Annotated in this window: 57 protein-coding genes (1 of these 57 only partly in view); 48 read left to right on the top strand and 9 right to left on the bottom strand. The window is 59.8% G+C overall.

Annotated elements, in window-relative coordinates; all coding sequences use genetic code 11:
• The 5 genes from H8K11_02305 to H8K11_02285 form a co-directional block, all read right to left on the bottom strand.
• Window positions 1–411, bottom strand: partial view of an alpha/beta fold hydrolase gene (locus H8K11_02305; protein MCS6262562.1) — the 5' portion only. It extends 333 nt beyond the left edge of the window; 411 of the gene's 744 nt are visible here — the first part of the coding sequence; its start codon is at window positions 409–411; its stop codon lies off the left edge, out of view.
• 7 nt (window positions 412–418) lie between these two features.
• Entirely contained in the window at window positions 419–1,132 is a 714-nt protein-coding gene (locus H8K11_02300) for an esterase (GenBank protein MCS6262561.1), read from the bottom strand.
• Between the two features lie 89 nt (window positions 1,133–1,221).
• Window positions 1,222–4,479, bottom strand: coding sequence for a hypothetical protein (locus H8K11_02295; GenBank protein MCS6262560.1), 3,258 nt, complete (start codon window positions 4,477–4,479; stop codon window positions 1,222–1,224).
• Window positions 4,480–4,689: 210 nt separating this feature from the next.
• Entirely contained in the window at window positions 4,690–6,165 is a 1,476-nt protein-coding gene (locus tag H8K11_02290; GenBank protein ID MCS6262559.1) for a YdiU family protein, read from the bottom strand.
• Between the two features lie 20 nt (window positions 6,166–6,185).
• On the bottom strand, window positions 6,186–6,611 hold the full coding sequence (locus H8K11_02285; protein ID MCS6262558.1) for a DUF2294 domain-containing protein: 426 nt from the start codon (window positions 6,609–6,611) through the stop codon (window positions 6,186–6,188).
• A gap of 342 nt (window positions 6,612–6,953) precedes the next feature.
• Here H8K11_02285 and H8K11_02280 point away from each other — a divergent pair, with 342 nt between their 5' ends.
• From H8K11_02280 to H8K11_02245, 8 genes are all read left to right on the top strand, one after another.
• A complete protein-coding gene (locus H8K11_02280) occupies window positions 6,954–8,648 on the top strand; it encodes an NADH-quinone oxidoreductase subunit L (protein MCS6262557.1) in 1,695 nt (564 codons plus the stop codon).
• Window positions 8,649–8,703: 55 nt separating this feature from the next.
• On the top strand, window positions 8,704–10,011 hold the full coding sequence (locus tag H8K11_02275; GenBank protein MCS6262556.1) for a hypothetical protein: 1,308 nt from the start codon (window positions 8,704–8,706) through the stop codon (window positions 10,009–10,011).
• Window positions 9,999–13,268 (top strand): DUF2309 domain-containing protein, encoded by a 3,270-nt coding sequence (locus H8K11_02270; GenBank protein MCS6262555.1) that lies wholly within the window; start codon window positions 9,999–10,001, stop codon window positions 13,266–13,268. Before H8K11_02275 ends, H8K11_02270 begins: the two co-directional genes overlap by 13 nt.
• Before the next feature lie 53 nt (window positions 13,269–13,321).
• Entirely contained in the window at window positions 13,322–13,663 is a 342-nt protein-coding gene (locus H8K11_02265) for a DUF190 domain-containing protein (GenBank protein ID MCS6262554.1), read from the top strand.
• Between the two features lie 108 nt (window positions 13,664–13,771).
• Entirely contained in the window at window positions 13,772–14,041 is a 270-nt protein-coding gene (locus H8K11_02260; protein ID MCS6262553.1) for a hypothetical protein, read from the top strand.
• Between the two features lie 400 nt (window positions 14,042–14,441).
• Entirely contained in the window at window positions 14,442–14,735 is a 294-nt protein-coding gene (locus H8K11_02255; protein MCS6262552.1) for a hypothetical protein, read from the top strand.
• A gap of 315 nt (window positions 14,736–15,050) precedes the next feature.
• On the top strand, window positions 15,051–15,344 hold the full coding sequence (locus H8K11_02250) for a type II toxin-antitoxin system HigB family toxin (GenBank protein MCS6262551.1): 294 nt from the start codon (window positions 15,051–15,053) through the stop codon (window positions 15,342–15,344).
• 15 nt (window positions 15,345–15,359) lie between these two features.
• Window positions 15,360–15,719: a helix-turn-helix domain-containing protein gene (locus tag H8K11_02245; protein ID MCS6262550.1), complete on the top strand. Its 360-nt coding sequence runs from the start codon at window positions 15,360–15,362 to the stop codon at window positions 15,717–15,719.
• A gap of 231 nt (window positions 15,720–15,950) precedes the next feature.
• Here the strand turns inward: H8K11_02245 and H8K11_02240 are convergent, their stop codons facing one another.
• The 3 genes from H8K11_02240 to H8K11_02230 all read right to left on the bottom strand — a co-directional run bounded on the left by H8K11_02240 (window position 15,951) and on the right by H8K11_02230 (window position 19,476).
• Complete coding sequence (locus H8K11_02240; GenBank protein MCS6262549.1) at window positions 15,951–16,721, bottom strand: HNH endonuclease; 771 nt, start codon at window positions 16,719–16,721, stop codon at window positions 15,951–15,953.
• 255 nt (window positions 16,722–16,976) lie between these two features.
• A complete protein-coding gene (locus H8K11_02235) occupies window positions 16,977–18,014 on the bottom strand; it encodes a tetratricopeptide repeat protein (GenBank protein MCS6262548.1) in 1,038 nt (345 codons plus the stop codon).
• A 19-nt stretch (window positions 18,015–18,033) separates the two neighbouring features.
• The gene (locus H8K11_02230) at window positions 18,034–19,476 is read right to left on the bottom strand and encodes an FAD-dependent thymidylate synthase (GenBank protein MCS6262547.1); all 1,443 of its coding nucleotides are present in this window, start codon (window positions 19,474–19,476) and stop codon (window positions 18,034–18,036) included.
• Window positions 19,477–19,746: 270 nt separating this feature from the next.
• Here H8K11_02230 and H8K11_02225 point away from each other — a divergent pair, with 270 nt between their 5' ends.
• The 9 genes from H8K11_02225 to H8K11_02185 all read left to right on the top strand — a co-directional run bounded on the left by H8K11_02225 (window position 19,747) and on the right by H8K11_02185 (window position 30,813).
• Complete coding sequence (locus H8K11_02225; GenBank protein MCS6262546.1) at window positions 19,747–21,003, top strand: histidine--tRNA ligase; 1,257 nt, start codon at window positions 19,747–19,749, stop codon at window positions 21,001–21,003.
• Between the two features lie 121 nt (window positions 21,004–21,124).
• Entirely contained in the window at window positions 21,125–21,445 is a 321-nt protein-coding gene (locus H8K11_02220; protein MCS6262545.1) for a DsrE family protein, read from the top strand.
• A 23-nt stretch (window positions 21,446–21,468) separates the two neighbouring features.
• Entirely contained in the window at window positions 21,469–21,819 is a 351-nt protein-coding gene (locus tag H8K11_02215; protein ID MCS6262544.1) for a hypothetical protein, read from the top strand.
• Window positions 21,820–21,834: 15 nt separating this feature from the next.
• Entirely contained in the window at window positions 21,835–22,104 is a 270-nt protein-coding gene (locus H8K11_02210) for a hypothetical protein (protein ID MCS6262543.1), read from the top strand.
• A 356-nt stretch (window positions 22,105–22,460) separates the two neighbouring features.
• Window positions 22,461–23,801: a chromosomal replication initiator protein DnaA gene (gene dnaA / locus H8K11_02205; GenBank protein ID MCS6262542.1), complete on the top strand. Its 1,341-nt coding sequence runs from the start codon at window positions 22,461–22,463 to the stop codon at window positions 23,799–23,801.
• 22 nt (window positions 23,802–23,823) lie between these two features.
• Window positions 23,824–24,954 carry a DNA polymerase III subunit beta gene (gene dnaN, locus H8K11_02200; protein ID MCS6262541.1) on the top strand — a complete coding sequence of 377 codons (1,131 nt, stop codon included), beginning with the start codon at window positions 23,824–23,826 and terminating at the stop codon, window positions 24,952–24,954.
• A gap of 153 nt (window positions 24,955–25,107) precedes the next feature.
• Entirely contained in the window at window positions 25,108–27,582 is a 2,475-nt protein-coding gene (gyrB, locus tag H8K11_02195) for a DNA topoisomerase (ATP-hydrolyzing) subunit B (protein MCS6262540.1), read from the top strand.
• Between the two features lie 107 nt (window positions 27,583–27,689).
• On the top strand, window positions 27,690–30,152 hold the full coding sequence (gene gyrA / locus H8K11_02190; GenBank protein ID MCS6262539.1) for a DNA gyrase subunit A: 2,463 nt from the start codon (window positions 27,690–27,692) through the stop codon (window positions 30,150–30,152).
• Between the two features lie 46 nt (window positions 30,153–30,198).
• The gene (locus tag H8K11_02185) at window positions 30,199–30,813 is read left to right on the top strand and encodes a hypothetical protein (GenBank protein ID MCS6262538.1); all 615 of its coding nucleotides are present in this window, start codon (window positions 30,199–30,201) and stop codon (window positions 30,811–30,813) included.
• On the opposite strand, the gene H8K11_02180 is transcribed toward H8K11_02185, so the two are convergent.
• Complete coding sequence (locus tag H8K11_02180) at window positions 30,752–31,318, bottom strand: DUF721 domain-containing protein (protein MCS6262537.1); 567 nt, start codon at window positions 31,316–31,318, stop codon at window positions 30,752–30,754. The two genes, H8K11_02185 and H8K11_02180, sit on opposite strands and share 62 nt — an antisense overlap.
• A gap of 185 nt (window positions 31,319–31,503) precedes the next feature.
• Between H8K11_02180 and smpB the strand changes: the two genes are divergently transcribed.
• From smpB to H8K11_02025, 31 genes are all read left to right on the top strand, one after another.
• On the top strand, window positions 31,504–31,983 hold the full coding sequence (gene smpB, locus H8K11_02175) for an SsrA-binding protein SmpB (protein ID MCS6262536.1): 480 nt from the start codon (window positions 31,504–31,506) through the stop codon (window positions 31,981–31,983).
• Between the two features lie 314 nt (window positions 31,984–32,297).
• Window positions 32,298–32,744: a DoxX family protein gene (locus tag H8K11_02170; protein ID MCS6262535.1), complete on the top strand. Its 447-nt coding sequence runs from the start codon at window positions 32,298–32,300 to the stop codon at window positions 32,742–32,744.
• Between the two features lie 21 nt (window positions 32,745–32,765).
• A complete protein-coding gene (locus H8K11_02165; GenBank protein MCS6262534.1) occupies window positions 32,766–33,623 on the top strand; it encodes an NmrA family NAD(P)-binding protein in 858 nt (285 codons plus the stop codon).
• Window positions 33,624–33,636: 13 nt separating this feature from the next.
• Window positions 33,637–34,521, top strand: a complete 885-nt coding sequence (locus H8K11_02160) for a pirin family protein (GenBank protein ID MCS6262533.1) — start codon at window positions 33,637–33,639, stop codon at window positions 34,519–34,521.
• Window positions 34,518–35,153: a DsbA family oxidoreductase gene (locus tag H8K11_02155; GenBank protein MCS6262532.1), complete on the top strand. Its 636-nt coding sequence runs from the start codon at window positions 34,518–34,520 to the stop codon at window positions 35,151–35,153. Before H8K11_02160 ends, H8K11_02155 begins: the two co-directional genes overlap by 4 nt.
• Before the next feature lie 12 nt (window positions 35,154–35,165).
• Entirely contained in the window at window positions 35,166–35,615 is a 450-nt protein-coding gene (locus H8K11_02150; protein MCS6262531.1) for a VOC family protein, read from the top strand.
• A complete protein-coding gene (locus tag H8K11_02145; GenBank protein ID MCS6262530.1) occupies window positions 35,608–36,066 on the top strand; it encodes a DUF5069 domain-containing protein in 459 nt (152 codons plus the stop codon). Before H8K11_02150 ends, H8K11_02145 begins: the two co-directional genes overlap by 8 nt.
• A gap of 37 nt (window positions 36,067–36,103) precedes the next feature.
• A complete protein-coding gene (locus H8K11_02140; protein ID MCS6262529.1) occupies window positions 36,104–37,210 on the top strand; it encodes an NAD(P)H-dependent oxidoreductase in 1,107 nt (368 codons plus the stop codon).
• Window positions 37,211–37,239: 29 nt separating this feature from the next.
• Window positions 37,240–37,662: a hypothetical protein gene (locus H8K11_02135; GenBank protein ID MCS6262528.1), complete on the top strand. Its 423-nt coding sequence runs from the start codon at window positions 37,240–37,242 to the stop codon at window positions 37,660–37,662.
• Window positions 37,659–38,105, top strand: a complete 447-nt coding sequence (locus tag H8K11_02130; GenBank protein MCS6262527.1) for a VOC family protein — start codon at window positions 37,659–37,661, stop codon at window positions 38,103–38,105. The genes H8K11_02135 and H8K11_02130 overlap by 4 nt, the downstream gene beginning before the upstream one ends.
• 445 nt (window positions 38,106–38,550) lie before the next feature.
• Window positions 38,551–38,787, top strand: coding sequence for a CDGSH iron-sulfur domain-containing protein (locus H8K11_02125; protein ID MCS6262526.1), 237 nt, complete (start codon window positions 38,551–38,553; stop codon window positions 38,785–38,787).
• Between the two features lie 45 nt (window positions 38,788–38,832).
• Window positions 38,833–39,573 (top strand): FAD-dependent oxidoreductase, encoded by a 741-nt coding sequence (locus H8K11_02120; GenBank protein ID MCS6262525.1) that lies wholly within the window; start codon window positions 38,833–38,835, stop codon window positions 39,571–39,573.
• 306 nt (window positions 39,574–39,879) lie between these two features.
• Window positions 39,880–40,221, top strand: a complete 342-nt coding sequence (locus H8K11_02115; GenBank protein ID MCS6262524.1) for a cytochrome c — start codon at window positions 39,880–39,882, stop codon at window positions 40,219–40,221.
• Window positions 40,222–40,235: 14 nt separating this feature from the next.
• Entirely contained in the window at window positions 40,236–41,111 is an 876-nt protein-coding gene (locus tag H8K11_02110) for a twin-arginine translocation signal domain-containing protein (protein MCS6262523.1), read from the top strand.
• 18 nt (window positions 41,112–41,129) lie between these two features.
• Window positions 41,130–42,674 (top strand): FAD-binding oxidoreductase, encoded by a 1,545-nt coding sequence (locus H8K11_02105; GenBank protein ID MCS6262522.1) that lies wholly within the window; start codon window positions 41,130–41,132, stop codon window positions 42,672–42,674.
• Between the two features lie 58 nt (window positions 42,675–42,732).
• Window positions 42,733–43,863 carry an NAD(P)-dependent alcohol dehydrogenase gene (locus H8K11_02100; protein MCS6262521.1) on the top strand — a complete coding sequence of 377 codons (1,131 nt, stop codon included), beginning with the start codon at window positions 42,733–42,735 and terminating at the stop codon, window positions 43,861–43,863.
• Window positions 43,864–43,901: 38 nt separating this feature from the next.
• Complete coding sequence (locus tag H8K11_02095; GenBank protein ID MCS6262520.1) at window positions 43,902–44,426, top strand: hypothetical protein; 525 nt, start codon at window positions 43,902–43,904, stop codon at window positions 44,424–44,426.
• A gap of 190 nt (window positions 44,427–44,616) precedes the next feature.
• The gene (locus H8K11_02090; protein ID MCS6262519.1) at window positions 44,617–46,671 is read left to right on the top strand and encodes a sigma 54-interacting transcriptional regulator; all 2,055 of its coding nucleotides are present in this window, start codon (window positions 44,617–44,619) and stop codon (window positions 46,669–46,671) included.
• A 93-nt stretch (window positions 46,672–46,764) separates the two neighbouring features.
• A complete protein-coding gene (locus H8K11_02085) occupies window positions 46,765–47,205 on the top strand; it encodes a Spy/CpxP family protein refolding chaperone (GenBank protein MCS6262518.1) in 441 nt (146 codons plus the stop codon).
• Window positions 47,206–47,208: 3 nt separating this feature from the next.
• On the top strand, window positions 47,209–48,312 hold the full coding sequence (locus H8K11_02080) for an efflux RND transporter periplasmic adaptor subunit (protein ID MCS6262517.1): 1,104 nt from the start codon (window positions 47,209–47,211) through the stop codon (window positions 48,310–48,312).
• A complete protein-coding gene (locus tag H8K11_02075) occupies window positions 48,309–50,288 on the top strand; it encodes an ABC transporter ATP-binding protein (protein MCS6262516.1) in 1,980 nt (659 codons plus the stop codon). Before H8K11_02080 ends, H8K11_02075 begins: the two co-directional genes overlap by 4 nt.
• A 20-nt stretch (window positions 50,289–50,308) precedes the next feature.
• Window positions 50,309–51,439: an ABC transporter permease gene (locus H8K11_02070; protein ID MCS6262515.1), complete on the top strand. Its 1,131-nt coding sequence runs from the start codon at window positions 50,309–50,311 to the stop codon at window positions 51,437–51,439.
• A 10-nt stretch (window positions 51,440–51,449) separates the two neighbouring features.
• Window positions 51,450–52,604, top strand: coding sequence for an ABC transporter permease (locus H8K11_02065; GenBank protein ID MCS6262514.1), 1,155 nt, complete (start codon window positions 51,450–51,452; stop codon window positions 52,602–52,604).
• A gap of 271 nt (window positions 52,605–52,875) precedes the next feature.
• Entirely contained in the window at window positions 52,876–53,382 is a 507-nt protein-coding gene (locus tag H8K11_02060; GenBank protein MCS6262513.1) for a DoxX family protein, read from the top strand.
• A gap of 61 nt (window positions 53,383–53,443) precedes the next feature.
• Window positions 53,444–53,731 (top strand): STAS domain-containing protein, encoded by a 288-nt coding sequence (locus H8K11_02055; GenBank protein ID MCS6262512.1) that lies wholly within the window; start codon window positions 53,444–53,446, stop codon window positions 53,729–53,731.
• A 13-nt stretch (window positions 53,732–53,744) separates the two neighbouring features.
• Entirely contained in the window at window positions 53,745–54,662 is a 918-nt protein-coding gene (locus tag H8K11_02050; GenBank protein MCS6262511.1) for a hypothetical protein, read from the top strand.
• A gap of 124 nt (window positions 54,663–54,786) precedes the next feature.
• On the top strand, window positions 54,787–55,086 hold the full coding sequence (locus H8K11_02045; protein ID MCS6262510.1) for an antibiotic biosynthesis monooxygenase: 300 nt from the start codon (window positions 54,787–54,789) through the stop codon (window positions 55,084–55,086).
• A 31-nt stretch (window positions 55,087–55,117) separates the two neighbouring features.
• Entirely contained in the window at window positions 55,118–55,558 is a 441-nt protein-coding gene (locus H8K11_02040; GenBank protein ID MCS6262509.1) for a Spy/CpxP family protein refolding chaperone, read from the top strand.
• A 98-nt stretch (window positions 55,559–55,656) separates the two neighbouring features.
• A complete protein-coding gene (locus tag H8K11_02035; protein ID MCS6262508.1) occupies window positions 55,657–55,995 on the top strand; it encodes a hypothetical protein in 339 nt (112 codons plus the stop codon).
• 166 nt (window positions 55,996–56,161) lie between these two features.
• Complete coding sequence (locus H8K11_02030; GenBank protein MCS6262507.1) at window positions 56,162–56,587, top strand: OsmC family protein; 426 nt, start codon at window positions 56,162–56,164, stop codon at window positions 56,585–56,587.
• 5 nt (window positions 56,588–56,592) lie between these two features.
• Window positions 56,593–57,275, top strand: a 683-nt coding sequence (locus tag H8K11_02025; GenBank protein MCS6262506.1) for an HAD family hydrolase, incomplete at its 3' end; no start/stop codon positions are given.

Below are 57,275 nucleotides of genomic sequence, written 5' to 3'. Positions count from 1 at the left end.
AATCTGAGCCGCGCGCAGATCCATCATATTGAACGCCGGGGCGATGAGAATCAATTCTTCCACCGCCGGTTGCTCCTGCGCGACCAGCCAGGCCAGCCATCCACCGAGGGAGTTTCCGACGATCGTCACCGGCGGCCCGTCTGCCAACAGATTCGTAACGGATTCGGCGTCTTCCAGCCATTGCAGCAGACGATATTCACCCCACACACCGCCCGAGTCGCCCCAACCGCGAAAGTCGAAGCAGCAGAATCCCCAACCTCGCTCCTGACACCATTGCGCCAGCGCCTTGCTCTTGTTGCCCCACCGTTTGGAGAGAAACCCGGTGATGAAAAGAAGCTGGCGGTCCTTGCCGACGATACGATCGCCGCGGAGAAGGGCGCCATCGGCACCGGTGAGTGTGAACGGATCCATCCCGCGCCTATCTCACGGCCTTCAAGAGAAAACTGCCCAGCTTGCGCAACACCGGCTCCGGAATTTCATGGCCGCCCCGAAACGGCTGCCAATCGACCGACACACCGGCTTGCAGAAATTCATCCCGCAACCGTTCTGCCATCGCGTAGGGCAGGATCGGATCCTGAGTGCCGTGGCTCTGAAACAGCGGGAGGCCTTTGCGTTTCATCAGCAACGGCGCCCACTCCTGTTTCGCCACCAGGGTCCCGGAAAGCTGGATGAGTCCGGCATAGGGCTGCGTGCTGTGGAGCAGTGCGTCACAGGACAGCATCGCCCCCTGTGAAAAGCCGCCTAACACCGTACGCTTGGGATCGGCGCCGAGTTTCTTTTGTATCTCATCCAGCAGCGCTGTCATGCGCTCGCGTGCTTCGGTCAGCCCGCGCGGGATTTCGCCGGACATGTCTCGCACTTTGCCCGCCGCTCGATCGGCTTGGATACGAGCCATGTCGATCATCCACCAGGCGCGCGAATCGCCGAAGCCCATCGGAATGGAAATCGGCGCTTCAGGAAACAGAAAGCGTGTCCCGGTGGGCGCATCGAGATATTCGCTGAGCGGCACGAGATCGTCGCCCGGCGCACCGAAACCATGGAGCAGCACCACCAGCAGGCCGTGGCCCCCGCCCTTATCGTCAGTGCCGCCCGTCAGGCGAACCGTGAGGCCGCCGAGTTTATCTACACGCATCTGGCTACCACTCCTTCGTCAGACCTGTCGCGGCGTCAATGCCCAGGCAGGCCGTCTCTCAGACAGGCATCTCACCCAGTGTAATGAAATTATTGGCCGAGATACCAGTATTGCAGGAAGGCGAGCGCGGCAACCAGGGTCGCTTGCACCATCGGCTGCTGATAGAAGGGGACGAACGCTCCCTGTTGCACACCGTCGATGTCGGTGATGATCTGGCGTAAGCGGTCGCTCGAATGCCCTGAAGCTACCTTGATCGGACTAAGACCTCTATCTTCAATTCGAGCCATGGCCCGATCAAGTTGTTCTTGAATAGATGTAAGTATCCGCCGCTTCGCTCCGACCGCCGCCAGATATAACAGGCTGGCACTGGTGATGGCCACCAGGCTATTCACCGTCAGGGCCAGGATCAACACGGGCGGGAAGTCCCAATTGTCGAAGTAGTGGTTCCTGGCGGCGATCAACAGAAACAGCACCAGGAAGGGATGGCGAACCCGTCGATTCACGACTGTGCTCCGCTCGACGATGAGGCGGATCTTCTGCATCGAGGTCAACGTACCCGAAGCCGCCGGCATTTCCTGAATCCATTTGGTGCAGAGGATCACCGCGTCCAGCAGAGCCAGATTCAAAATGAGGAATGAAACGACACTCGCAGTGAGGGCAATTGAGTCAACGGCACAGCTGAACGTACCGCGACAGGGTACGGAGAGGCGGAACTCACCGCCGTTCATGACCCACACCAACGGCCCGAGAAGGAGGACATAGATCCCCAATCCCAGCGCAATCCGTCCCCCACGTGGACGCCATCTGTGGGCGCGACAGTAGCGTGTCCAGAGATCGCCCGCGTCGCTCGCTTGGTCCTGCTTGGAGCCGTGGAACATCCAATGCAAATCGCTCCAGAATCCTTTCAATCCGTCCTGCCATCCATCGGCCCTGAGCTGAGGCGGTAAATTCGGGGAAAAAGATTTCGTGAGCTCATCGATGTTGCGAGCGGAATCGGCACGGGCCTTGAGGAGGAAAAACAGGCAGAGGCAAAAGGCGGCCAGCCGCAGGGCTTCCGTCGGCCAAATGCTTACACCGTCGGTCCAAGAGAAGGGCTCCTCTTCAGCATAATTGGGGAGATGGAAGATCTGACACGAAAACAACAAGGCCATGACGATGGGGATGGCGACCCAGGCTGAGCGCAGGATCCATTCAAGGCGGCGCTTGGTGGGATCTGGCTCGTCCCGTGCCGTCATCCAATTCCACAGCCGGCCGTAGCCCCAGAGCGCCAAAAACCCGAGAGTCAGTCCGACGATCCAGAGAAGACCGATGTACGGCGGCGGATTGAATCTCCCGGTCTTGCTATCGACATCGATTCGATCCGGATGAATGGTGGGCAAATCCTTCACCTGCCCCACAGGGCTCAGATCGACCGCACCATGGCGCCCGATTTCGAAAAGACGGGGTGGAATCGTGTCATTCTGCGGCCACGACGCAACTCGACCGATCGCTTGCAGCACGGCAAAGAACGTGGAGGTTTGGAGCGAACTGCGGAAAGGGGGGATGCTCTGTTGCAGCGAGGGCGCCAGCTGGAGGCCGAACTGGGAGGCCACGATGAGGTTGCGCGTCCATTTCTGCTCATCTGCGTGAAAATACCGTGCATCCAGGTCGGTCGCGAAGAACAGGGCGTTCGGAAATTCTTCCCGTAGGGCTTGGAGGATCAGCAGCGCGTCATAGGGATCTCGGCCGAGGATTCCAATGGCCTTGACCTTCCCATGTCGTTCGTCGACCTTTTTTGGGGGGTCACCATTCTTCTTGCTGTTGTCCTCGCATTCGGCCTTGATACGCGTCACCAGGCGCCGGACATAATCGAGTTGCGCCTGTCCCTCCGGACGCTCGTAGGAATCGATGTCACGGAACGCACCCTTGCCTTCCCCCTTGTCCCGATCCTTCGATTTATCCTCTTCTTTGGACTTGGCCCGTTTGGTTTGATCCTCCGCGGTTTCGCCATCCAGACCACTCAGGTAACTGTATTGCACAATGTTGAGATCTTTAGGCGACAGCGTAGCATTAAGCAGGTTGGCGATCCCTGTTTGGGTGTCATTACATGTGATTTTCAGCAACTCTTTCGAGCGTTGAGGCATGTGCTGACAGGCGGCGGCGGTAAAAGTGAGCGGGAGGGCACGGGCATAAAATGAATCCCATTCGCCGATCAATACGATCCGGTCTTGCCCGATCCTGATCAGTCGCCGCTCCAGTTCCTCCAGGACGGATTCGAAAAGAACTTCGTCGCTGGTGATGCGGTAAGAGAGAACCAAACCGGCCCTCTCCAGCGGTTGCTTGAGTGCCTTCTCGCACTCTACGTTGCTTTGGCAAGCCTGCCCGCTCCCTTCCTCTTTCAGTCCGCGGAGGAGAAGACTTGGCATGGCCGTCGCCCAGGGGGAATACACTGGCATACTTTTCCCCGACTTCTGCCAGCTGTACGACTCTTTCGGGTCTCGCTTCCACACGCTCCAGTGCTTCGATGGGCGGCTATACTCCTTCCCGATTTCCTTGAGAATGCTCCGAAATTCAGACGATGTACGAGGGCCGACAAGTCTGACTGAGAGATACGGGAATTTCGAAACAAGCGCACTGATACGAGCTAGAATCCTATCCTCGCCTTCTTGCGCTTTCACCCATAGGACTAACACCAGGTCGGGATTCCAGGATGACTCACTCAGTGGAAGACAGGTACCAATGACGCTTCGCTCGTACCATTCATAGGGCGTGTATTGCTGTACCGAGTTGGGGCCTGTTTTGAGACCTGACACAGGTTTGAGCCGATTCGAGGCACCAGCGAATTCGGCTTGGACTGCCTTCGGAAAATCCCACCTGAAGTACGACAGCGACTCACCCTTGTCCGGAGCGAAACAGCCCGCTTCCAGCGCGGCACTTACCGCGTAGCGGTCCCGAATACGCACCTCGCCGGCCTCGACCGATGATCCGCCTTGGGTCATCACCACCAACACCAGGATTGATTTGCTGTCGGCTTCACTGATTTTGCTGCGCAGACTCTTCAGACCGTCGTTTCCTTGCGCCTGTTGGGCGACCGTCGCGGTCACCAGGCCGAGCTTCTTGTCGTCGACCGTGACCTGAACCGAGATCTGTCGTTGAGCTTCGACAGCCTTCTCGACTGCGGCGAAGGGGTCTTCCCAGAGCCTGGCTGGAACTTTCAATTCTCCCGTCGTTTGGGGCAGTCCCGTGCCGGGACCGGACGGCCGCGAACTCTGCAGCGGGTTCTTGGTGAGCACCATAGCGGCCACGGCGAGGGCCAGAGTGACCGTCGTGGCCAAGGATAGGGTGGAATCGTCGCCCTTGAACGCCATGGGCAATCCTTGTCTTCAGGCCTCGGGTTCGTTGACATACCCCGTTACCACTAGGGTGATTCAGCATGGAATGTGCCACTTTTCGGATGGCTGAACCGAAGCGAAATCGGCCGTTTCTGACACAGTCGTGCGAACCGTACGTAGGACAATGTATCGACGTGGATACAGCGCGTATCCAAATAGATAATGCGGATGAAGGAAAACGAGAGGCTACGACGAGCAGCTGACGCTGAGGTGCTTGCCCCAGTTCGGGGGCGCGGCGGCGTAGGAATTCATGCCGGGTTGTTCTGTGTAGGGCTGCTGCAGCAGGGTCAGCAACCGTTCGACCTCGGAATAGTCCTTCTGCTGGGCCTTCTCAATGGCCCCTTGGGCGAGATAGTTACGCAGCACGTATTTGGGATTCACCTGATCCATGCGGCTCCGCCGCTCGTCGTCGCGGCTTTGCTCGCTCTTCAACCGGTCGCAATACTGAACGGCCCAGGCATCGAACCGTTCCGGATTCAGGAAATGTTCCCGCAGCCGTTCGTTCTTCGCCCCCGCATCGGATGAAAATGTGCCCAATTCACGCCAGAAGATCGTGTAATCGACCCGGCTTCCCACCATGAGCGATTTCAGTTCTTGCAGCAGGGCCTCATCTTCCGCGCGGTCCTCTACCAATCCCAATTTGGCGCGCATGTGGTTGTGATAGTGCCGATCCACGCTGGTCTGGTAACCATCGAGCGCGGCTTTCAGCTCTTCCTTGGGCGCAAACGGCAGCAGGGTTTGCGCCAGGCAACTCAGGTTCCAGAGTCCAATGTAGGGCTGCTGGTTGAAGGCGTAGCGCCCGTTATAGTCCGAGTGGTTGCAGATAAAGCCGGGGTCGTAGTCATCCATGAAACCGTAGGGGCCATAGTCCAGCGTGAGGCCCAGGATCGACATATTGTCGGTATTGAGCACGCCATGTGACCAGCCGACCGCTTGCCAGTGCGCGATCAGTTTCGCCGTGCGCTGGACCACCCCGGCAAAGAAGCGGGCATACTTGTCGACTGCCTGCGCAAGTTCAGGGAAATGCATCTCGATGGTGTAATCGGCCAACCGCTGCAGGTGCTCGTGCTGCTTCCGGTAGTAGAAAATTTCGAACGTGCCGAAGCGCACATGCGACGGGGCCATCCGGACGATCGTCGCCCCGGTTTCAACCTGTTCGCGATAGACCTTGTCGTCGCTGCCGACCAGACACAGCGCGCGTGTCGTGGGGATGCCGAGTCCATGCATCGCTTCGCAACAGAGATATTCACGGATGGCCGAACGGAGCACCGAACGCCCATCCCCGTCCCGAGAAAACGGCGTCATGCCCGCGCCCTTCAGATGCAGATCCCAGCGTTCCCCTCGCCCGTTCTTCACTTCCCCGAGCAGAATCGCGCGGCCATCGCCGAGTTGCGGCACATAGACGCCGAACTGGTGGCCGGAGTAGAGCATGGCGAGCGGTTCCATGCCGGGAATGAGCAGGCTCCCGCCGAACACCCCGGCGAACTCGGGTCGCGCCGCTTCCGCCGGGTCGAGGTCGAGCAACTCCATCGCGGCCCGGTTCGCGTTGATGAGAAACGGCGCGGCCGAGAAGGGCGTCGGGTTCACCTTGGCGTAGAAGACCTCCGGCAGACGCGCATAGCTGTTATCGAACGTGAGGGTTTCGAGACTGTGGGCTGTCATCGCGCTTCCTGACCTTGGAGCTACCGGAAATTGGCTTCGATGTCCGATTCCAACGTGAAGACAAAAATGCGCTCCCCGACCACGGTGTCGATGTCGGTAAACAGCGCCGTCACTTTCGCACCGATCAGATCCATCACCTGTTCACAGAGGCGCTCCCGACCTTGCGCGATGAGGTTCTGCCGAAGTCGTTTCACCATATCGATGCCCTCGGCCGTTTTGGCCAGCTGGCGTTCTGCGGGTGTCAGCACCCCCTTCAACCGCACGACAAGCATGTCCCGCACAATGAAGACGCGAACCTCATCCGGGCCGCGGCCCAGAAATTCCTGCTCGAACTTGATGATGGCCGTCCGGACAGCGGCTTCCTTCTCTCCCTTGCTCGCCACAGGCAATAGATCCTTCTGAATGGTTGATCGAGACAACGCGCGGCCGATTATAGTCACCGCCATGTGCAGACTCCAACCCCCTTCAACCGCTGTCGGCAAACGGTCCGGCACGACGCCGGCGACCAGGCCCATCGGTCTTGCCACCAAGCCCTGCTGCGCCGACTTTTTACTTGCAATTACGAAGGCGCGCGGCTACATCTACCGTAGTTTTCCGGTGGTGCCGCCGAGAGGCCGTGAATCGCGCGTGGCCCGGACCCACCACATGGATGTGATGAGACAGGCAGTAGGGTCTTGCCGGTGTTTCCCTTCAGGGAAAGGCCGGGGACAGTGCAGGCCAGTCGTTGGTTCCTTGTTGCAAGGACCGTCGGCTGGCCTGTTTCTTTTCATGAGTGCCATGGGGTCGGCATGTCGTTTCTCGCGCTCGTCCCGCTGTTGCCGTTGTTGACGGCCTTCATCGTGATGACCGGCGATCGTGCGGAGCAGGACCAGAATGCCAGAGCCGGGTTGCTCCCCGTCGCGGCGGCATTTCTCGGGTCCCTCATCGCCCTGGTGGCGGTCACCTCCGGAGATCCGATCACCATCCAGTTCTACGATACGGCCTCCGTCGCCAATCTTGCCTTCCCCATCGGGTTCTATATCGACCGGCTCAGCGCAGTCATGATGGTCCTCATCACCGGCGTGACCATGCTCATCTACCGCTATTCCATGGGCTACATGTATCAGGATCGCGGATATCGCCGGTATCTCGGGATGCTCGGCATCACGACCGCGGTGCTCCTCTGCATGGTGTCCAGCGCGAACCTGGTCATGTTATTTGTCTTCTGGCAGATCCTCTCCTGGCTGCTGTTCCTGCTCGCGCACAACCACGGGCATGCCGCCACCCTGTCCGGCGCGGCGAACACGTTTACGATGTTGCGGCTCAGCGATGCGGCGTTTCTGGCCGGTATCGTCTTGGCTTATTCGCTGTACGGCACATTCGAGTTCCAGACATTGTTTGCCCGCGCCGCGGACACGCCCGTCACCCTGTCCCTTTGGCCGGACCTCGGCTGGGAGATGAACGGCGTGACGGCGGTGACCCTGCTGATTTTCGTCGGCGCCATGGGCAAGTCGGCGCAATTCCCGATCCACACCTGGCTGCCGCGCTCCCTCTATGCGCCGACGCCCATCCACGCGCTGCTGCACGCCGGCATCATCAACGCCGGGGGATTCCTCTTGAACCGTCTGGCCCCGCTCTACGGACTGAGTCCGGCTACCCTTCACGTGGTGTTTGTGATCGGCATGCTCACGGCGATGCTCGGCGCCACCATGATGTTGACGCAGAACGACATCAAGAAGACGCTCGGCTTTTCGACGATCGGCCAGATGGGCTACATGATCATGGAATGCGGGCTGGGCGCGTTTTCTCTCGCCGTGTTCCATCTGATCGCCCACGGCCTGTTCAAGGGCACCGTCTTCCTGAATTGCGGCAACGTGATCCATAAAGCCCGACAGGAGCCCTCGTTTCCGCCGATCGACCGCGAGACGGAGGAAAGCGAATTCTCCAACCTGACCTGGTCGACCGGCTTCCTGACGACGCTGCTCTTGCCGCTCGTGATCCTGCTCGTCACGCACGGCGTCTTGCGCATTCCACTGATCGATTCACAGGGCACAGTGATTTTCCTGTTCTTCATCTGGGTCACTTCCTCGCAGGCGATTCTTTCCCTGACACGTATTCGGGCCGTGGCCTCCTGGAAGGTGTCCGCCGCCATGCTGGTCACGCTCGTCATCGTCGTCTTCACATACCTCTTTGCGGTGGAGAGCTTTACGCATTTTCTGTATCCGAATCCGGAGGTGGTGGCCTCGTATTTCAAGGCCGCGGCGCTGCCGGGCCGGCTCTTCGACAGTCTGGTGGTCGGCACGACGGTGCTGACGATCCTCAGCTGGTTCTATCTCTATGCGCATGCGCATGGGCGCACGGTCACAATTCCCGGTTGGATCGACGTCTTCCTCGTCCGCCTCTATGTCCTGTTCATGAACCGCCTGTACCTGGATCAGCTGTATCTCAAGTTCGGCCGGATCGTGACGCTCGTCGCCCATCACCTGGAAAAGCGGTTGTCGTGACCATGCAACGCAGCCACACGAACAACGGCGCAGCCCGGGCTGTCGGAGGCCGGTCATGATCAAGACCTGGATGACACCGTGGCTACTCCTGGCCGTTCCCTTGCTCGGCGCGGCGCTCAGCCTGTTCCTCCGCACGTCGCTCCAGCGGATGAAGACCTCGGCCCTCCTGACGACGGTCGCCAGCCTGCTCGTCGTCATCGGGACACCCTGGGCGCTGGGCGACACGCTGGCCGGTGTGCCGTTTCTCTGCCTGCTCCCGCTGACGGCGTTTCTTTCGCTCCTCGGCCAACCGTTGCACCGCGACAATACTCCGGCTTGGACGGCGACGCTGGTGCTGCTGGGACTGGGACTGGGCATCCTCACTGCTCAAGCACCGGCGCACGACGTCATGCTCCCGATGCTGCCCGGCTTGCTCTGCATCCTGCTGTATCGGTATCAATCCGGCGCCACGCCGGAGACCTGGCGGGGACTGTCGGCCTACGGACTGAGCATGGTGTCGGCTGCGCTGGCCCTGGTGCTCCCGACACCGGCCTCGACGGTGGCCCTGTTGGTCACCTGCGCCACGCTGCTGCCGCTCCTACCCGTTCACAGCGGATTCATTGCGACCTTGACCGGCTTACCCGGCAATCTCCCCGCGTTTCTCGCCTTGCTGCTGCCGACAGTCGGGTTCCATACCCTGCTGACGTTGCTCCCGACCCTGACCGTCACAGCCCTCCACACTGTCGCGATTCTGGCGTTGGCGGGCGCCCTCTACGGTTCGCTCCGGGCGCTGATTCAGGCGCGCCCGCTCCCGCGGCTTGCCTACGCCGCCCTCGCGTTTTTCGGCCTGCTCTGGTGGTATGTCGCCGACACCGGCACCGCCCCCATGCAAGCGACGGTCTATCTCAGTGCCGTGGGGCTCGCGGCCAGCGGACTGCTGCTGGCCTGGTATGCCATCCGGGCCCGGTATGGTGATATCGATCTCCGCGCACTCGGCGGGCTCGCCTATCCCATGCCGCGCTTCAGCACGTTGTTGGCGCTCCTGGCACTCGCCGCGCTGGGCATGCCGCCCTTCGGCGTGTTTTCCGGGTTCCTGGGCATGTTGCTCCTGCCCACGTTTACACCCTCCGGGCCCTTTGCCGTCGTCATGATCGTCTGGCTCACCGCCTCCTGGTATTACACCGATCTGGTGCAACAACTCATCTTCGGCCGGCAACGCGTGGATATGCGATACGACGACTTGCGCCAAACGGAGTTCGCCTCGCTGGTGTTGCTGTTGTTGTTGCTGTTGGCCCTCGGCACGGCCCCTTCGCGATTCTTCGACTCATACATACCGGCACCTCCGGCCACTGTCGCCATGCAGGAGGGGACATGGACCCGGTGATCCGCGCCGACGACCCGGCAGACCTCGAAGCCCGCCGCATGGAACTGCGGGGCACGATCCGCCTCGCCAGCGAAGTCATCGCGCAGTATTGGCCGATGCGGACCTTCGTCCATCACAATCCGCTCCACAGCCTCGAGTATCTCCCGTTCACCGAAACGGTCCGACGTGGCCACCAATTCCTGGGCGGCAACGGGTATCTCCCCGGTGACATGTATCGGCGCTATCTGAAATCGGGCAGGATTCTGGTCCGCCATATCGACGAGGCCCTGGCGCCCCTCGCGCTCGAGCAGGAAGTCGATCTTGGCCCCTGCCGCATTGCCCATCGTGAAGTGTTGCGAGCCTGCCTGACCCATGGACTGGCCACCGCGACCGACGAACCACTCGATCGATTGATGGAACGGGAGCCGAACGAGGAGCAGGTCGAGGCACTGGCCGAACGACTGGGCTCGTTCTCCACACCGACGGTGGCGGAACGGATGGCCGCCACGGTCCGGTCGGATTCGGATGCCCTCGGCCATCATCTCACCCTCTCCAACTGGTGCGACCAGACCCTGGGCACCCGGATCGTCGAACAGATCAACAGCGAGTTGGTCAAATGGTGCGAAGCGTTTCTAGACGAAGGCCACGCCACCTGGCCGATGCCGGGTCGGGACCAGGGCCTCTACGCCGCCTGGAAGCAGGTGGCCGGGAAAGAATGGACGACCTGCGGCATTGAGGACAGCCGCCGGAAAATTACGGCACTGCCGGAGCATCCCGAAGACGCCGTATTGGACTGCCTGGACACGCTGGCGATCCCCATGACATTCCGGCAGGACTACCTGTCGCTCCAACTTGCAGCCCTTCCAGGTTGGGCCGGCTTCATCAAATGGCGCGCGGAAGAAACCGGCTATGCCTGGCAGCAGGCCTACCCCGTCGGGCTGGTGAAGTTTCTCGCCGTGCGCTTGTGGTATGTGCGCGAACTGGTCCAGAAAGTCTGCCGGGAAGAATTGGGCATCGAAGGGACCTATCCCGCGGTGATGGCCTACATGGCGCAGCAGTCGCATGCGTACTTCATGCACAAGGAATGGGCCGCCGGACGACTTCCCGCCTCCATGGCCGACCGGGTCGCCCGCCTGCATGCCGACACGAGACACCGGCAGCAGGGCACGCCGGCCCTCGCCCCTGAATGGGAGTCACTCACCCATCACGATCAGATCGAATTCGGACCGCGCCGCGAACGGGCTGCGCAGCGGCTCATGGCGCGACGCCTGCTCACGCTGGCCCAGGCGCTCGAGATCGTTCCGGCGCTGTTGATGGACGGTCCGCTGACGGCCCTTCGCACCCTGCTGGATTGGATCGACGCCTTTCCCGAATCCGCGCATGGTCCGGTGTGGCTCAAGGCCTTCGAGGCCGGATATCAGGATCACCTCTTCGGCATGTTGCTGCGCGCGCCGGTCAAACCCCAACCGGTCTCCGCCGAGCACCATCCGCCGGTGCGGCCCCATTCCCAATCGGTCTTTTGCATCGATGTGCGCTCCGAGCCGTTCCGCCGCCACCTGGAATCGACCGGCGCAAACGACACCTACGGGTTTGCCGGTTTCTTCGCGGTCTTTATCCGGTATCGGGCCTGGGGCAAAGAACACGAGACCGAGCAGTTCCCGGTCATCATGCGCGCGAAAAACGAGGTGCGGGAGATCCCCCGCAGCTATCTGGATCACTACGTGTCCAAACACCAGTCGCGCGCGAAATTGGTCCACGCCGGACATACGCTGCTGCACGATCTGAAGGAGAACGTCGTCACCCCCTATGTCATGGTGGAATCCCTGGGCTGGTTCTACGCGCTGCCCATGATGGGTAAAACGATGCTGCCCGCCCTCTACAAGCGGCTGACCAATTGGGTGCGGCGGTTATTTGTTCCCCCCATCGCCACGATTCTCACGGTGGACAAACTGGCGCCGGCCGAAACCGAGGAAATGGTGGTCTCCGAACAACGGGCTTTGATCTGGAAAGCGCTGCGCGATCGGTTCGGGCTGCATGGATCGCGGGTCGAGGCCGAATTCGTCGAGGCCCTGCGGCGGCGCGCGCTGGACGAGGATGCCCCGGTGGAACCGTTCCTCAGCGACGCGGCCAAATCGGTCGATCTCTCCGCCGACCAACTCACCGCCTTCCTCGAAGAACTCCGGCGGCACTACCGGATCAATCGTCGCGCGGCCTCCCGCCAGAAAGAACGGATCACGCGCACCGGCTTCACGCTCGAAGAACAGGTTCTGACCGTGGAAACCGCCCTGCGCATGATGGGCCTGGTGAGAAATTTCGCCCGCCTCGTGCTCGTCTGCGCCCATGGCAGCACCACCGAGAACAACCCGTTCGAGTCGGCGCTGGACTGCGGCGCCTGCGGCGGCAACGAAGGCAAACCGAACGCGCGCGTGCTGGCGGCGATGGCCAATCGTCCGCCGGTGCGGGAACGGCTGGCGAAACGCGGTATCGAAATCCCGTCAGACACCCACTTCCTCGCCGGGCAGGTCGATACCACGACGGACGAGGTACACCTGTTCGATCTCGAAGATGCGCCGCCGACCCACCGCAAGGACGTGGCCCGATTGTACGACGACTTACGCGAAGCCGCGCAACTGACCAGCCAGGAGCGCTGCAGCCGGTTCCCCGATGTGGGAACGGTCCTGCCTCTCAACCAGGCTTCGGCGCATGTGGCCGGACGGAGCGCGGACTGGAGCCAGGTGCGGCCGGAATGGGGCCTGTCCGGCAACACAACTTTCATCATCGGCCGCCGGGAGCTGACCAAGGGATTGAACCTGGCCGGGCGTATCTTCCTTCACTCATACGACTATCGGGAAGATCCGACGGACCGCTGGCTGGAAGTGTTGCTGACCGCGCCGCAGGTGGTGGCGCAGTGGATCAACATGGAGCATTATTTCTCGGCCGTCGACAACGAGGTCTATGGAAGCGGAAGCAAGATCTATCATAACGTCGTCGGCCGCATCGGCATCATGTCCGGCCCCTGGAGCGATCTCCGGCTCGGGCTGGCCCGGCAAACCGTCATGAACGACGACCTGCCCTATCATGAACCCATGCGCCTCCTGACGCTGGTGGAAGCCTCACGCCCGCGGATCGAGAAACTCATTGCGCGGCACGAGGTGCTGCAACATTTCTATCACAACGAGTGGGTGCACCTGGCTGCGCTGGACCCTGAAGACGGCATCTGGTACCGCTACATGCCCTCGGGGGTCTGGCGCCGCGTGAGGAATCCCAGTGACACATAGATTGCAACCGGCATCACCCCGGAAGAGACCTCTTTTTTCAAAGGAGTGGAGACATGGCCGCACTGACGTTGCATCCCATGAAAGAAATTCGCGTCATCGTATCGGGTGAACACCGGCCCTTTGTCACCGAGTTATTGGACAAAGTAGAGGCGACCGGCTACACCATCATCGGCAATATCTCGGGGAAGGGCCATCATGGGGTGCGTGAAGCCCACTTCATGTTCAGCGAGCAGGAGAGCCTGGTCATGATTATGGCGGTGGTACCGGAGGAAAAGGTGGAACCGGTGCTGGCCGGGCTCCGGCCGCTGTTCGAGCGACATTCGGGCGTGATGTTCGTCTCCGATGTCGCCGTCAGCCGGCGCGAATATTTCGGCAGAAAGAGCGCCAAGTCTTGACCGCGAACCCGCGCCTGGTGAGCCCGCAGGCCGGGCGGCCGACCTTGTCTTCTCAGCGACGATTGTCTACAATGTGCCCCCGTTGGCCTGTAAGAGGAAGGACGGCACGTGAAGGGATTACGGTTTGAACGGCTCGGACGAGACCGCCACTACAACATCATCTTCCACATCGGCAGCAGCTATGTGCCGGTGAGCGACGAGACCATCGAAGAGCTGAAGGCTCAGACCCTGCTGTCCTCCGAGCGTTTCCTCGACCTCCTCCTCGACAAGATCGGGTACACCAGTTACCTCAAAGACCAGATCCGCACGGAGCTTCAAGCCTCCGGCGATCCCATGACCCAGATGACCGTCCTCCAGGGCGCCATCCGGGAGCTGTAACGCGCGACGCCTCGCATTCCCGGCACCGCCCCTTCGTCACTTCTTCAGCATCCGCTTTGTTTCACGCTTCCCGAGGGCCATTCATCATGGCGATGCAGTTAGACGAGGCGACTCGATCCCACGAGCAATGACTCGCCACCCATATGCCCCCTCATCCCGGCAGACCTCACGCTCAAACATGCCGTCATGCGCCAGGACGCGCTCTCGTTCCTACGAGCCACCTTTTACCGGTGGATGCAGCTGTGCCGGCGATCTATCCTGATGTCGCAACGGAACCTGCCCTGTTGGCGATCGGCGATCTTCACCTCGAAAACTTTGGAACCTGGCGGGACCGGGAAGGCCCCTGGTCTGGGGCATCAACGACTTCGATGAGGCAGCCGTCCTGCCTTAAACCAACGACTTGCTGCGCCTGGCCGTCAGCGCCAGGCTGGCCATCAAGACCGACCAACTGACCCTGAGCCCCAAAGCCGCCGCAGAGGCGCTGCTCACTGGATACCTGGAAGGTTTGCAGTCCAGCGGACAACCGTTCGTGCTGGCAGAGCAGCACAGCTGGCTGCGCGATCTCGCCGATCGTGGACCAGGCTGTCCGGTCCGTCGATTCCTTTCTGCAACTCCATGGAACCTGGATCGTACGGCGGCTCTCTCCCTACTGCTCACGAACCGATCTCACCACCCTGCCGAAGAAACGGGATGAGGGGCAACTGCTCTATACGATGGGCCGGGAAACCGCCAACGTGCATCTGGGAAGTCGAGGGGCTATCGGAGCCGTACGACAAGACATGTCGAAAAGAGAAGCCGACTGGTTTCGAGCGGGATCGAAGGCAATGACACGCGTTATACTCACAGAGTGGAAGAAGTGGGTGGATAGGCCGCTCGCGAAATCTGCTCGAACCTAGACACTAGCGAGATGTCGAAATGGCCGGCCGACCGGGTTGAGTTCTCTAAGCAGCCGATCTGTCAGTCGTCATCGTGAATTGCTCCCAAACTGGGATCATGATAGACTGCGCCCGTGCGTATTATCGCGAAACGGACTCTTCACACATTCTGGGATCGGTACCCACGCGCGAGAGGACCGTTAGAAGCGTGGCATCAGGAAGTGGTTCATGCAGATTGGGCAACCCCGCCTGAGCTTAAATCTCAGTTTCGCTCAGCGAGTGTGCTGCAAGGCAGCCGTGCGGTATTCAACATTGCAGGGAACCAGTACCGATTGGTGGTGAAGATTAACTACGCCTATCGGATTGTCTACATCCGTTTCGTCGGTACCCATCAAGAGTATGACCAGATCGATGCACACACCGTCTGACGAGGTACAGAAGCCATGAATATTTCTCCTATTAAAACCAAACGGGATCATGAGCGTGCGTTGCTCCGCATCGAACACCTGATGGATGCAAAGCCCGACACCAAGGCCGGAGACGAGTTGGACATTCTCACCACCCTCGTAGAAGCCTACGAGGCCAAGCGTCACGCAGTCAGCCCACCTGATCCCGTTGAAGCGATTCGATTTCGGATGGATCAGTTAGGCATGAGCCGAAAGGACTTGGAGGCATTGCTCGGCGGGCGCGGTCGAGTGTCGGAAATTCTCTCTAAAAAACGAGGCCTCTCACTGACTATGATTCGTCGAATCCATCGCACACTCCACATTCCACTCGAAAGCCTAATCGGCACAGCGGCGTAGTAAGACCACGACCAAAGGTAAGACGTACGATAGAAAGTACGTCTCGTTTGTTCGTTTTCTGCAGCCAACGCTGACAGAAATTTTTGAACACCATCGGCGTCGGACTCTCCACGCAGACCTGCTTCTACACATTAGCTTGAGGAGCCGCACCCTGCATTGTATGCCAACTGTGGCATGCTGACTAAGGGCATGACTCAGCAGCGGCGGCTTCGATCCATTGCTAGGCAACCGTCACTTAGCGATGGTCGTATTGTGATACCGTATGTGCTCTGTGTCGATGACATGGTCGGGAAGCTGACGGAGCGACGCGAGATCCAGCCTGATCGCACCCAGGTCACATTGAGCGTGATGATTAGGGCAAAGTATAAGCATGTTGCTTGGCAAATCGGGACCATTATGAGGATGACCAAGGGGCCGGATGTGGTGTGCTTCCGCGTATGTCTGGCCCTCCCACAGGGGAACAGCAAGACCGCAGATCTGACACTGGTTATGATGACGTAGCTTGAGGTCTCGCGCCGTTGCTGTATCCCGAATGAGTCTCTGCAGAATAGTCTCCCGTCGCTCGGGATGCGCCGCATCATTGACGTCGCTTGCGATTAGATCTGCTGAACATGGAGGACCTGGTGTCACCTCCCTGGGTGCAACAGAATGTTCGAAGCAAACTCGTTTGCTAAGTAGCGACTCCGCTGCAGCCCGGTTCTCGACGGACCCACCCACTGACCTTAAAAGGGATTGCAGTTCTCCTGGATCACCAGAAAGCCAACGGTTGACTCGCGCGTCGAACGCGGGTGCGCTCAACTTCAGACGTCTAGTGCATGCATCGTGGATAGACCGTTCTGCTGAATCGTAGTTCTTAAAGCGGTGCCCAGCGAGCTCGCGGGCAGCCACTTTCCGCACGGCATCCAGACGAACGCCCGCCACAGAACACCCTGATCCGCTCGCAGAGTAGGCCGTGAGGATTTCTCGAAGGACATCCAACACATCCTCAATCAGTGGGCGCATACCAAAACTACTCCAGACTCACCGAGCCCCCTGGTTCGTAAGAGGTGCCCAACTAGTTACTATATAGCCTGGTATATCGACTCCATGAATCCAGCCAGCACGATCATAAATTTCCCGCCGAGTCGAGGGCTTCGTCAATGATGCCCCCAAGCGAGAGCGACATACGCGCATTCAACGACGGCCTTCCATCAACAGAGCCCCAATCTGGCTGCGACAGCGCGTTGCGCGAGCACCGAAGGACTAAGCCCGGCGCTCTCAATCCCCGGTCTGGCCGCTGGCGAAGAGGGCGTTCATGATGGCGTTTTTTTTGGTGGGATCTTTTTCGAAGCGGATGGCTTTGGAGAAGTTTTCGGCGGCACTTTCCCGCTTGCCCTTGGCGGCGTAAATCCTCCCGATGCCGTAGAGGGCCTGAGCTTCCTCCGGGTTGGCCTTCACGGCTTTGCTGAAGGACTCCATGGCCTCCGAGGCTCTGGATTGCTCCATCAACAGCCAACCAAGCGCGGTGTGGGCCGAGGCGAACTCGGGATTGAGCTGCGTCGCTTCACGATATTCCCTCAAGGCGAGGTCCATCCGCCCCTTGGTTTCGTAAACTCCGCCGAGCGCGAAATGGATTTCCGCGTCACTTGGGTCGAGCCGCAGGGCTTCTTTGTAGGCTTGCAGCGCCGGTTCGAATTTGCCCTGCTCCGCAAGCGCACAGCCGAGATTGGCATGGGCCAGCGCGTCGTTGGGATTCAGCTTGATCACTTCGCGGTATTGGGGAATGGCCATCTCAAGCCGACCCTGCTCCTGATAGGCCACGCCGAGGTTCGTGCGCGCCGGCGCAAATGTCGGAGCCAGCTTGACCGCTTCGCGATATTCCTTGATCGCCATTTCAAGATGGTCGGCACGCTCGTGGATCTGGGCCAGAAAATAATGGGGATACGCAGACTGCGGAGCCAGCTTGGCGGCTTCTTTATACGAGACCATCGATTGCTCGGATTGCCCGGACTGGGCTAGAAATAATCCCTGCACCAGATGCGTCTGGGCATTGCCGGCGTGCCGGTCTGCGATGGAGTGCACCCACTCCCGGACGCGCTCGATGTCGTCCGTCTCCTGTAGCGCGCGGGCATGCATCCGCCAGGCGTCGGCGAATTCCCCGCGAATCAGGTGGGTGACGTTTAAGGCGAAGTACGGGCGAGGATCTTTTTCACCGGCGGTCTCCACCGCGCGAGCCCATTCCGATGCCTCATACCCGACCCGGTCCCAGTCGTCTGCCAGGAGGGCCGTTTCGATTCTGTCTTGGTGTGTGCTCATGATGAAAGAGGCGCGCCGCTCAGCGCGTCAGCGCGTCCTGCACATCCGGCGGCGTCGCCTGCATGCGCGCGCCGAGAATGGGATATCGTTCGGTTAGTTTCTGTTTCATGAGCCACGCGATGGTGCGATAGGACCAGTGCCCCTTCACCCCGGAACGCAATTTCGCAATGTATTCCGCTTCCGCATAGTCCATCTTGAAGAGGCAGCGCACGGAGAAGCCGAACGGAATGGCATACATCGCCGCTTCCTGGCTCGATTTCCGGAGTTGTTCGATATCGGATTTTACATGCCCCATGGCTTCGCGGTATTCGTGGTCGAGCCCCGCTTCTGCCAAAATGGGCGGTGTCTCGAACCCGTGCACAGTGGTGAAGTTCTGCTGCACCTGCTGGCAGCGCCGGTGCCGATGCATGTCGCGCCACCCGCCGATGTCCATCATCACATCGAACACAAAGGCATAGCCGCTGCGGAACTCCTTGATCAATTCGTCATGCGGTCCACGTTTCTGGAAGGCGATTTCGATGGTGTCCTGCTTCTGTTTCTCCGTCCAATCCCGCACGACCGCGAGGATCTTTCGATACGGAGCCTGCGAGGCGCGATAGAGCAGCGTGGTGACGACTTCGTCGAGCGGATGGTGCGGCTCGATCAAGTCCACCGGTTCCGCGGCGCCCCAGGCGGTGGGTTGATCCAACCCGCTGCCCTTCAGTGCTTCTTTCGCATGCCGAGCGAGATCGCTGTAGACCTCTGCCTGATACAGATTCGGTTTGGCGTACCGCGCGAGGGTCGGCGCCATGGGTTCGCCCAGGCCGGCCGCCTGTCCGGACAATTCACCCCAGAGATTGACCGGCGGTTTCCGACAGGCTTCCTGCAGCTCTTCTCCCAGCAGACGAAGCTCCGGCAGTTGAGACGACAACAGGCGGGTAATCTGCTTTTCAAGGGTGCGAATGCTGACGACCTGGCCGACGTTCGTCTGCGCCGCCAGGGGCAACAGATAACGGGTCACATCGAAGGCCCGCGCTGCAATCGCCCGTTGATAGGCGGCGGGGGTCATGTCCTCGGGGCGAGGCTCCCGCTCCGTCAGATGCTGACTTAACGGTTCGTGGAGCGCACGGTAGACCGTTGCGAGCCCCCGGAGGATACCGAGATAGGTCGCTTCGGTTTCCTGCCCGCGAATGGTATCCGGAACAAACCAATTGGTCGAGGCGAAGTTCTGATACCGGCTCGATTTGGCCTGTCCGTCCCAGAGCGGTTCGTCCTCCAGGCGGATGGCGGCCAGCTCGGAGATCTGTTCGAAGCAAATGATCACATGGCCCAGGTCCGCGATGGAGCCATGGCCATAGTCGAAATAAAACTGTTCCCAGAATTTTTCAGAGGAATGCCCGTGGACCCATTTGATGCTCTCTTCGATAGAGTCCGGGGACCGGCTATACCGCGCGAGCGCATAGGCGGATTTTTCCGGCGGCATCGGAGCCAGGGCGATCACACGGCGGCCTTGAGTGGTCATAGTTTTAGAGAAGCGGGCCCAGCGGCTTGTGATTGAGCAGAGTACTTGTGGACGCCCGTGTTTACAAGGTGGGCACTATACTCTCGCAGAAAGGCCGGTGCAACATAGTCGTCCCTCGTATCTCCTCGCTCGTGAAGCGCAGAGCGAGAGACGGAGCGTGCCGCGTTGACTTGCCCGCGGGACCGCCGCTATAGTCCCGCTCGAACTCTCGGGAGACCCAATAGCAGAGCCATGATTAAAGCGATTAAGGGCGTCAAAGATCTCCTGCCGGAGGAGTCCCCCCGCTGGCGATTCATCGAAGATACCGCCAGGCAGTGGGCACTCCGTTACGGCTTTCAAGAGATCCGCGTCCCGATTTTCGAGACCACGACGTTGTTCGCGCGCAGCATCGGTGCCTCGACCGATATCGTCGAAAAGGAAATGTACACCTTCGCCGATCGCGACGGATCGTCCCTGACCCTGCGTCCTGAAGGGACCGCCGGGACAGTCCGTGCATTCATCGAGCACAATCGCGCCGCCGACCCGCGGCCGCAAAAATATTGTTACGCCGGGCCGATGTTCCGCCACGAGCGTCCCCAGGCCGGGCGGTTGCGGCAATTTCATCAATTCGGGGTGGAATCCTTCGGTGTGGCCGACCCGCGGGCCGATGTCGAAGTCATCTCGCTGCTGTGGCGACTCTTGTCCGACCTCACGCTGCCGGGATTGACCCTGGAAATTAACAATCTTGGATATACAGAGGACCGGGCCCGGTACAAACCGCTCCTGGTAGCGTTTCTGAAAGGTGTGGAAAGCCGCCTCTGCGGAAATTGCCAGCGCCGGATCGAGACGAATCCGTTACGCGTTCTGGACTGCAAAGTTCCGGAATGCCGCTCGGCGACTGAGGATGCTCCCCGCCTGGCCGATTCCTTGTCATCCGAAGCACGGGACCATTTCGAGCGCGTGACGACCGGCCTTCAATCGGTGGGCATCCCGTTCCACATGAACCCCCGGCTCGTCCGTGGCCTGGACTATTACTGTCTCACCGCATTCGAAGTCACCTGCTCCCATTTGGGTGCGCAGAATGCCGTCGGAGCCGGTGGCCGTTATGACGGTCTCGTCGAACAACTCGGTGGAGCCGCGGTGCCGGCAGTCGGATTCGCCGTCGGGCTGGAACGGATTGCCCTGATGTTGCCGGAGACCGTGGTGGTAGCGGGCATTCCCCGGGTGTACGTCGCTGCCTTCGGCACTCAGGCTGTCGGTCTCGGATTTACGCTGCTCGATGAACTGCGTCGAACCGGAGTGCCGGCCGACATGGATTTCCGCGCGGCATCACTCAAGGCCCACTTGCGTCAGGCAGATCGTCTCAATGCTCTCTATGCGATCCTTCTCGGTGACGACGAAGTGACGAAAGGTGTCGCCACCGTCCGGAATATGCAGACAAAAGCCCAGGAAGACATCCCGATTCCAGACCTCGCATCAGCCCTCCGCACCAGACTCGTCAACAGGTAATTCAGGTTCCTTTTTGTAGTTGACTTTCCTTCCTAGAATTCGTACGCTCCGCATTCTGTTTTGTATCTATAAGCTATTGATTCTTAATCACTCTTAAAGATTATCCACAGACATACTTTCAATGAGCGCCAAGAAGTTCGGCATCCTGTTATCCACACCCCCCTCACACCCCAGTGTCGAGACGGTGGCACACCTCGCGTCTGAGGCGCTGACTGAAGGTGTGGATCTCTATCTCTATTTCATCGATGAGGGAGTGAAGAATCTTCGCGACCTTCGTTATACCGAACTCGTGGGCCGGGGTATGAAACTGTTTGTCTGTGCCTATGGATGCCAGCAGCATGGAGTCTCGACCGATGCGCTCGATTCCCGGATTTCTCTCTGTGGCCTGGTCGTGCTGTCGAATATTGTGAACGGCTGCGACCGGTTTCTGGCATTTACATAAGACGATCGCCTGAAGAAACGACTATGGCAGCCACTGCATCCATCGTGCTCATTATTTGTGAGGACCCGCGGACCTCTGCTCGTCCGGTCGAGGCCTTGCGCATCGCATTGGGACTGGCTGCCGGAGAGAACCCGATTACGGTGATTCTCATGGGACAGGCCGTTCAGCTGTTGGCGGAAGAGACGGATGATATCGTCGATATCGAGATTCTCGAAAAGTATCTTCCCTCCTTCGAGCATCTCCAGATCCCGTTTCTCCTGGTGTTTCCATCCGGCCCGGCTCCCGAGCTTCAAGAGGGGTTCGCAGTTACCGTCGGTTCTTCTGAATCGGCTCGGCAGGCCATGGCCGCAGCCGACCGGGTCTTGGTCTTTTAGCTCCTATGGGATCTCATGGCTGCTCGTAAGACGTTATATCTCCTCCGACGACCGGTTTCGGATCCGGCTCAATCCCTGTTGCCTTCCGCATCGGCCGATGTGTCGTCAGGCGTCTGCTCGCTGGTTCTCCTGGAAGAAGCGGTGGGGTCTTCACCGGCGTTCCCCGGACCGATTTACGTGCTTCCATCTGCATCGGGCGTTCCGGCAGCCGTTTCCGGAACGATCATTTCCTATCGAGATCTTGTCGGCTTGATTGCGGAGCATGATTCGACCATTGTGTTGTGATCCGGCTCTCTTCTCTTAGTTATCTTCCTAATAAAGAGAAGAACCGGAGTCGTCGGAGTAGGAGTAGGCTCTGTGGGTTCTGTGGATGAATGCGAAGAGGTCCGTGGACGTTGACGATCGAAGAGCCTAGCCCATGTTGATGAGATGGTGTATAAGGCAGGGGGCGCTCAGGGATAAGGTGAGGGAGCCTGTGCACGGGAAAGATGAACCGTCGGCCGGTCTCTCGGATGTCCACAAGAAGCGAGCGCGTCTTCTCATCGAACGATCAATAAAACCAGGGTTTCTTATGTATTTATCCACACCTGTTGATAAGGCTGTGAACATTTATAAGATATTGAGTTTACAGGACTAATTAGATGTGGAATGACGCACTCGTGTACATTCAGGAAAAGGTCCCGAAGCAGGTCTTTGAAACCTGGTTCACTCCTGTTGTACTTGACCGGATTGAAGATACAACGGCGTATCTTGCAGTCCCGAACAAGTTTTTCGGCGAGTGGTTAGGAGAGCATTACCGCGATCTCCTGGCCGAAGCGGTCTCTGCCGCGCAAGGGGGCGGCCACCTGGACGTGTCCTTTGTCGTCAACAACAAGCAGGTTCCTTCTCCTTCGCCCGCTCAACAGGAGAGTGGTCCGGCGGATACGGCCGGGCGTGGATTCGTCGCGTCTCGATCAAAACGCGGCGTGCAATTGAATCCGAAATACACCTTCAAAAGTTTCGTGGTCGGGGCAGGAAACCAGTTTGCCCACGCGGCCTGTATGGCCGTGGCCGAACAACCGGCGAAAGCCTACAACCCGCTGTTTCTGTATGGTGGTGTGGGATTGGGCAAGACCCATTTGCTGAATGCGATCGGCAACTACCTGGCTGAACGAAGCGACCTCCGCATCGCCTACCTGACGACCGAACAGTTTACGAACGAGGTCATCAACTCCATTCGCTATGACAAGATGATCGACCTGCGCAAGCGGTATCGCAACGTCGATATGTTGATGATCGACGACATTCAATTTCTGGCGGGCAAAGAGCGGACGCAGGAAGAGTTCTTTCATACGTTCAATACCCTCTACGAAGCCCATAAACAGATCGTCCTGTCGAGCGACCGCTTTCCGAAAGATATGCCGGATATCGAAGAGCGGCTTCGGTCCCGGTTCGAATGGGGGCTGATTGCCGACCTGCAGCCGCCGGACGTGGAGACTCGTATCGCCATCTTGCGCAAGAAATCCGAGGACGAACGCATTGCGCTGCCCGAGGATGTGATTCACTTCCTGGCCACCACGATGAAGAACAACATTCGTGAGTTGGAAGGCTCGCTCGTCCGGGTCGGGGCCTATTCTTCCCTGACGGGGCAAACGATCACGCTCGACATGGCCAAGAACGTCTTGCGCGATCTCATCGGGGACAAAAAGAAGATTGTCTCCATCGAAGATATTCAAGAGGCGGTGGGGTCGAAGTATCATCTGAAGATTGCCGACTTGAAATCGCGGCGTCGAAGCAAAACGCTGGTGCACCCGCGCCAGATCGCCATGTATCTCTGCCGGGAACTCACCGACGCCTCATTTCCTGAAATCGGGCGCCAGTTCGGCGGCAAGGATCACACGACGATTATCCATGCCTGTCGGCAGATCTCGAAGGCGAAAGAAGCCGACAGCGCCTTGCATACGACGCTGGAAGGCCTGAAAGAACAGATCTTGAGGGCGTAAGGCCCGCTGAGGGAGACCGACCATGAAGGTACGCATCGGACGAGAGGAATTGTTGACGGGATTGCAGCGGGTGCAGGGTGTCGTTGAAAAACGAAATACCATGCCGATCCTCTCGAACATTTTATTGGAAGCCAAACACGACGGTGCTGAAATCGTCGCCACCGATCTGGAGATCGGCATGCGGGGTCTGTACAAGGCGACGGTCCTCGAAGCCGGCGGCGTGACGATTTCCGCCCGCAAGTTGTACGAGATCATCAAGGAATTGCCCAGCGGTGAGATCGAGCTGACATCCGGCGACAACAACTGGACGACGATCCAGTCCGGGAAGAGTCAGTTCAAGGTGGTGGGCCTTCCGAGCGGCGACTATCCGGCGCTGCCTTCCATTGAACGCGAGGGGCTGACGCCACTGGCCGGAGCAGGCCTGTTGGAACTGATTCGGAAGACGTTGTTTGCCGCCGGCGACAACGATGCCCGGTACATCCTGAACGGCCTGCTCGTGAGCTTGACGACGACCGAAAAGAAAACCACGCTCCTGCGACTGGTCGGCACCGACGGCCATCGCCTGGCCGTGGCGGAGCGCGAAGTCGGTCCCCCGAATGCGAAGCAGCCGGCACAGGACATCAAAGCGATTATCCCGAAGAAGGCGGCGCAGGAAATGCGGCGCTTGCTGGAAGAGGGAGGCGACGAAGAGCCCTTGATCGGGTTCACCAAAAATCTCATGATCTTCCGCAAGAGCGGCCTCCTCCTCACCTCCCGCCTCATGGAGGGGAACTACCCCAATTACCAGCAGGTGGTCCCGAAGGAAAGCGGCAAGCGCATTGCGGTCAATCGCGGGCTGCTGGAAAGCGCGTTGCGACGGGTCTCGGTGTTGTCGAAAGACAAGGCCAATGCCGTGAAGGTGTCCTTTGCTCCCGGCGGCATGACTCTATTTTCGAGCAATCCCGATTATGGAGAAGCCACGGAAGAATTGGTGGCCCGGTATGAGGGCGAGGCGCTCAACACAGGATTCAATGCCCGGTATCTGTTGGATGCCTTGAGCGTCATGGATGGAGAATCGGTCTCGGTGCAAATGGACACCGCCTTGAGCCCTTGCCTGATTCAGGAGGCCGAGAGTCCCGGATTCAAATGCGTCGTGATGCCGATCAAAATTTAGGAATCGGAATGTCTTTTTACAGGATGCTCACAATGGCTGATCGGCAAGGCGGCAGCGAGCGTAGGGCCGAGGCGTACCCCTGCGGTGCGTGGAGGGCCTACACGATACGAGCACGCCGCCGGCGGGCATTTTCCCCATCCTGGTAGGAGTTGAATGGCCAAGGACGACCAGCAGGACAATTCTGCCAAGCCGAAATCCGATAGTTACAGCGCGGATCAAATCAAAGTTCTCGAAGGACTCGACGCCGTCCGGAAACGACCGGCGATGTACATCGGCAGCACCGGTGTCGACGGGTTACACCATCTGGTCTATGAAGTCGTCGATAACAGTGTCGACGAGCACATGGCCGGTTTCGGTGAAGCGATCGAGGTCACGATCCACATCGACGGCAGTGTCACGGTCGTGGACAACGGCCGCGGCATTCCCACCGGCATGCATTCCACCCAGAAGAAGTCCGCCGCCGAAGTCGCCCTCACCGTCCTGCATGCGGGCGGCAAGTTTGAACAGGGCGCCTACACGGTTTCCGGCGGGTTGCACGGGGTCGGCATCTCGGTCGTGAACGCGCTCTCCGAATGGCTGGAGCTGGAAATCTGGCAGGACGGACAAGTCTTCGAGCAGCGGTATGAGCGTGGAAAACCCCAGGCGCCGTTAGCCGTCACCGGAAAAACCAAGCGCCGCGGCACCAAGGTGCGTTTTAAGCCGGACGGCCAGATTTTTGAAACGCTGGAATTCAGCTTCGACGTGTTGGCGCAACGGCTTCGCGAGCTGGCCTTTCTCAACAAGGGCCTGTCCATCACGCTCAAGGACGATCGCAAGGAAAAGGAACAGGTTTTTCATTATAAGGGCGGGATCGTCTCGTTCGTCGATCATCTCAACGAAGCCAAGACCCCGCTGCATAAGCCCATCTACGTGCAGACTGAGCGCGCGGACCTGATTCTTGAGGTGGCGCTGCAGTACAACGACGGGTATGCCGAGAATCTCTTTTCGTTCGCCAACAACATCAACACCAAAGAAGGCGGCACCCACCTGGTGGGCTTCAAGGCCGCGCTGACCCGCACGATCAACAGTTACGCCAACGCCAACGATCTCCTGAAGAAAGACACCGAATCGTTGAGCGGCGACGACGTGCGGGAAGGCTTGACCGCGGTTGTCAGCGTGAAAGTACGGAATCCGCAGTTCGAAGGGCAGACCAAGGCGAAGCTCGGCAACAGTGAGGTGAAGGGGATCGTCGAGGCGGCTGTGAACGACGCCCTCGGCACCTACTTCGAAGAGAACCCGCCGGTCGCCCGCAAAATCATCGGCAAGGCGATCGATGCCGCGCGCGCCCGTGAAGCGGCCCGGAAAGCGAAGGACCTCATTCGCCGGAAGAGCGCCTTGGATGGCGGGTCGTTGCCCGGCAAGCTGGCCGACTGTTCCGAGAAGGATCCGGCGTTGAGCGAACTTTTCATCGTCGAGGGTGATTCCGCCGGCGGGTCTGCCAAGCAGGGCCGCGACCGGAAGTTTCAGGCGATTCTTCCGCTCAAGGGAAAGATTCTGAACGTCGAGAAGGCCCGCTTCGACAAGATGCTCACCAGCGACGAAATCCGCACGTTGATCCTGGCGCTCGGGACCGGAATCGGCCGCAAAAAAGAGGATTCCGACAAGCCGGATAAGGAAGCGTTCGACATTGCGCGGACGCGCTATCACAAGATCGTGCTTATGACCGACGCCGATGTGGACGGCAGCCACATCCGCACGCTCCTGCTGACCTTTTTCTTCCGCCAGATGCCGGAGCTGCTGGAACGGGGCTACATCTACATCGCCCAGCCTCCCCTCTTTAAGGTCAAGAAGGGCAAGACGGAACGGTATCTCAAGGACGAACCTGCGATGAATGAATACCTCGCGGACCTGGCGGTCGAAGAGGTCGAAGTGGCGCTCGAAAACGGGGGGGAATATCTCTCGGGCCGCCGTCTGCTGCCGACGCTCAAAAAGTTGATCGCCTTCGAAAGCCTGCTGCACAAGGTGAATAAGAAACATCACGAAGCCAATATGTTGCGGGTCTTTGTCGACGAGCCGGGGTTAACGCGCGAGGCGTTGAAGGATCAGGCCGCGTTGGCCACGATCGTCGCCAATGCGAAGGCCACGCTGGCGCTCGTCTACCCGAAGGCCGAACCGACCATCGACATCCTGGAGGACGAAGAACATCAATCCAGCAAGTTGGTGTGCAAGGTTGCTACGGGCGGAATCGCCTATCAACTGGACGTGACGCACGAGCTGGTTGGGTCCGCCGACTTCCGGGAATTACAAAAACAGGCGCCTTCAGCGATGGGGCTCGGCAAGCCGCCGTATAAGATCAAGATCAAGGGAGCCGAAGTTCATAAGAACGGCTCAGCCGAGTTGGTGCAGGCGATCCTGGAAGAAGGCAAGCAGGGGTTGAACATCCAGCGGTACAAAGGTCTCGGTGAGATGAATCCCGGCCAGCTGTGGGAGACCACCATGGATCCGGAAAAGCGGACGCTGCTGCGGGTCAAGCTGGAAGACATGACCGGCGTGGATGAGATTTTCACGATCCTGATGGGCGACGAAGTGGAACCCCGCCGCAATTTCATTCAGCAACATGCGCTGGAAGTCAGGAACTTGGACGTATAGTAAATTCCCAGGAGCGTATGGCTGATAGCGAATAGTCCGGAGGTTTTCACGAAGTCTTCTGCCATCGGCTATACGCCATATGCCATCAGCTCTTCTAAGGAGTCGGAATGCCGCCAGATGAACGACTAGGACAGATTGCGATCGAAGACGAGATGCGCTCGTCGTATCTCGATTACGCCATGAGCGTGATCGTCGGTCGCGCACTTCCCGACGTGCGGGATGGATTGAAACCGGTGCACCGGCGCATTCTGCACGGCATGAACGAAATGGGGCTGGCCGCGAACCGGCCGTATCGGAAGTCGGCCAAGATCGTGGGCGAGATCATGGGCAACTACCACCCCCATGGCGACTCCGCGATTTACGACACCCTGGTGCGCATGGCGCAGAACTTCAACATGCGCTACATGCTGGTCGATGGACAGGGCAACTACGGCTCGATGGACGGTGACGCCGCCGCCGCCATGCGGTACACCGAAGCCCGTTTGACCAAATTGGCCGAAGAGCTGTTGGCCGACATTGAAAAAGAGACGGTCGATTTCGGTCCCAACTACGACGAGTCGCGCGTGGAGCCGCTCGTCCTGCCTTCCCGGGTACCGAACCTGCTGGTCAACGGCGCCGGCGGAATCGCCGTCGGCTATGCGACCAACATTCCCACGCACAATCTGGGTGAAGTGATCGAAGGGTTGCTCCTGCTGCTGGAGAACCCAGAGGTCACGATCGCACAGTTAATGAAGAAAATTCCGGGACCCGACTTCCCGACCGCCGGGTTCATTTACGGCACGTCCGGGATCAAGGATGCGTACGAGACGGGACGCGGGCTGTTGACGGTTCGCGCGAAGGTGGCGATTGAAACCGATGAACGGACCGACCGGGAACGATTGATCATTACCGAAATTCCCTACCAGGTGAACAAGTCGAAACTCATCGAAAAGATCGCCGACCTGGCGCAGGAGGATCGCGTCACGGGCATCTCCGATATCCGCGACGAATCGGACCGCGAGGGTGTGCGTGTCGTCATCGAGCTGAAGCGGAATGAGATTCCTCTCGTCGTGCTGAACAATCTATACAAACACAGTCAGTTGCAGACGACCTTCGGTGTCAACATGCTGGCGCTGGTCAACAACCGGCCGGAGGTGCTGAACCTCAAACGGATTCTGGAAGCCTTCGTCGAGCACCGCCGCGAAGTGGTCGTGCGACGCACGGCCTACGATCTGCGCAAAGCGGAAGAACGCGCCCATATCCTCGAAGGCCTCAAGATCGCGCTGGATAATCTCGATGCCGTGATCGCGCTGATCCGCCGTTCGCAGTCGCCTGATGTGGCGCGCACGGGTTTGATGCAGCAGTTCCGGCTGTCGGAAATCCAAGCCAACGCCATTCTCGAAATGCGCCTCCAGCGGCTCACGCAACTGGAGCGCGACAAACTCGTGGAAGAATACCGCGAAGTGCTGAAGACGATTGAATACCTGCGCTCAGTTCTCGGCAGTGAAGCGTTGGTGCGCAAGATCATCCGCGATGAATTGACGGAGATTAAAGAGAAGTATCAGGACGAACGCCGCACCAAGATCGTCAAGGAAGAGGCCGAGCTGACGCTCGAAGATTTGATCGCCGAAGAAGAAGTCGTCGTGACGATTTCCCACGCCGGCTATATCAAGCGGAACGCCGTCACCCTCTACCGGGCGCAACGGCGCGGCGGCAAGGGAAAAATTGCGATGGGGATCAAGGAAGAGGACTTCGTCGAAACCCTCTTCACGGCCTCCACGCACGACTCGCTGCTGTTCTTTACCGACGCAGGCAAGGTCTACTGGCTCAAGGTCCATGAAATTCCCGAAGCGAGCCGAGCCGCCAAAGGCAAAGCGCTGGTCAATCTCTTGGCCCTCTCCAAAGACGAGAAGGTCACGGCAACCCTTCCGGTGAAAGAATACCGTGCCGATCGGTTTGTCATCATGGGGACCAAGCAGGGCGTCATCAAGAAAACGGAACTGTCGGCCTACAGCAATCCGCGCCAGGGCGGCATCATTGCGCTCTCGCTCGATGCGGGCGACAAGCTGATCGGTGTGGACCTGACCGACGGCCAGCGGGAGATTCTGCTGGGCACGAAGCAGGGCATCACCATCCGGTTCAAGGAAGAAGATGTGCGCGCGATGGGACGCACGGCCCACGGGGTGCGCGGGATCACCCTTGAGCCCGGCGACGAAGTCATCGGTATGGAGACGATTACGCCCGACTCGACCACCGCGATCCTCACCGTGACCGAAGGCGGGTACGGAAAACGGACACCGGTGAACGAATATCGCGTGCAGGGTCGCGGCGGCAAAGGCATCATCAGCGTGAAGACGACCGAGCGGAACGGGCCGGCTGTGGGATTCCTCCAGGTTCGCGACGAGGATGAGATCATGTTGATGGCGGCGCAGGGCAAAGTGTTGCGCTGCAAGGTGGACGACATCCGTGAAATCGGGCGCAACACTCAAGGTGTCCGCCTGCTCGACATGGATGGAGATGAGGATCGTGTGGTCGCCGTCGTGAGACTGGTCGAACGCGAAGAAGGAGTGCCTGAAGAGGGCGAGTCATGATTCCTTGGAGCCGCACCGGTTTCAAGCGGCTCCCCCCACCATGGTTATGAACCACCCAACTCCGCCATCGGCCGGGACTCCGACCAACACTCCGGTCAAGCGTCCGCTGGACACCGTGGTCAAAATGGCGTTGGGCGTCCTGTTCGGCTCCTTTGCCTTGATCTGGGGCGGGATGTTTCTCAGCCGTCCGGATCGTTCGATTCCCCCCTATAGCATCGGCTCCCAGGAGCGCACGGTGGTAGCGGTGCATGTGCCGTCCTGGACCAGCGACACTGAGATCGAAACCCTGATCGAGCGATTCCGGAAAGTCGGCGCGGAAAGCCGGAATTTCGGCAGCATGAAAATCCAGCCCACCACCCTGGATGATCCCAAGGGGCGTTATCAACATATTGCGATTTACATCTTCACCGATGAGGGCTGGACGGAGCCGGAGGTGCTGCACAAGTACGTGACGGGTGAAGATGCCACGGTGCGGGACGGGTTTGAGGGATCGGTGCGCGGATTGTACCGGCTTGATGGACAGGAAGAAGAAGGCCGTATCGGGCCGGTTCCCAGGGGAAAAGACAGTGCGGCCACCGCGGCCTATTCGCGGCAGTTGTTTAAGGGGACCGTCGTGCGGAACGCGGGGGCCTCTCCGGCTGACTCAACGCCTGCGCCATGAGGGTCACCAGGTGTTCACGCAGGGCCTGGTCCTGAATGCCCTGCGCGTGGAGCGTGACTTCCTGGAGTAACTGGGGCGACGGTTGAATCGTCAACGGGTCGGGGGCAGTCGTTGCTTCGGCAGTCGGCGATGGGTCTGCAGTGAACTCTCCGATGCGCAAGACGATGTCCGTCACCAACGGCTGGCCCGCCATCGCATTCACCTTCTCCAATAGGACCGGCTTGAGAAAGGTGAGCTGCTGTAGCCACACCGAGTTGTGCACCAGGACGTACAACTTTTTGAACCGGATTTGATCGGGACGCGTGTGGGCCGCGATCGGCTCGCCCACGATGTCGGGCCACTGACGTCGCAGGCGCGCTTCGAATAACTTGCTCTCCAGGCCCAACCTGTGGGCGACACCGGCCAAGATGGAGCTGAAGGAATCGAGCCTGCTCTGTCCACGCATGGTGGTATGATAACAAAATGTGCCCGATGGAAATAGCGCGCGCGAGCCCACATGATGCATGATGGTTCGTCGCGAAATGGCGGAGTCGCGAAGCGAGACGGGCGTGTGGAGCCGTGAGGAAGGGAGGCATCCTTGAACAGGATGTCGACCGACCGAGCGGCGAGCCCGCCCGCCGACAGGCCTGTCGCAGCCGCGAACCCGCGATTGCAGCAGAAGCGCTCATGCATCATGTGGGCTAGTATGAGATGACGAAAACGCAGGACAAAGAAGACCAGTACAAAGTCGTCGCCACCAATCGCAAGGCGTATCACGACTACTTCATCGAAGAGAAGTTCGAAGCCGGGGTCATCCTGCGGGGGACCGAGGTGAAGTCGTTGCGGGAAGGTCGCGTGAACCTCCAGGATAGTTATGCCTCGGTGGACGACGGCGAGGTCTATCTGCAGCATTGCCACATCAGCCCCTACTCCCACGGCAATCTGATGAACCACGACCCGCTCCGCAAGCGAAAGCTGCTGTTGCATCGCAAAGAGATCAACAAGCTGATCGGAAAGACCCAGTTAAAGGGCCTCACCCTCGTCCCCCTGCGCATCTACTTTTCGAGGCGCGGCCACGCCAAAGTGGAGTTAGCCCTGGCGAAGGGCAAGAAACAATACGATCGTCGCGAATCCATCAAAGCCCGCGAAGCCGGCCGCGAGGTCGAACGCGCGATCAAACAAAGGAAATAGGCGACTTCGTCCCTCACACGTATCTTCCTTCCTCCTGCCCGAGAGAGCCGTGACGTCTCGATCGCTCCTCAGCGTTTTCGATGCATGCCCCCGGCCGGTCGTTGACGGGCCGATTACCCGGCGCGAATGTCCCTCTAACCACACTGACTGATCTGTCGGGATATCAGTTCTTCCCATTGAGGGGGAATATTTGCTCTTGACTTAGTTCTAATTAGAACTATTATACTGGCGTCGGGCCGTGCGGCTTCCTGCCGGGCGATCTGATCGGTAGGCGAAGTCAGGCGGTCAATGGTCGATCACGGGAGGATACCGAAATGAAAGCACTCTTCAATACAGACGACAGTTGGGCCGGCCTGATTTTGCGGCTGACCCTGGGATTGGTGATGCTGCCGCACGGGGCTCAAAAGTTGCTGGGTTGGTTCGGTGGATTCGGGTTCGACGGCACAATGGGTTTTTTCACCCAGAAAATGGGGCTACCCTGGATCATCGCGTTTCTGGTTATCATGGGGGAGTTTTTCGGCAGCCTGGGCTTGATCGCCGGCCTGTTGACGCGCTTCACCGCCGCCAGCTTCATTGTAATCATGCTGGGAGCCATTCTGACGGTGCATCTGCCGGTGGGGTTTTTCATGAATTGGTTCGGGCAACAGCAGGGAGAGGGCTATGAGTACCATCTCCTGGTGATCGGGCTGGCCGCTGCGTTGCTGGTGACGGGAGCCGGCCGATGGTCGATGGATCGGGTGGTGGCGGAACGAGTCGCCTGAGGCGGGAAAGGAGAGCGAACGATGTTCGTCGTATTGGGAGCAACAGGACATACCGGAGCCGTGGTCGCAGAGACGCTGCTCGCTCGCAAACAACCGGTGCGGGTGGTGGTGCGTTCGGCCGACAAGGGGGCAGCCTGGAAAGCAAAAGGGGCCGAGGTGGCCGTCGCCTCGCTGGATGATGTGCCCGCCATGACGAAGGCCTTGCAAGGGGCCTTAGGTGTCTACCTGCTGGTTCCGCCGAATTATGGGGCGACGGCCTGGCTTGCGGAGCAGCGGCAGCGGTTAGATCGCGCAGCGGAAGCCGTGAAAGCGAGCGGCATTTCGCATGTGGTGTTCCTGTCGTCCGTCGGCGGTCAGATCCCGGAGGGTACCGGCCCTATACGCGCCGTCCGATACGGCGAGCAAAAATTGAGTGCGGTGGCTCGTAATCTGACGGTCTTGCGACCCTGTTACTTCATGGAGAACTGGGCGCCGGGTATCGGGATGGCGAAGAGCCAGGGGCTGCTGCCCACATTCATGGCGCCGCAGGCGAAGGTGCCGATGATTTCGACCAAGGATATCGGCCGCGTCGCAGCGGAGCGATTGATGGCCGGCGGAAGGGGCCACACGGTAGTGGAGCTTGCGGGCCCGGAGGAGTACAGTCCGGAACAGGTGGCCGAGGCGCTGAGCCGGATTCTTGGGCGGGCGGTCGTTGCGCAACCGGCGCCGCTCAGCGCCGTGGTGCCGACATTCACTTCGTTCGGCTTTTCCGGAGAGGCAGCCGGCTTGTTCGAGGAAATGTACACCGCGTTTTCAACAGGTGCGATCGGGTATGAACACTCCGCCTCGCTGGTGCGAGGCACCATTCCCCTTGCGGAGGCGTTACGCGGAATGGCGTAAGAAAGGAGGCCCTATGCGAACAGACACATCCATCACGAAAGATCTTGTCGGAGTGTATCAGGCCGGATCTCATCATATGGTCGGGGACGGGTTTCCGGTCCGCAACATGATTCCCGGCGCCGGAGTCGAGGAGCAGCTGTCGCCCTTTTTAATGCTCGATTATCTGGGGCCCCAGCAGTTCCCGCCGACCGACCGGCAGCTCGGGGTCGGCGAGCATCCCCATCGAGGCTTTGAGACGGTCACCATCATGTATCACGGCAAGGTGGCGCATCGTGATTCGACCGGCAGCGGCGGCGTTATCGGCCCCGGTGACGTGCAGTGGATGACGGCGGCCTCGGGTGTCGTGCACGAAGAGTTGCATGAGAAGGAATTCGCGAAGCAGGGCGGCCTGTTGGAGGGGATTCAGCTGTGGGTCAATCTGCCGAAGGCGTTCAAGATGACCGCGCCCCGTTATCAAACGCTGGTCGATGCGGAGATTCCTGCGGTCGAGCTCGATGGAGGAGCCGGCCGGGTACGAGTGATCGCCGGAGAATTTCGCGCGGTGAAAGGTCCGGCCAAGACCTTCAGCCCGGTCCACCTCTACGACCTGCGGTTGAAGGCGGGCCACAGGACTGAACTCGACTTGCCCGAGGGATATAATTCGTCCCTGTTCGTGCTGCACGGACAGGTCGTCGTGAACGGGTCGCAGCCGGTGCAGGAAGTAGAAATCGCGCTGTTCGGTCAGCGAGGCGCGCACGTCGTCGTGGAGGCGAAGCAGGATGCGACCATCCTTGTGATGAGCGGCGAACCGATTGCCGAGCCGATCGCCCGGTACGGGCCGTTCGTGATGAACACGCGCGACGAAATTATCCAGGCCGTGCACGACTACCAGGCGGGAAAGATGGGGCATTTGTCATGACCGGTCAGGCGCTCACGGTCGATGTGTATTCGGACGTGGTGTGCCCCTGGTGTTACATCGGCAAACGGCGGCTGGAACAGGCGCTGGAATCGGTACAGGCGCAGGCGCACGTATTCTGGCGCCCGTTTCAGCTCAATCCGACCATGCCCAAGGCCGGCATGGATCGACGGGTGTATCTCGAAACGAAGTTCGGCGGGCCCGGCGAAATGAAGGCGATCCAGGACCGCGTGGCAGCAGTGGGAACGAGTGTGGGCATCGAGTTCGCGTTTGACCGGATCGCGCGGACACCGAACACGTTCGATGCCCATCGACTGATCTGGTTCGCTCAGCAGCAGGGCCGTCAGGATGAGGTGGTCGAAGAACTGTTTCACGGGTACTTCACGGAGGGATTCCCTATCGGTGAGGCTGAGATACTGGTTTCCCTCGCCGTCCGGGCCGGATTGGATGGAGAGGCGGTCGCTCGTCTGCTGCAGGCGCAGGAGGGTGTGGATGCCGTGCGGCAGGAGGAGGCCCATGGCCATCAGCTGGGTATCAGAGGGGTCCCCTATTTCGTGCTGAATGGAAAGGCTGCGCTCTCCGGCGCCCAGCCGGTGGAGACGTTCGTCTCCGCGATCAAACAGGTTACCGGGTAAGGAGGTCCTGCGATGGCGGTGCAAGTCTACGGATGTAATCACATCGTGATCGAAGTGACCGACGCCAAGAAAGCCGTGAAGTTCTATTCAGACGTGTTCGGACTCAAGATGTTGCAAGGCGGAGAAGGCGCGGCCTGGTGCAAACTGGGTGAACACCAATTCATGGCGATTTTTGAGGTCGAGCAACTGCAGCCGGATCGCGTGAAGCATTTCGGGTTGATGGTGCGTGATGCGGAGCAGATCAAAGAAGTCCGGCGCAAGCTCACCAGGAAGTACAAGCTGAAGATGGAGCCGCATTTCCGGTGCGATTTCCGCGACCCGTGGGGAAACCGCATTCAGGTCGGCGACCTGTCGGATGAATCGCTGGTCTGGCTCCTCCCCTATCAGGAGGTTCAGAAGGCGGGCATTACATTCTCCAAGCCCTCGCGCGCTCGACAAGGAAAGGAACGACAGGATGCCTGACTTAAAGAAGGTGCGATCGCTTGCGAAAGATCTCACCAAGACCTATCCTCGCAGCCCGCGGGAAATGCTGGGGGGCTATGTCATCGGCGCACGATGCGTGGACAAATGCCGGGCGTTTCTACTCGGCATCAACGGGGAGTACAACTATTGGCCCTGTTCGCTGGCGGGCCTGTTGTTCGCGTTCACAGGGATCTCCCCGGAGCAGTTCAAGGAGTTCGTGGCGACAGGAGCCACCGATGAGGACGTGGGTGCGTGGCTTAAGGCGCACAGCAAGGTACAGGACCGGCAGGCGATCATTGAGTGGAACAACAAGATGCGGGACCTGCGACTGTCCGAGATGGCGCCGTCGGTGCAGGCGTATATGGAGGACTACATCCCGAAGTATGTGCCGAGTCACCGCCCCGTCTACGTGTATTTCGATGTGTATGATCTGGAAGAGAAGCGTTTGTGACGGGCCAATCTAGAGCTAACACTTGAAGGAACTCGACATGCCGGATGCGACATGGACTGAGATCGGTTCGGTCGATGACCTCAAACAGCGCCCCCTCCGGCAGATTGTCTGTGGCCAGACGAAGCTGGCCCTGTCGTACAAGGACGGCCGGTTCGCGGCGATCTCAGGGGTCTGCAATCATATCGGCGGGCCGCTGGGCGAAGGACGGCTTGAGGGTGACTACGTCGTCTGTCCCTGGCATTACTGGAAGTTTCACCATCAAACCGGCCGGGGCGAGCCCGGGTATGAAGGTGATCAGGTTGCGACCTATGCCGTCAAGGTGGAGGATGGGCGCGTCTATGTCGATCTGTCTCCGGTCACGAAGCGGCGCAAGCTTCCGAAACCATCGCACCCGCTCGCGCGCCCGATCGTACGAACCGACGGTCCCATTCGTGTGTTGGGCCTCGCCACGACTGCGATGACGGCGGATCAGCCGCGTTTCAGCGCCTCCGACGCCCTACTGGAGGAGGCTCTCGTGCATGCGCGCGAACACCTGGAGCTCGACACGCAACTGATCAAGCTTCGCGACCTCTCGTTCCGGGCCTGTGAAGGGTTTTATTCCAAGTCGGCGGAAGCCTGCACCTGGCCTTGCTCGATTACGCAGATGGATCCGACCGATCAAATGGACCGGGTCTACGAAGCCGTAGTGCATTGGGCGGATGTGATTCTTGTCTCGACACCCATCCGATGGGGCGGAGCCAGCAGCCTCTATTACAAGATGGTCGAACGGATGAACTGCATTCAAAATCAGGAGACGATCGCCAACCGGCATCTGCTCAAAAATAAAGTCGCCGCGTTCATCATCATGGGTGGACAGGACAATGTCCAGGGTGTCGCCGGTCAACTGATGACCTTCTTCGCGGAAGTCGGTTGCCAGTTCCCGCAGTTTCCGTTTATCGCCCATTCGCGCGGATGGAGCGCAGAGGACATGGAGCGGAACAACAGCGAGGTGCAGCACAGCCGGGAGTTGCGTGAAGGGGCTCAGGCGCTCGTCGCCCGCGCGGCGGAGATGGCGCGGCTCATGGTGGAGGGGCAGCTGGCGATGCATCCGCTCACCAGGGGTGGCCGCAAGGCGCACCAACTGGATAGTGAACCGACGGGATAAGCGGGGCGGATTCGCAAGGAGGCGGGATCATGTCAGGTCAGGGTCACATGCGCGCGCACCTGGGCAATCTGTCGCGGTCGTTGCTGCGTCTGCACAAGGCGTTGCTGGACAGCGAACGGGTCTCCTATGAGCGGGTGCATGGGCGGATCGAGACGAATGGTGCGTTTTTTCAACTTGTCTTGGGTGACGCATGGTTCGCCTGGTTGCGCCCGCTCTCTCAATTGATGGTGAAGATCGATGAGCTGTCCGAGGATGAGGAAATCGGGGACCGGACGGAGATGACCCTGGCAATCGACTCGGTGCGGACCATGTTGACGCCGTCCGAAGAAGGCAATGGATTCGGCCGGCATTATTACGACGCGTTGCAGCGCGAACCCGATGTGGTGCTGGCGCATGCGGCGGTCAGGGCGCTGCTCCGGACATCGTCGCCGGGGAAGGAGTCGATCACATGAAAGCGCAGTATCTCGGCCATGTCGTGTTCTATGTGAAAGATCTTGGACGTTCGCTGGCATTTTATCGCGATCTGCTTGGATTCCAGGAAGTGGGGAGAATTTTCAATGGCGCGGCGGCGGCGCTCACATCCGGCCGCACGCATCATGAGCTGCTGCTGATTCAAGTCGGCGATGCGCCGGGGCCGCCGTCAGGGCGACGTCGAGGCCTCTACCATATCGGTATCAAAGTGGGCGACAGCCTCGATGAGCTGAGGGCGGCGAAGCGGGAGCTGGAATCCGCCGGTGTCTCCATCGACGGGATGAGCGACCACACGGTGAGTCAGAGTTTGTACTTGCGGGATCCGGACGGCAATGAGGTCGAGGTGTATGTGGACGCGGACGAAGGCTTGTGGAAAAGCAATCCGTCGGCCGTCCTTGCGCCCATCAAGCCGCTGTCGCTCTAGCAGGATGCGGAAAAAGACCGCCAGCGGCGTTCTCGCATCGCTTCGCGGCTCACCGTACCGCACGAGTACGATTCGCCTCTTCGCTCGCTGCGGCCTTGCTGGACGGCCATTTTGCGCATCCTGCGGGTGATTCTGATACCGAAACGGCGCACGAGTTGATCATAACGTCTTGCGCAACAATCGAGTGTTTCCGCAGCCTGCTAGGACTGGCCAAGACCTGCCGGGCTGGATCATCTGTGTCCCTTTCTGCGGCAGGACGCAGGTGGAAGCTGGCGCCTTTCTCCTCAACGGTGCCGATACTCGTTGTGCCGGCAAGTGGCAGAGCGAGCGGTCGCCTGCTTGGGATGGCAGGGGATTTGCGTCGAATGTGGGTAAGCGAGCTAGCCCCAGCAGGGTAAGAATGTGTGCGGAAGTAGAATCATTCGCTTAAACAGGAGGGCAAAGCATGGAACAACCAGTCATTGCAGCGAAGCAGCCGGCCGTGTTGGAGTTGGAAGCAGGCACGCACTATTGGTGCCGGTGCGGGCGCTCGAAGAAGCAACCGTTTTGTGATGGGTCTCACAAGGGAACCAGTTTCACGCCTCTGGAGTTCACGACAACCGAAAAGAAAACCGTGGCCTTGTGCCAATGTAAGCACACCAAGAATCCTCCGTTTTGCGACGGGACCCACAAATCGCTCTGAGTTCCCGGTTGACCGGCGTGCAGTGTGTGACACAAGAGGTGAATCATGGGTGAGGCGGCGAGCGAGAACGGGTATTCGATCAGGCTGACAGAGCGGCGGTTGGTGGCGGAAGGGACGATGGCGTTCTACTTCGACAAGCCGACGCAGTTTGTATTCACGCCGGGTCAGTTCGTCGATCTGACGCTGCCCCACCCCTCTGAGACCAATGCAGCGGGCAACACCAGAGCCTTTTCCATTGCGAGCGCACCGCAGGAATCCACGTTGATGGTGGCGACCCGGCTGCGCGATACCGCCTTCAAGCGCGAACTGCAGCGTATGCCGCTCGGTTCCACTGTTCAGATGGAAGGACCGTTCGGAAAATTGGTCCTGCATGCCGACCAGACCCGCCCTGCCGTCTTCCTGGCAGGCGGGATCGGCATTACCCCGTTTCGCAGCATGGTGGTGCAGGCGGCGATGCAGCGGTCGCCGCACCCCATGGTGCTGTTTTACTCCAACCGGCGACCGGAGGATGCGCCGTTCCTGGAGGAGCTGCAGGCCTTGCAAGACAAGAATCCCCACTATCGCTTCGTGGGCACCATGACCGAACCCGCGAAATCTTCCCGATCCTGGCAGGGCGAGACGGGATTCCTCAATGCGGCATTGCTCTCCAGACATCTCGTGAATGTGGAGAAGCCGATCTATTACGTGGTCGGTCCGCCGGGTATGGTCGGCGCACTGCGGACGATGCTCAAAGAGGCCCGCATCGAAGACAGCGATATTCGCACTGAAAAGTTTTCGGGTTACTGACGCAAGACGCCTTCATTCCGTCGTGGTCTGCGTTCTTCTGAAGCGCAGGCCACGATGTCCCCGCCTGCCGACACCGGCGTCCCCCAAATCGTTCGGTTCTGCCTCCTCCCGATCTGAAGTGTGACCTGTTGGCCATGTCTCGGTGAAAAACGCGCCATTCATCTGATCGGCCATGGGCCGTTGCATGACCTTCCCGCCGCCTAGTGACTGGCTTGGGATATGCAACGACTGCTACCGGTAAGTCCGAGGGAGGAGCCCCGTGGGTTGCGGCAAAGTAGAGGTCGGATTGGATAGGGAGGAGATGCCATGCAAGAGCCAAAAGCAGTATGGATTGTGTCGGCCGTGATCCTGACGGCATTCGTGCTGCTCGGGAATGTGGTACGCATCGCAGGGGCCACATCTCAGGAGACTCCCGAGCCTGGGTTTCGGTGGAAAGACGGGGCCGAAGTTTATGCGAAGGTCTGCGCGTTTTGTCATGAGGCCAGGGTCGGCCCAACCATCCGCGGCCGTGGCCTTGCTCCCGCCTACATCACCTTCATCGTCCGACACGGCAACCGGGCCATGCCATCCTTCCGCGCGGCCGAAATCGACGACGAGTCGCTGGCGAAGGTGGCTGAGTATGTTTCCAAAGCTGCAGCTAATCAGTAGGGAGGGCTCACGCCATGGAGATCGATCGACGCAACCTGATGAAAGGTTTGTTGGCGGGAGGAGCCCTGCTGGCGCTCGGGACTCCGTCGTGGACGTTTGCGGACGAGCCGGCGAAGAAGGCCAAGCGGTGTCTGCTCTTCCTGGGAGGCGCCAATGTGGATGGCCGGTTTGCGAACGGTGTGCGCGTGGCCTGTCAGGAAGTGAAATACGACGGGCTTGAGACGATGAAGGTCAACGGTGGACTCCTGTCCGATCCCGGCAAGCTGGTCTCGTTATTCGAACAGTCGAAAGGCGCGCGCTGGATCGCCGTCATGGACGATGCGAGTGCGGCGGTTTTCCAGGAACTGGCGCGGACGGCCGGAGCCCGTCTGCTCTCAGTCGGTGCTCATGCCTCGGTGAAGGACGACGCCTGTCCGCTTCGGCATACGTGGCTTGCGGCCTCACCCGCTCAGGGCGCCGGTGCTGTTCTGGCTTCTCGACTCATCGATGCGGGTGAAAGTTTTTCGATCATCGAAAGCTTCCTTGACGGATCATCGGCCGCGAGCAAACCAACCAGTTGGTCTGCACCGGGGTTTGCCTCCTATCGGTCTTCCGGATCCGACGCGATGCATCTCCACTGTTCAGGACTGTCGCTCTTGGAAGGATGTGCACAGCTGGGCCTGACTGGAGTTGAGGGATGGACGCCCATCCCACCCCACCTCTCTGCAGGCAAAGCCGTGTCGCAGCAGTCGCCACAGTGGGTGGAATCCGTGGGGTATGCCGTGGCGGCTTCGGCTCTCGGGGGCCGGATTCCGGAGTCCTGTTCCAGTCGCGCGTTTGTCCATCGGGCATTCACTCCCCATTCGTTGCCACCCACACAACGATTCGTCTCCTTCGTGATGGATATTTAGGCGGACAGGAGGATCAGCATGGCCAGCAAATTTATCGCATTACCGAAAGGCGTTTCGGAGAAGTCATTCGCGGCGGCGATTGCGGAGTTCCGCCGCATACTAGGTCAGGACTCCGTCCTCGTCACGGCGGAACAGCTTGCCCCTTACATCAAAACCATGATGCCGGTCCCGGATGCGGACCATACCCCGTCCGCGTCGCTCCTCGCCACGACAGTGGAGCAGATTCAGAAGATTGTCGCGGTCTGCAACCAATACAAAGTCCCGATCTGGATGATCTCGACCGGCCGGAACTTCGGTTATGGGTCTGCCGCGCCGGCCGAACGGGGTCAGGTGGTGCTCGATCTGAAACAGATGAACCGTATTTTGGAAGTCGATCCGGATCTCTGTTTCGCCCTCGTCGAGCCCGGCGTCACCTACAAGCAGCTCTACGATTACATCCAGGAACATAAGTACCCGCTGTGGCTCTCCTGTCCCGCCCCTTCCGCCATTGCCGGACCGACCGGCAATACGTTGGATCGAGGCGTCGGGTATACGCCCTATGGAGAACATTTCCTCTTTGCCTGCGGGATGGAAGTGGTTCTGGCCAACGGCGAGGTTCTCCGCACCGGGATGGGCTCGCTGCCCAAGTCCAACACCTGGCAGGTCTTCAAGTGGGGATACGGACCGTACCTCGACGGGATCTTCACCCAATCCAATTATGGCATCGTCACTAAGTTCGGATTCTGGCTGATGCCGGCCCCTCCGGCCTTCAAGCCGTTCGTCATTCAGTACGAGAACGAAGACGATATCGTGGAAATCGTCGAGACCATCAGGCCGCTTCGCATCAGCGGCGTCATCCCCAATGCGATCGTGATCGCCCACGCGCTCTATGAAGCGCCCACGAAGGCCAAGCGGAGCGACTATGTGACCGGGCCCGGGGCGATCACCGATGACGCGGTGCGGCAGATCATGAAGGACCACAAGCTGGGAGTCTGGAACGTCTACGCGGCACTCTATGGCACGCAGGAACAGATCGACGTGAATTGGAAGATTGTGACGGACGCGTTCAGCAAATCCGGCAAGGCAAAAATTCTGACGGAGCAAGAGGCGGGCGACGATCCGGCCTTCCAATATCGCGCGGCGCTCATGCGCGGCGACATGACCCTCAAGGAATTCTCGCTCTACAACTGGCGCGGCGGCGGCGGCTCCATGTGGTTCGCACCGGTCTCGCAGGCGCGCGGGAGCGAGACGCTCAAACAGATGGCCATGACCAAACGTATTCTGGGGAAGTACGGACTGGATTATTCCGGCGAGTTCATCGTCGGCATGCGGGACATGCACCACATCGTGGATGTGCTCTATGACAAAACGGATCCGGCCATGACGAAGGCCGCCTACCAGTGTTTCGATGAGTTGCTGACAGAGTTTTCAAATGAAGGGTACGGCACCTACCGGGTCAACACGGCCTTCATGGATAAGGTCGCGCACACCTATGGTCCGGTGCAACGCCACGTCCATAAGACGCTCAAGAAGGCGCTTGATCCCAATGGGATTCTTGCGCCGGGCAAATCCGGCATTCGATAGCCCGGCGACTCGTTCTGTTCAGTCGATGCGATGCCGATCGCGCATGAAGGAGTAACAGATGACCAACATACCCAAGATACAAACCAGAGAGATCAAGGCGGCGGTGGTCCGCAAAAAGGGCGGGCCGTTCCAGGTCGAGACCCTCACTCTTGAAGAACCGCGTCCCGACGAGGCTTTGATTCGGATCGTTGCGACCGGCATGTGTCACACCGACATGGTCGCGCGCGATCAGCTCTACACCGTGCCGTTACCGGTTGTCCTTGGCCATGAAGGGGCCGGTATCGTGGAACGGGTCGGCAGCCGCGTCAAAAAAATCGCACCGGGTGACCATGTCGTGTTGACCTACATGTGGTGCGGCCACTGCAAACCCTGCCTGAACGGCGACCTGACCTATTGCGAGAATTTTTACCCGTTGAATTTCGGCGGCGCCCGTGAAGACGGCAGCACCGCCACGCATGACAAGCAGGGAGCGATCCACGATCATTTCTTCGGACAGTCCTCGTTCGGCACCTATGCGCTTGCTCACGAGCGGAACGTCGTCAAGGTTCCGGCCGACGCGCCGCTTGAATTACTCGGCCCTCTCGGCTGTGGCATCCAAACCGGCGCGGGCGCCGTCATGAACGCCTTGAAGGTCAGGCCAGGCCGCAGCTTTGCCGCGTTCGGTGGCGGAGCCGTCGGCTTGAGCGCCGTGATGGCTGCGCGTGTGGCCGGTGCGACCACCATCATTGCCGCCGATGTCGTCCCGTCGCGGCTTGCACTGGCCAAGGAACTCGGCGCCACCCATACGGTGAACAGCCGCGAGACCGATCCTGTCGAGGCCGTGCGACAAATCACCGGCGGCGGCGCCGATTTCACGCTCGAATCGAGCGGGCGTCCGGCGGTGCTGCGCCAGGCCATCGACGCCTTGGCGATCAAAGGTGTGTGCGGTATCGTCGGCGCTCCGGCGTTGGGCACCGAAGCCGGCTTCGATGTGAACGGGGTTATGACGACCGGCAAGCGGATTATCGGCATCATTGAAGGCGACAGCGTGCCGGATCTGTTTATTCCAAGCCTCGTCGAACTCTATCAGCAGGGGCGTTTCCCTTTCGATAAACTGGTGAAATTTTACAGCCTTGATCAGATCAATCAGGCGGCGGAAGACAGCGAGAAGGGCGTCACAATCAAGCCGATCGTCCGTCTCGGCTCGTAACAGTAAGACACCATGTTCGAGACCGCAGGGAGACCATCATGAATCGTCAGACGTTTCGATGTCTCGCATTGGCGACGGTACTGGCCGCGCTCTCCATTGCCTCACCTGTCGCCCATGCGGCGACCGGGGCGGAGCATCTTGCGCGCGGCCACACGGAATTCACCAGCGTCGTGACGAAAAAAGCCGGTGCGCTCGTGGTGACGACACCGAACGGTGCGATACATCAGCTCAATGAAAATATGGCGCGGCGTCACGGGCAGGAGCCGTTCAAAGCGGGGGATGAAGTGATCGTTGTGTTGGATGAGAACAACTACATCGTTGACATGCACCTCAAAGGGAAGGAAGGAACGCATCGACAGGTGACCGGTAAACTCATCCACGTCGGTCGGATGAAAAAGCAGATCAAGCTGCAAACGCCTGACGGCGAGCAGGTGTTTCCGCTGGCGGAAGAAGGACAGAAGACAAAGGGAATGGAAGAAGGTGAATTGGTCACTGTTGAACTGAATGAAGCGGGAACGGTCATTGACATGCACCGGGCCGACATCGGAGGAGGCGGGCATTAAGGACCGGCAAGAGGTTCGATGGTGAGCATGAGGTGACGAGGACGATGGCATTGATCGCCGCATCGGGAGTTTCCGTCTCGGAAGAGCGGAGGCGAGAGTACTCCCCGGTGCCGTTGCGTACTGTGCCGGTCGGGGTCATACTAGGTTACGACTCATGAACGACCGGCCATCCCTACCAACCCCACAGGCGATGCAAGGAGACAGTGAGCGATATGGCGCTCTGCTGCAGGTGGTGGAAGCCATTGCAAGCCATGCTGACTTGCAGGGGCTGGTGCAGGATCTCGCCCGCCTGCTGCCGCTGCTCGTGCCCGTCAACTTTGTCGGCCTCTCCCTCTACGATGCGCAACGCGGCGTCATGCGCCTGCATGTGCTGCAAGCGAATGTCCCGGCCGACATCATCGGCGGCCATGAACCCACCCCCAGCGATACACCGGCCGGCCTTGTGTGGAAAACCCAGCAACCGTTGCTGATCAATAATCTGGACGAGGAACATCGCTGGCCGAAGGTCATCGCGTTGATGCGTGAGGATGGGGTGCAGTCCTGCTGCCTGGTTCCCCTGACTTCTGCAGCGCGACAGTTAGGCGCGTTGGCATTTTTAAGTGTCGAGGAGGAGGCATACCGAGTCTCAGATCTGGAGCTGATGCAACAGATCGGGCGGCAGGTGGCCGTGGCCGTGGAAAATGTGCTCAACCGCGAAGCGGCGGCGGCGGCCAGGCGAGATGTGGAACGGCAGCGGGATCGATTCAGTCTGCTGCTTCGCATGACCAATACGATGGTGTCCAAGCTCGATCTGCGGGATGTGTTCAGCGCAGTGAGTCTCTGTTTGCGCGAGATGGTGCCGCAAGAGTATGCCAGCCTGATTCTGTGCGACGGCAAGAACGGCCGCGTACGCCTCCATGCCTTGGATTTTCCTGAAAACCGGGGCGCGTTGACCGAGGGGGCGGTGTCGGATGTTGCCGGTTCTCTGGCCGGCCTGGCGTTGGAGCGGAGGCGCCCCGCGGTCGCCAATAATCGGCCGGACCTGAAGGCGTTTTCGCACGCCGTGCCTCAGCTCCTGGTCATGAAAGGCTTCCACTCCATGTGTTCCCTGCCCCTGTTGTCGCGTGACCGCGTGATCGGTTGTCTCAATCTGGCCAGCCGGCAGGAGCAGGCGTTCGGCGAACAGGACGTCGAGTTTCTGAGTCAGGTGGCCGGACAGATTGCCCTCGCGGTGGACAATGCCCTGGCCTATCAGGAGATCACCGAACTCAAAGATCGATTGACCGAAGAGAAGTTGTATCTGGAAGAAGAAATTCGCCTTGAGCACAAATTCGACGACATCATCGGTGACAGCCGCGCGCTGAAGCAGGTGTTGGGGCAAGTCGAGATCGTGGCGCCGACCCAGGCGACCGTGTTGATTCAGGGCGAGACCGGCACGGGGAAAGAACTGATTGCCAGGGCGATTCACCGGCTCAGCGGACGGAACCAGCGGACCTTCGTGAAGCTCAATTGTGCCGCGATTCCGACAGGGCTGCTGGAAAGCGAGTTGTTCGGGCATGAACGGGGGGCCTTCACCGGGGCCATCGCCCAGAAAGTCGGCCGGTTCGAATTGGCGCATGGCGGGACGATCTTTCTGGATGAGGTGGGCGAAATTCCATTGGAACTGCAGTCCAAGCTGCTTCGTGTTCTGCAGGAGCAGGAGTTCGAACGCCTGGGCAGTACGCGGACGATTCGCGTGGACATTCGTCTGATTGCCGCCACGAATCGGGATCTGGCCAAGCTGGTGGAGGACCGTGAGTTCCGAAGCGATTTGTACTACCGGCTGAACGTGTTTCCGATTACCCTGCCGCCGCTCCGTGAGCGTCGTGAGGATATCCCGGTGCTCGTGCGCTATTTCACGCAGCATTATGCCGCCCGCATGAAGAAGCACATCGAAACGATTCCCGGGCCGACGTTGGAGGCCCTGTCCCGCTATCACTGGCCGGGAAACATCCGGGAGCTGGAGAACCTGGTCGAGCGCGCGGTAATTCTGACCCAGGGAACCCACTTGCAAGTGCCGCTCTTGGAACTCAAAATTGAAGCGCGGCAGCCTCCGGCGCCGAGCTCTACCCTGCAGGATGCGGAACGCGAGCAGGTCCTGCGCGTCTTGCGCGACACGCATTGGGTGATCGGCGGGCCGGATGGGGCGGCTGCTCGCTTGGGCCTCAAACGCACCACCCTCACCTCGAAAATCAAGAAACTGGGCCTCTCTCGCCCTAGGGAATAATGGTGGGAGCCCCTACCATGTCCCCTCCGACTCCTGATTCAATGTGAGGGGAAGAGTCGCTCGGACATCACCGCAATCACCAAGGAGGGCAGCATGAAGATGCAGAGTACGGTCAGGGTGGCGATCGGGGCGTTGGTCATTGCCGGGGCGCTTGTGGGTGCCGGTTGTCACCGGCACCATACGCCGACGGAGCGAGCCGACTGGATGACGGGGAAGATCGCCAAACATTTGGACCTCGATGAACAGCAGAAGGCCAAGCTGGCCGCCGTGAAGGACGAAGCGATGGCCGTACGCGCGGAGTCGGAGAAGGAGCGCAAGGCGACCATGGAAGAGGTCATCGCTCAGGTCCAGAGTGACCGGCTGGATCAGGCCAAGCTGGCCCGGTTGTTTGAGCAGCACCAAGCGGGACAGACCCGCCTGATGCAGCGCGTGTTGCCCAAATTGGCGGAATGGCATGCGACCTTGCGGCCTGAACAGAAGGCCGAAGCCGTGGAGCACCTTCGCAAGTGGATGGACCGGTACGGAGACCACTGAGTCGTGACCCTTCGGACCTCGACCATTGCGGCGGCCGTCCTCGGGTCGGTGCTGATCGTCGGATACGTGATCCTCGATCGCCTGGTGTGGCAGGACGGCCTCCCGGAGGGACTGATCCAGGCCAATGGGCGCATTGAAGGAGACCATGTCACCGTTTCCAGCAAGTTTCCCGGGCGCATCGTAGACCTGGCGGCGCGCGAAGGGAGCCAGGTTCACAAAGGCAACCTGCTGATCCGGCTGGACGACGCCCAGACGAGAGCGAAGGTCGATCAGGCGGCACGGTTGGTGGACAGCATGATGGCGCAGGTGGAAGCGGCCCATACCGCGCTTGCGGTCCTGAACCTCGAAGTGCCTCTGAGCATCGAAGCAGTGGCCGCCAAAGTCGCAAGCATGCGCGCCGTCATCCGGAAGGCACAGGCGGTCGAATATGAAGCCCGCCGGGACACCGACCGCATCCGATCCCTGCTTCCCGAGCAGGCGGTGTCGCAGCAGCAAGTGGATCAGGCTGAGGCGCGCTGGAAGGTGGCTGTCACGGAGATTGCCGTGGCGAAAGCCGCCCTTGACCAGGCGAGCAAGGAGCTCGCGCAGGCCGAATTGGGGTGGGGACGAATACGATCGAAAGAAGCGGAGGTCGCGGCGCTCGAACGGCAACGCGACCAAGCAGATGCGACGTTCGCGGAGGCCCGTAGCATACTCGACGATCTGACGATCGTGGCTCCGACGAACGGCACGGTGACCACTCGGATGGTGGACGTCGGAGAGGTCGTGGCAACCGGCGCGCCCCTGCTCGAACTGGTGGATCTCGACCGCCTCTACCTGCAGGTCTATGTTCCGGAACTCCAAATCGGTAAAGTCCGCCTCGATTTGCCAGCCCGCATCCATACGGACGCGTTTTCCGACCGGTCGTTCGAGGCGACGGTCCGGTACATCGCCTCGAAAGCGGAATTCACGCCGAAAGAAGTCCAGACTCCGGACGAACGGGTCAAGCTGATCTATGCCGTTCGGCTCTATCTCACCGAGAATCCTGACCATCGGCTGACGCCGGGTCTGCCGGCGGACGCGGTGATCCGCTGGAAGGACGACGTGGCCTGGTCGAAACCTCGATGACGAAGCCCGCTGCATCGTCACCGGAGGTGGTTGTCCGTGTGTCCGGCTTCGTCAAGCGTTACAAGCAGCATCTCGCGGTCGACCGCCTGGACCTCACCGTGAAGAGGGGTGAGATCTACGGCCTCATCGGACCGGATGGTGCGGGCAAGAGCAGTGTGATGAAAGCGATCGCCGGGGTGTTGCGATACGACGGGGGATCCGCCGAAGTGTTCGGGACCCTCGTGGATTCCGAGCGGGCGGCGGAACGGGTGAAACCGCGGATCGGATTTCTCCCGCAAGGGTTGGGGCTCAACCTCTACCCTGAGCTCTCTGTTGAAGAAAACATCGACTTCTTCGCCCGGCTGCGGCTGGTGCCGGAGCCTGAGCTTCGCGAGCGCAAGTTCCGGCTGTTGGCGATCACCCGTCTGGACCGCTTTCGCAGCAGGCTGATGAAGCAGCTATCGGGCGGAATGAAGCAAAAGCTCGGCTTGATCTGTACGCTGATCCATGAGCCGGAGCTGGCCATTCTGGACGAGCCGACGACCGGGGTCGACCCTGTCTCGCGGCGGGACTTCTGGGCCATTCTCGCCGAATGGCAGGCGGACAAGGGCATGACCGCGCTGGTGTCGACCGCCTACATGGACGAAGCGGCCCGCTTTCACCGGCTCTCGTTTCTCTCTCATGGACGGGTGCTGGCATCGGGCACTCCTGCAGAAGTCCACTCACTGGTCCCGGGCCTTGTCGTCACCTTCAAATCGAGCCCGCAACTGGAAGCGGTTGCTCGGCTGAAGCGCCGGTATGCCCAAGTCGAATCCCTGGGCCCCTCGCTGCACGTGTTCACCGCAGAACGGGAGCCGGAAGCCGCCGTCGCGGGGATCCGGCACGCGCTGGACAATTTACCGCTCGAGCACGTCCACACGGATGAGCCGGAGTTGGAAGATGTCGTGGTGGCGCTGCTGTTGAAGGAGCGAGAAGAACAACCGGCAGAGTCGGCAGGATCGGACCACTCCCGTCACTCCACGGGCAGGCAGCAGCTCGACGGACTGGCCGTCGAGGCCAAGGAGCTCATTCGGGACTTCGGTTCGTTTCGAGCCGTGGATCGGGTCAGCTTTGACATGAAGCAAGGTGAAATCTTCGGGTTGCTGGGCGCGAACGGGGCGGGCAAGACGACCGTCATCAAGATGCTGACCGGAATTGTGCCTCCGACGGCCGGTGAGGGCCGTGTAGCCGGCGCGGATATGCGCACGGCGGGTGGTGCCATCAAGGAGCGCATCGGCTACATGTCGCAGGCGTTTTCCCTCTATCTGGATCTCACCGTCATCGAGAATATTCGACTCTTTGCCGGTATCTACGGGTTGGCTCGGCGCGAGGCGCAGCAACGGATGAAGTGGATCGTGGAGATGGCCGGCCTGACCGGCTATGAGGATGATCGGACGGGGCGCCTGCCCATGGGTGTGCGGCAACGTCTGGCGTTGGGGTGCGCACTCGTTCACAGCCCCCGCGTACTGTTTCTCGATGAACCGACGTCGGGAGTGGACCCCATCGGCCGTCGACGGTTCTGGGAAGTGCTGTCACGGTTGGCCCGCGAGGAGGGGGTCGCGATTCTCATTACTACCCACTATCTCAGCGAAGCGGAGCATTGCGATCGCCTGGCTCTCATGTATGCCGGACGCATCGTGGCCGAGGGGACGCCGGCGGAACTGAAAAGACAGGTCGAGCGGGACATCGGGCAACTGCTGGAGGTTGTCGTCGACAAGCCGGGGGTCTCACTCGCGCATGTGGTGGCAGCCGGGTTCGCCGGCGCGGCGCTCTTCGGCACCAAGATCCATGTGCTGTCTCGTGATCCGGGCCGCGACGAGGGGCGTCTTCGGGATGTCCTGACCCGCTCCGGGATTGCGGTTGGATCGGTGCGGACGCGGACGCTCAGCCTGGAGGACGTCTTTGTGTCGCGGGTGATGGCATTGGAACAGGCGGCGCAGAAGGAGGGGCCACCCTGAATCTGCAACGCATCGGCGCTGTGGCGCTCAAGGAATGGAAGGAAACCACCAGAGACCGGCTGTTCCTGCTGCTGGCTTTCTTGTTGCCGGCCCTGTGGTTGGTGGTATTTGGGTATGGGTTGAATCTGGATGTCGAAAACATTCCCTTCGCGGTCCTGGATCGGGATCGGAGCGAGTTGAGCCGGGATTATCTCCACCGGTTCATGCAATCGCGCTATTTTTCGTTTCAGGGGTATGCCAACGATGAACGTGCCCTTGATCGCCTGTTGACCGAGACGAAGATCCGGGCGGCCATCATCGTTCCCGAGCGGTTCCAGGAGCAGTTGACGGCGGGGGAACCGGCCTCCGTGCAGACCTTGCTCGATGGGACCTTTCCGCTCCATACGGATATCGCCAAAGGCTATGTCATCGCCATCAACCAGGCGTTCACCGAGGAGCGACTGATCGAGTACCTGCGCCGGACCCGTGGTCTCACCCAGGAGCAGGCCGATGCGCTGGTGCGTCCGCTGACCGTAGAGGTGCGATATCTGTACAACGAAGAAGTCCGGAGTACCTGGTCCATGGTGCCGGCGCTGGTCATGTTCACGTTGATGCTCGCCTCGCCCCTGCTGACGGCGCTGGGGGTCGTGCGGGAGAAAGAAACGGGTTCGATTTACAATATCTATAGTTCCACCGTGAGCCGCGCGGAATTCCTCACCGGCAAGCTGCTGCCCTATATCGTCATCTCCCTCGTGAACGTCTGCGTGTTATGGCTGATGGCCGTCGGCCTCTTTCAGGTGCCTTTTAAGGGAAGCTTCCTCCTGTTCTTTTCGGCGTCGGTGCTGTTCGTGTGCTGTACCACGGGGATCGGCCTGCTGATTTCTCTGCTGGTGCAGACGCAAATGGCGGCGCTGATTATCACGATGGTCGTGGCGATGATCCCGACCATCCTCTTTTCCGGTCTCTTGGTGCCGGTGGCCTCGTTAACTCGAGGCGCGAAGGTGCAGGCACATCTGTACCCCGCCATGTATTACACCAACATCGTGCGAGGAAGTTTTCTGAAGGGCGTGGGCGCGGAGGTGCTGTGGACCGACCTGCTGGCGCTGGCGATGTTTGCCCTCGCGTTGAGCGGGCTTACGTATCGGCTCTTCACCAAGAGGCCGAAGACATGAGGGATGAGGCATGACGGCCCGGCAGCAGGCAGTCACGTGGGGGCGGCGGCTCGCGGCGATGACGTGGAAGGAAATCTTGCAACTGTCGCGCGACGTGCCGCTGTTGTTGTTCCTGTTGTATTCGTTTTCACTCTCGGTGGTGGTCAGCGGAGCCGGGATCACGATGCAGCTCACCAATGCGGAGTTGCTGGTGCACGATGCGGATCATAGTCACTCGTCCCGCGAGCTGATCCATCGGTTTCAGCCCCCCTATTTCAAATTCGCCGGGGAGATCAGCGATCCTCGCGAGGGGCTCCGGCAACTGGACCAGGGCAAAGCCATGGTGCTGTTGGAGATTCCACCACGATTTCACGAGGCCTTGATGAGCGGGGAACGAACGGCGGTGCAACTCCTCGTCGATACTACCAATGCACCCCAGGGTCTCTCGGCAGCCGGGTATAGCGTGCGAATCGCCGGCCTGTTCGGGACCGAGACGGGCCTGGCCTCGGCGGGTCTTTCCGGAGCAGAGGCAGCCATGCCGCGGGTCTCCAGCGCCCATCGCGTCTGGTTCAATCCCACCCAGGATGAACGATGGTTTCAGTCCATCGCACATGTGTTACGCATGACGACTATCTTTGCGGTGTTGTTGCCGGCTGCTGCGCTGGTCCGTGAAAAAGAACGAGGCACGGTGGAACAGTTGCTGGTGTCGCCGCTGTCCCCCTTTCAGATCATGTTTTCCAAGGTGCTCGCGATGTCCGGGGTCATCCTCATCGCGCTCAGTCTCGCCCTGTATGGCGTGTTGCACCCCGTCTTTCACGTGCCGATGAAAGGTTCGACCGGGCTCTTTTTTCTGCTGACCACCTTGCATGTGTTCACGACGGCGGGATTCGGGTTAGTGGCGGCGACCATCGCGAAGAACCAGGCGCAAGTGGGCATGATGACGCTCTTCGTCGTGGGCCCGATGCTGTTGCTGTCGGGCATCACCTCGCCGTACGAATCGATGCCTCAGTGGGTGCAGACGGTGATGACGTTCTCCCCTTTGCGGTACTACATCGACATCACCTACGGCGTGATGCTGAAGGGAGCAGGCCTGGACCTGCTCTGGAAGCCCGTCGTCGCCATGCTCCTGTTGGGAGGAGCGTTATTCGGGTTTGGAATGTGGCGATTCCGACGGCAATTCCAATGAGCACACATCGGAACGTCACGGTGCGCCCCCGCTAATCGCATGCATCCTCCTGTCACGCCGTGACGATGGGCTTCGTCACCTGACGAGGATTCGTCGTCCGCCCCTCGTCACTCATGTCACGGCTCCTGTGCCCCTGCTGGTCATTTCCATCCATCTTGCCTGTGATTTCAGCCTGTTAGAGCCCTCCGTCCTCAGTGGTCACGATCGGGAACGGCCCTTGCCATACCTTACCTACAACGGGTCGTCATCATTTCTAAAATGGAGGTGCACCATGCAGACATTGTTCAAAACAGATGAGTCCTGGGCGGGTTTGATTTTGCGGGTGGTGCTGGGAGGCGTGATCTTCGCGCACGGCGCTCAGAAACTATTGGGCTGGTATGGAGGGTTCGGGTTTGAAGGCACCATGGGATTCTTCACGCAGAAGATGGGCCTCCCCTGGCTGGTCGCGTTTCTCGTCATCATCGGCGAATCCATCGGGAGTCTGGCCCTGATTGCCGGATTGCTGACGCGCTTCACGGCGGCCAGCTTCATCGTGATCATGCTCGGCGCGATCATGACCGTGCACCTCCCGCAGGGGTTCTTCATGAACTGGTTCGGACAGCAGACGGGTGAAGGGTTTGAATTTCACCTGCTCGTGATCGGCATGAGCCTGGCGTTGCTGGTTGTCGGCGGGGGCAAGTGGTCGCTCGACAGTGTCATCGCCCGCTGGCTCGGCGAGCGGGCGGCGGCTCCGGTGACGAAAGTACGGGAAGCGAGCTTCGCTCTGCGCATGTTCTGAGCGTCAAGGTAAGGCCGGGCATCGGTCCGGCCGGACTCGAGGGACGAAAAGGTTCACGGCCATGTTGAAGATTACGGTGTCGAATACAAGCCGGGGAACCACCTTCGTTCTTTCCGGCAGGCTGACTGGTCCCTGGGTTGATGAGTTGCGGACTTGTTGGTTAAGGCAGGAGGTCGACGACCCGGCTCCGTGCCATGTCGATCTCCGGGAAGTGACCTTCATCGACGAGGCGGGTACCACGCTGCTGTCTCAGATGGCCCGCGCGGGGGTCACCATTCAGGCGTCGGGCTGTTTGACGAAGGCCATCGTGCAGAATTTAGGCAAGACAGGCGTTCACAATCATGGCTGAAAGGAGTCAGACGATGACACGCACAACAATTATTCTCGGTTCAGTGGTACTCGGCTTGTCGATGGCGGTGTCCTATGGACAAGCTGCCGAAAGCGGGGGCAAGAGCGCGACGCACATGAAGGTCAGTGGAGTGGTATCGAATGTGGCGTCAGGCATCACCACCGTGAAGACCCCCTGGGGGACGATGAAAATCGCGTCGACGCTCACGCCCAAGAACCTTGAGGTCGGGGAAGAAGTGGACATGCAGGTCAATGAAAACAATGCCGTGATCGATGTCCATCGCAAGGGAGACAAGGCCCATAGCCATCGCTTCGTGACCGGCAACCTGGCCTATACCTCGCCGGATAAGAAAGAAATCAAAGTGTGGACGCCGGAAGGAGAGAAGGCCATCGATGTCCAAACTGGAAAGTCCAAGTTGTCCGCCTTGGAAGAAGGGGAACCGGTGACCATCGAGTTGAACGAAGCGGGAAAGATGATCGACATCCATCGCTTCACGGTAGAGATGAGCTTCGACGAACACCCGCGCACGAAGCCCGGTTATGTGATTCAGGTGGACGGTACGGTCGTCAAGTTTGATGCGAGCTTGGTCTACGTGAAGACACCGGCCGGACAGTACACGCTCTTGAAGAAGTATACCCCGGCCGATGCGGCGGTCGGCGATCACGTGTCCCTCTGGATCAATGAAGAGGGCATGGTGATCGATGTGCATGGAAAAGATAAGGCGAAGGCCGGGACCCATCGGCTGATCTTCGGCAAGCTGATCCGTACGGGGCCCAACAAGAATCAGATCAAGCTCGCCACGCCGGAGGGGGAGAAAGTGTTCCCGCTGGAGCGGATGGAAATCAAGACCAAGCCGATCGCCGACGGAGACCATATCGTCGTCGAGCTGAACGAAGAAGGAACCGTGATCGATCTGCGGAAGGCGCAGTAATGTGGTTGGGTCTGGCGGGTGCCCACGCTCCCGCCAGACCGCAGGTGGGTCGCGATCAAACCCTGGGTCTCAACACGTGTCAGGTGATGGTAGTAGTCGACATCGAGCCTATTCATGGAGGTGCATGATGCCGGTAACATTGATCAATGTGTTTTCGGTCCCTCACACCAAAGAAGCAGACTTTGTGCAGTGGTGGCAGGACGTGAAGGAGCACATCACGAAGCAAGAGGGGTTCATCAGCGGTAAATTCCACACAAGCATCAAGGCGGAGAGCCGCTTCAATTTCATCAACGTGGCGATCTGGGAAAATGAAGAGGTCTACTGGAAAGCCTACGAGAAGCGCGTCACGCCCATGAAGGAGAAACTGGGGCAGCTGGGGATTGAAATGACTCCGGCACTCTATCGCGTCGTCTTCGAGTACTGACTGCGTGGGTTCACACCACAAGGAGGATCGTATGAGGATGCACAAGACATTCAGGGTGGTCGTCGGCACGTTGGTCATGGCCGGAGCGTTGGTCGGTGCCGGGTGCCATCGTCACCATACCCCGTCGGAGCGAGTCGACTGGATGACGAGCAAGATCGCGAAACACTTGGATCTCGATGATCAGCAGAAGGCGAAGCTGGCGGTTGTGAAAGACGAAGTGATGGCTGCCCGGGCCGAGTCGCAACAAGAGCACCGGGCGATCATGGAGGAGGTGCTCGCGCAAGTCCAGAGCGATCGGCTGGACCAGGCCAAGCTGACCCAGCTGATGGATCGCCACCAGGCCGAACAAAAGCGCCTGGTGCAGCGCGTGTTGCCGAAGGTGGCCGAGTGGCATGCGACCCTGCGGCCGGAACAGCAGGCAGAAGCCGTGGAGCACCTTCGCAAGTGGATGGAACGCTACGGAGAGCACTAAGCGATCAGTCGGACGATCACCATCGAGGGACGAGCGCGCTGGTGCTGAACTCTGAGCGGTCGATCGACGACCGCCGGAGCCCAACCAAGGAGGATGCAATGCGACATGTAAAAGCATTCTGTGCCATGTTGTTCACGGCCGGCCTGATTTTTTCGGCCGGTCCCCTGTTCGCTGAAGTGGATGACGGATCACACATCACCATCACCTCGCCGAAAGACGGCGCCACAGTGGGAGAGACGTTTGAGCTCACCTACGAACTCACCAAAGGTTCCAAGGCGGCTCATGCGCATGTGTATCTGGACGGTGAACCGCAGAAGAAGTTTCCCGGCACATTCAAAGGTCTCAGCAAGGGCAAACATGCAATCACAGTCCAAGCCGCAACCCATGACCACGACCATTTGGCCGCAACCGCTACCATTACGGTGGACGTGCAGTAGAGGCAGGCCAGGCGGAGAGGTATCGGCCTCTCCGCCGGCCGGTTCATGACGCGCTTGTTATAGGCAGGAGCAGCCGCTAGACTCGCTGAATGGTGTATGAGCCAAGCGCCGCATCGCGCACATATGCGGCGCGGCCGGGACCTATCACTGAAACCAAGGAGGCCACATGAAACGGAATGCGTCAGCCAAATGGCAGGGCGATCTCAAAACCGGCAAAGGAACGGTGTCGACGGACAGTGGTGTCTTGAGCGAGACGCAATATTCGTTCAGTACGAGATTTGAGAATGGAAAAGGGACGAACCCGGAAGAGCTGATCGCGGCGGCCCACGCCGGCTGTTTTACGATGGCCCTTTCCGGACAGTTGGGCGCGGCGAATCTGGTCGCTGAGCAACTGGCGACCACTGCCACCGTCACGATGGAAAAGGTAGAGGCGGGCTGGACCGTCACGGGCGTGCATTTGTCTGTCACGGGCAAGGTGCCCAAGGCCGATGCCGCCAGTTGGGAGAAAGCGACAGCGGCGGCCAAGGCCGGCTGTCCTATTTCACGGCTGCTCAACGCCACGATCACCATGGATGCGAAGTTGGAGAACTAGACCTCATGACCGTTTCGCAGGATCCTGACTCTGTAGCGTTTCTCTTCGATCTGGACGGCACGCTCGTGGATAGTGTTTACCAGCATGTGCTGGCTTGGCGTGAGGCCACCCAAGCGGCAGGAATTGAACTGCCGGTTTGGAGGATTCACCGTCAAATCGGCATGAGCGGTGGCCTCATGTTACATGCGCTCTGGCGGGAAACCGGACGGCCCGTTTCAAAAGACGAGGCGGAGCGCATTCAGCGGGTGCATGCCGACGCCTTTGCGAAACAAGCCCCATCACTCCGAGTGCTGCCCGGGGCGCAAGAATTATTGAACGCATTGACGGCGGCTCACGTGCCCTATGCCATCGCCACCAGCGGGCGACTGCAAAGTGCGCAACATACGTTGAAACTGCTGAAGCTTCCTCCCGGAACTCCCGTGGTGACCCGTGATCAGGTGAAGCGCGCGAAACCCGATCCTGATTTGTTTCTGGCTGCCGCGGAGCAGCTCCATATGCCCATCGCCAAGTGCATCGTCGTTGGTGACAGCGTGTGGGATCTCTTGGCGGCTCGTCGTGCTTCCGCGCTCGGGGTGGGGCTGTTGTCGGGAGGTTATGGGAGGGAAGAACTGGAACGGGCGGGCGCCTATCGCACCTATGATGATCCGGCGGACCTCTTGCGCCACCTGGACGAATGTGGCGTACGGCC

It is taken from the genome of Nitrospira sp., from assembly GCA_024998565.1.
Taxonomy (GTDB): Bacteria; Nitrospirota; Nitrospiria; order Nitrospirales; family Nitrospiraceae; genus Nitrospira_A.
The sequence above is the reverse complement of the archived record's forward strand: the minus strand, read 5'-3'. Positions and strand labels throughout refer to the sequence as shown.

Coding starts and splice junctions, on each gene's coding strand:
- H8K11_02300 (MCS6262561.1), bottom strand. CDS start 1,132: ATGCGTGTAGATAAACTCGGCGGCCTCACGGTTCGCCTGACGGGCGGC.
- H8K11_02295 (MCS6262560.1), bottom strand. CDS start 4,479: ATGGCGTTCAAGGGCGACGATTCCACCCTATCCTTGGCCACGACGGTC.
- H8K11_02290 (MCS6262559.1), bottom strand. CDS start 6,165: ATGACAGCCCACAGTCTCGAAACCCTCACGTTCGATAACAGCTATGCG.
- H8K11_02285 (MCS6262558.1), bottom strand. CDS start 6,611: ATGGCGGTGACTATAATCGGCCGCGCGTTGTCTCGATCAACCATTCAG.
- H8K11_02280 (MCS6262557.1), top strand. CDS start 6,954: ATGTCGTTTCTCGCGCTCGTCCCGCTGTTGCCGTTGTTGACGGCCTTC.
- H8K11_02275 (MCS6262556.1), top strand. CDS start 8,704: ATGATCAAGACCTGGATGACACCGTGGCTACTCCTGGCCGTTCCCTTG.
- H8K11_02270 (MCS6262555.1), top strand. CDS start 9,999: ATGGACCCGGTGATCCGCGCCGACGACCCGGCAGACCTCGAAGCCCGC.
- H8K11_02265 (MCS6262554.1), top strand. CDS start 13,322: ATGGCCGCACTGACGTTGCATCCCATGAAAGAAATTCGCGTCATCGTA.
- H8K11_02245 (MCS6262550.1), top strand. CDS start 15,360: ATGAATATTTCTCCTATTAAAACCAAACGGGATCATGAGCGTGCGTTG.
- H8K11_02240 (MCS6262549.1), bottom strand. CDS start 16,721: ATGCGCCCACTGATTGAGGATGTGTTGGATGTCCTTCGAGAAATCCTC.
- H8K11_02235 (MCS6262548.1), bottom strand. CDS start 18,014: ATGAGCACACACCAAGACAGAATCGAAACGGCCCTCCTGGCAGACGAC.
- H8K11_02230 (MCS6262547.1), bottom strand. CDS start 19,476: ATGCCGCCGGAAAAATCCGCCTATGCGCTCGCGCGGTATAGCCGGTCC.
- H8K11_02225 (MCS6262546.1), top strand. CDS start 19,747: ATGATTAAAGCGATTAAGGGCGTCAAAGATCTCCTGCCGGAGGAGTCC.
- H8K11_02220 (MCS6262545.1), top strand. CDS start 21,125: ATGAGCGCCAAGAAGTTCGGCATCCTGTTATCCACACCCCCCTCACAC.
- H8K11_02215 (MCS6262544.1), top strand. CDS start 21,469: ATGGCAGCCACTGCATCCATCGTGCTCATTATTTGTGAGGACCCGCGG.
- H8K11_02210 (MCS6262543.1), top strand. CDS start 21,835: ATGGCTGCTCGTAAGACGTTATATCTCCTCCGACGACCGGTTTCGGAT.
- dnaA (MCS6262542.1), top strand. CDS start 22,461: ATGTGGAATGACGCACTCGTGTACATTCAGGAAAAGGTCCCGAAGCAG.
- dnaN (MCS6262541.1), top strand. CDS start 23,824: ATGAAGGTACGCATCGGACGAGAGGAATTGTTGACGGGATTGCAGCGG.
- gyrB (MCS6262540.1), top strand. CDS start 25,108: ATGGCCAAGGACGACCAGCAGGACAATTCTGCCAAGCCGAAATCCGAT.
- gyrA (MCS6262539.1), top strand. CDS start 27,690: ATGCCGCCAGATGAACGACTAGGACAGATTGCGATCGAAGACGAGATG.
- H8K11_02185 (MCS6262538.1), top strand. CDS start 30,199: ATGAACCACCCAACTCCGCCATCGGCCGGGACTCCGACCAACACTCCG.
- H8K11_02180 (MCS6262537.1), bottom strand. CDS start 31,318: ATGCATCATGTGGGCTCGCGCGCGCTATTTCCATCGGGCACATTTTGT.
- smpB (MCS6262536.1), top strand. CDS start 31,504: ATGACGAAAACGCAGGACAAAGAAGACCAGTACAAAGTCGTCGCCACC.
- H8K11_02170 (MCS6262535.1), top strand. CDS start 32,298: ATGAAAGCACTCTTCAATACAGACGACAGTTGGGCCGGCCTGATTTTG.
- H8K11_02165 (MCS6262534.1), top strand. CDS start 32,766: ATGTTCGTCGTATTGGGAGCAACAGGACATACCGGAGCCGTGGTCGCA.
- H8K11_02160 (MCS6262533.1), top strand. CDS start 33,637: ATGCGAACAGACACATCCATCACGAAAGATCTTGTCGGAGTGTATCAG.
- H8K11_02155 (MCS6262532.1), top strand. CDS start 34,518: ATGACCGGTCAGGCGCTCACGGTCGATGTGTATTCGGACGTGGTGTGC.
- H8K11_02150 (MCS6262531.1), top strand. CDS start 35,166: ATGGCGGTGCAAGTCTACGGATGTAATCACATCGTGATCGAAGTGACC.
- H8K11_02145 (MCS6262530.1), top strand. CDS start 35,608: ATGCCTGACTTAAAGAAGGTGCGATCGCTTGCGAAAGATCTCACCAAG.
- H8K11_02140 (MCS6262529.1), top strand. CDS start 36,104: ATGCCGGATGCGACATGGACTGAGATCGGTTCGGTCGATGACCTCAAA.
- H8K11_02135 (MCS6262528.1), top strand. CDS start 37,240: ATGTCAGGTCAGGGTCACATGCGCGCGCACCTGGGCAATCTGTCGCGG.
- H8K11_02130 (MCS6262527.1), top strand. CDS start 37,659: ATGAAAGCGCAGTATCTCGGCCATGTCGTGTTCTATGTGAAAGATCTT.
- H8K11_02125 (MCS6262526.1), top strand. CDS start 38,551: ATGGAACAACCAGTCATTGCAGCGAAGCAGCCGGCCGTGTTGGAGTTG.
- H8K11_02120 (MCS6262525.1), top strand. CDS start 38,833: ATGGGTGAGGCGGCGAGCGAGAACGGGTATTCGATCAGGCTGACAGAG.
- H8K11_02115 (MCS6262524.1), top strand. CDS start 39,880: ATGCAAGAGCCAAAAGCAGTATGGATTGTGTCGGCCGTGATCCTGACG.
- H8K11_02110 (MCS6262523.1), top strand. CDS start 40,236: ATGGAGATCGATCGACGCAACCTGATGAAAGGTTTGTTGGCGGGAGGA.
- H8K11_02105 (MCS6262522.1), top strand. CDS start 41,130: ATGGCCAGCAAATTTATCGCATTACCGAAAGGCGTTTCGGAGAAGTCA.
- H8K11_02100 (MCS6262521.1), top strand. CDS start 42,733: ATGACCAACATACCCAAGATACAAACCAGAGAGATCAAGGCGGCGGTG.
- H8K11_02095 (MCS6262520.1), top strand. CDS start 43,902: ATGAATCGTCAGACGTTTCGATGTCTCGCATTGGCGACGGTACTGGCC.
- H8K11_02090 (MCS6262519.1), top strand. CDS start 44,617: ATGCAAGGAGACAGTGAGCGATATGGCGCTCTGCTGCAGGTGGTGGAA.
- H8K11_02085 (MCS6262518.1), top strand. CDS start 46,765: ATGAAGATGCAGAGTACGGTCAGGGTGGCGATCGGGGCGTTGGTCATT.
- H8K11_02075 (MCS6262516.1), top strand. CDS start 48,309: ATGACGAAGCCCGCTGCATCGTCACCGGAGGTGGTTGTCCGTGTGTCC.
- H8K11_02065 (MCS6262514.1), top strand. CDS start 51,450: ATGACGGCCCGGCAGCAGGCAGTCACGTGGGGGCGGCGGCTCGCGGCG.
- H8K11_02060 (MCS6262513.1), top strand. CDS start 52,876: ATGCAGACATTGTTCAAAACAGATGAGTCCTGGGCGGGTTTGATTTTG.
- H8K11_02055 (MCS6262512.1), top strand. CDS start 53,444: ATGTTGAAGATTACGGTGTCGAATACAAGCCGGGGAACCACCTTCGTT.
- H8K11_02050 (MCS6262511.1), top strand. CDS start 53,745: ATGACACGCACAACAATTATTCTCGGTTCAGTGGTACTCGGCTTGTCG.
- H8K11_02045 (MCS6262510.1), top strand. CDS start 54,787: ATGATGCCGGTAACATTGATCAATGTGTTTTCGGTCCCTCACACCAAA.
- H8K11_02040 (MCS6262509.1), top strand. CDS start 55,118: ATGAGGATGCACAAGACATTCAGGGTGGTCGTCGGCACGTTGGTCATG.
- H8K11_02035 (MCS6262508.1), top strand. CDS start 55,657: ATGCGACATGTAAAAGCATTCTGTGCCATGTTGTTCACGGCCGGCCTG.
- H8K11_02030 (MCS6262507.1), top strand. CDS start 56,162: ATGAAACGGAATGCGTCAGCCAAATGGCAGGGCGATCTCAAAACCGGC.